Origin of the sequence: Ichthyobacterium seriolicida, from assembly GCF_002369955.1 — a bacterium.
GTDB lineage: Bacteria > Bacteroidota > Bacteroidia > Flavobacteriales > Ichthyobacteriaceae > Ichthyobacterium > Ichthyobacterium seriolicida.
In genome coordinates this window covers 173014-230684 of the sequence record NZ_AP014564.1, presented here as the reverse complement: position 1 = coordinate 230684, position 57671 = coordinate 173014, and the positions used below count along the sequence as shown (strand labels likewise).

Here is a 57671-nt window from a genome sequence, read left to right as displayed (position 1 = left end):
GATGATGCTGATGATGCTAAGACCAAGGCTACTGCTGCTGTTGAAAAAGCTACTGTTGCTCAGGTTGCTGCTGAAACTGCGGCTACTAAGGCGGGATTAGCTCATACTGCTGCTGATACTGCTAAGAATCTAGCTGATACAGCTCAGTCTGCTGCTCAAACTGCTCTTCAAAAGGCTGAAACAGCCGTTAATACGGCTACGGCTACTGAGGCTCAGGCTGCTGTTGAAGCCGCTAAAGATGCTCAGTCTGCTGCTGATAATGCTAAGAGCGCTGCTGATGCCGCTAAGTCAGCTGCTCAGACTGCTGTTACTAAAGCTGATGAAGCTAAGCAAGCTGCTGATGATGCTAAAACTGCTATTGATAGTGCTAAGACTGCTATTGAGGCCGTTAAACCTGATTTGGCTGATGCGGTTAAAACTGCTACTGAAAAAGCTGCCGCGGCTGTTCAAGATGCTAATACTGCTGTTCAAAAGGCTAATGAAGCTAAAAGTGCTGCTGATAATGCTAAGAGCGCTGCTGATAATGCTGTTGAAGCAGCTAAAAAAGCTGTTGATGCTGCTGATAAAGCAGCTGACGCTGCTAAAAAAGCTTTTGACGTTGTCACTGCTGCTGCCTAGTTAAATAGAAAAGCTTCTAAACTGGAAAAAACTTTAAAAACCCGCTACAGTAAAAAAAACTGTAAAGGGTTTTTATTTAAGCGAAAGGTTGGAATGGTTAATCTATTATTTAACTTTGGTTCAAGACAACTTAAGGGGATTTTTTCTTATCCATTTTAACATACAAAAATACAAATTTTCATTTCGATAATTAAACCTCAATTCACACTCTTTTAGATGATAATAAAACTTGTGCTTATGGACTCCTCTAAACCTGGATAATCGAACTTTACATAGTCCCCAAAAATTCTCAATTCCATTAATGTGATTTACTCCTTTAGCAAATTCATTTTCACTATGTTTTACTCTATAATGCCTCTTATAACCATAGTTTACCAAGCCGTCATAAGACTTAAATCCATCAGTATAAATTGTACTTTCTTTACTTGCTCTGCTCTCTATAATAGGCATTATTACTGATGATGAGCAGTTTTTTTACAATTTGTGTATAAACTTTACCCTCTCTCTTTAACATACCAAATACTGGAACTTTTCCTCCTGATCCTCGTCCCCTTTTTCCCCTAACTCGTTTAGCTCCAAAATAACTCTCATCTAATTCTATTTCCCCTTGATTAAAGGGACTTTCTTCTTCGCATTTTTGAACAATTAACAAACGTAATTTGTCAAAAATTTTGTTGATAGTATAACGACTTACATTAGTCAATTTACTAACTTTTTTCGCTTCAATATCTAGGCAAAATAACCGTAAAATAGACCTGAATTTTGCCTCAGAAATTCTTGAACGAATTATATACTTGTTTTTCATAGATAACATAAGGGGTTACACGCATGTAAATTTACCTTAAGTTGTCTTGAACCTTAACTTTTAACCAAAAAATTAAGGGAACTCAGCTTTATAGTTTGTGAGGCCGAAATGATAAAGATTTGAGTTAAATCTTGATAAGTATTTTTTTCTAAATTTGCGGTCTCTTACAAAATAAGATTTTCTCATGAATTATAACACTAAAACGTTAGATAGTGATCGTTGTAAGCGGGTTAGATCTATACTTGTTTCTCAGCCAGAGAAGGCTAACGGCACTTCTCCCTATGACAATCTGACAAATAATTACAATATAAAAATAGATTTTATTCCTTTCATAGAGGTTGAAGGGGTTCCAGAGTTGACATTGAGAAAGGAAGAGAAATTAAATTTAAGTAATTTCACTTCGGTTATCTTTACCAGTAAAAATGCGATAGATAATTTTTTTAGAGTAGCAAACGAAATGCGATTCGACCCTAAAGGGTTTAAATATTTCTGTCAATTCGAAGTTCTAGCAAACTATTTACAGATATATATAGATTATAAAAAAAGGAATGTTTTTATAGGCAAAAAAACTATTCAAGACATGGCTGGCTATTTAAAAAAGCATTCTAAAGAGAAGTTTTTACTTCCTTCTTCGGATATACTGAATTCTACCACTGTTGATTGTTTGAATAAATTGGGAATAAATTGGACCAGGTCGTGTATGTACAAAACTGTTAGTTCTGATCTATCTAATTTAAAGGATGTTTCATACGATATGTTAGTATTTTTTAGTCCGCTGGGTATAAAGTCACTGTTTGATAATTTTCCAGAGTTTAAACAAAACGATACTCGTATAGCAGTTTATGGTTCTAGTACTTTAGAGGCGGTCGAGAGAAGAGGATTGATATGTGATATTAAGGCTCCTACTGTCGAGTCTACTTCTATGATTATGAATATAGAGAAGTACGTAGAGTTATCTAATAAAAAATAAAATAGTAATGAGTTACAATCTTTTAAAGGGGAAAAGGGGTATTATTTTTGGAGCACTAGACAGCGAATCTATAGCTTGGAAGGTAGCCGAACAGGCTTATTCCGAAGGGGCTACTATAGTGTTGACTAATGCTCCAGTGGCAATTAGAATGGGTGCTATTAACCAATTAGCTGAGAAGACAAATTCTCAAATTATACCTGCCGATATAACCTCTTTGGAAGATTTGGAAAATTTACTTAAAAAATCTGTTGATGTCTTAGGTGGAAAGATAGATTTCATATTGCATTCTGTTGGTATGTCCTTGAATATTAGAAAGGGCTATCACTATACAAATTCTAATTATGAATGGATGGCCAAAGGCTTAGATATATCTGCTATGTCTTTTCATAAATTGATGCAAACAGCTATGAATTTAGATGTTGTTAATGAATGGGGGTCTGTGGTGGCTCTATCATACGTTGCAGCTCAAAGAGTTTTTCCAGATTACGGTGAGATGGCAGATAGTAAAGCTTATTTAGAATCCATAGCTAGGAGTTTTGGTTATCATTGGGGAGTTAAAAAGAATATTAGGGTCAATACTATTTCGCAGTCTCCTACTCCTACTACTGCTGGTAAGGGGATAAAGGGATTCGATGGCTTTATCAATTATGCTGAAAGGATGTCTCCCCTTGGCAATGCTACGGCTCATGATTGTGCACTTTATGTCATTACTTTGTTTTCGGATTTGACTAGGAAAGTGACTATGCAAAATTTATTTCACGATGGTGGATTTTCTAGTGTTGGTATAAGTGAGCGAGTTATGGAACACTTTTCGGAAAAATAAAAAGCGCCAATGTTGAAAAAAACGCTAAATTTGTCGACTTTGTTTTCTGCAAAATTAAAATATATTTAGATGATGAAATGTTATGAAACTGTTTTCATTTATAATCCCGTTTTATCTGATGTTCAGGTTGATGAATCTGTTCGTCAATACAAGAGTTATTTAGAATCTCGTGGAGCTGAGATAATCTCTATAGAAAAATGGGGATTGAAAAAGTTAGCCTATCAAATACAGAATAAAAAGACGGGTTTTTATAATTTGATACAATTTCAAGGAGAAGGAGATTTAGTTTCGGATCTTGAATTGGAGTTTAGAAGAAACGAGCACATTATGCGTTTTTTGACCGTCTCTTTAGATAAGCACGCTTTGGATTATGCAGAGCAAAGAAGAAATAAATTAAAGTCTGTTACTGAAAACAAACAATAATAATGAGTGGATTTAATAAATACGCGAATAACAAAGATGTTAGGTATCTGACCCCTTTATCTATAGGGGTTAGGGATAGGAAAATGTACTGTCGTTTTAAGAAGATGGGAATCAAGTACATAGATTATAAAGATCCTGATTTTCTTATGAAATTTTTGAATGAGCAAGGTAAAATTTTGCCTCGCAGGCTAACAGGAAATTCTTTAAAGTTCCAGAGGAGAGTTTCGAGGGCTGTAAAGAGAGCTAGATTTCTTTCTCTTTTGCCTTATGTTGGGGATATGTTAAAATAATTTGGTGCTATTATGGAAGTTATATTAAAAACAGACGTAGAGAAATTAGGCTTTAAAGATGACTTAGTAAGCGTAAAGCCTGGTTATGCTCGTAATTTTCTAATACCTAAGAAGTTTGCTGTTTTAGCTTCGCCTTCAGCTAAGAAGATGCTTGAGGAAACTCTCAAGCAAAGACGATTTAAGGAGTCTAAGATTGTAGAGGCGGCTAGGGAGATGGCTAATAAGGCTAAGGATTTGGATATAAAAATATCTGCTAAGGTGAGCAAGTTAGGTAAATTATTCGGATCTATATCTTCTGCAGAATTATCTTCTGCTCTTTCTAAAGAGGGAGTAGATTTAGATAAAAAATTTGTTCAAATATTCGGTTCAGGTCTTATAAAAACTGTTGGCAAATACGAAGCTAAATTGAGATTTCACAGGGATGTTATAGTAGATATTTCTTTTGAGGTTTTGGCTGAAAAATAAAAAAACTAAAAGAGAAATTTATTAAGAGTAACAAATCTTTGTTTTAACTCTTAAACACCTCACCGTTATATAGAATTTCCCCATCGCAGAAGCGATGGGGAAATTTGTTTTATATGCTCCTAAAGAATTAAGACGATCAATAAAAATTTTGATATTACTCATTATAGGAAAACTATTGAATTTGTTTTTTTATCCAAAGTTGCTCAGTATTATAGAGCTATATTTCTATAGTAATTAAAGTAGTTATTTAATAGTGATTATTTCATCTTCATTTAGTAAGGGTTCGTTTTTGAAACGTAAAAAGAGTTGGGCTACTGTTACAGTATCCTTTTCACAGTATCTTGCAATGCGTTTGATATTTTTTTCTTCATAAAAAATAGAGGCTACCTGGCTTCCATCGATATCATCTTTAGGAGTGGGTATATTTAAGATAGAGGCTAGTAGTTCTAAGGAAGTAAAGTGTTTGTAATCTCCAAACTTCCACATTTCCATGGTGTCTATATGTGCTATTTCCCAAGGTTTTTTTCCTGAGAGATTTAGTATATCTGGCAGTTTAATCTGAAGTATTATCATTCTTCGAGCTATATAAGGAAAATCAAACTCTTTTCCATTATGTGCGCAGAGCAGACATTTCCTGCCACTGTGGTGATTATCTAATAGTTCTTTGAATTCTAACAAAATATCTCGCTCATTATAGCCGAAGAAAGATTTTACGCGCAACTGTCTCTCGTTTTCATTGGGCTTATTACATCTAAAAAAAGCTACGGAAATACAAACAATTTTTCCAAATTCAGCCCAAATGCCAGCATTTTTATAGAATTCTTCAGGGCTAGTATCATCCTTTCTGGCATACTGAGTCTTTTTGTCAAATAATCTTTGTTTGTATGAACATAGAGATCCCCAATCTTTTTCTTGAGAGACGGTCTCTATGTCTATGAATAAGATGTTTTTATCATAGTTTTTAAAATCCATATTTGTGAATTACACAATTTTACTTGTTAATTCTGGATATTAGCAGTTGTAAAATTTTATAATATTATATTTTATAGGTATTTGAATACTTCTTCGTAGTTAGGTTCATTTGATACTTCACTTACCAATTCAGTATACTTTATAGTTCCATTTTTATCTATTAAAACAACTGCTCTAGCCAAAAGACCAGACAGAGGTCCAGAGCTTATGTTAAGGCCGTAAGAATTACCAAAATTTCCAGTTCTAAAATCGGATAGGGAAATCACATTTTTTATATCCTGTGCCCCACAAAAACGACTTTGAGCAAATGGTAGATCCCTAGAGATGCAAAGCACTTTTATATTTTCAGATAGGCTAGCAGCTTTTTGATTAAATTGTTTTACAGATAGAGCGCAAGTAGCTGTATCTATACTGGGAAATACATTTAAAATTATATCGTTACCATCGAAAGTATTTAATTGTACTTCTGATAAATCGTTAGCGACTAATGTAAAATTAGGTGCAGGGGATCCTACTTTTGGTAAAGTTCCACTTACAGTTACTGGCTTTCCTTTTAGTGTAATATTTTGCATTTTAATTTTTTTAAAAAAAGTTTATTCAAAAGACGGGGCAATTTAGTGAAAAATAATTTCTTAATTTAAGAGGTTTTTTTTGTTGTACTCATGGAAAAATAGAGGGAATAAATTATTTGTACATTTGCCTTCCAAAATAATTGAACTATAGCTAGCTATATAAAACATATAATTAATCAAGGGGAAATAGAATTAGATGATAGTTATTTTGGAGCTAAACGAGTTCGAGGAAAAAAGAGGACGTGTATCAGGAGGAAAAGTTTGAGTATTCAGTGTGTTAAAAATAGAAAAGTTTATACAAATTGTGAAAAACTTTTCATGATCAATAATGCCTATTATAGGGAATAGAGTGTGTAAAAAAAAGTACAATTTATCACCTAAAAGAGTGTGAATGGGATTTAATTATCGCAATGAAAATTTGTATTTTTATTTGCTAGAATGGCTAAGAAAAAAATCCCTTAAGATATCTTGAGCCTTAAATTATTTAGAGTTTGGTTCATATAAAGAGATTAGAAATGAAATTTGTGTTTTCTAAATTATCCAAAAATAAGACATTTAATTTTCGCCCTAGGTTCTATAGTAAGATTAAAGAAGATATAGAACAATCAAAGACTAAAAACAAAGATAGAAACTATTTAACCAGGGAAAATATTAGGTCAGAATGGAATAAACGCAGTAGAGTATCTATGTATTCTAAAGAATCTAAGAAGGCTTATGCTAGACTTTTAGTAATTTTACTCATACTTTTTTATTTGATATACATTATTGTTGAGTTCAACGCTGTTGAGATATTAAAATGGATATCATAGAATTATTACCAGATCGCATCGCAAATCAGATAGCAGCTGGAGAGGTAGTACAAAGGCCATCTTCGGTAGTTAAAGAATTATTGGAGAATTCTGTAGATGCTCAGTCTACATCTATTAATCTCATATTGCAAGACGCTGGCAAAAAGCTGATAAAGGTAATAGATGACGGAGTGGGGATGAGTCCTAACGATGCTCGTATGTCATTTAAAAGGCATGCTACTTCTAAGATAAGGTGTGCCGATGATTTATTTAAACTCAAGACCAAGGGATTTAGAGGGGAAGCATTGGCTTCTATAGCGTCGGTATCTCATGTTGAGATGAAGACTAAATTTGAAAGTGCAGAATTGGGCGTTGAGTTAAAAGTCGAGAAGGGGGAGGTATTATCCCAAGAAGAGATAGTTCTAAGTAGAGGCACATCCATAGGTGTTAAAAATATATTTTTCAATATTCCAGCTAGAAGGAAATTCCTCAAATCAGACAAGATAGAGCTAAAACACATAATAGATGAATTTCAACGTGTGGTATTATCTCACCCTGAGATATCCTTTACTCTTTCTCATAATAACAGTGATATTTATAATCTAAATTCCACCAATCTAAAAAAGCGTATAATATCTCTGTTTGGCAAGAAAAGTGATGATAGCCTAGTCAGAATAGAAGAAGAATCTCCCGATATACACATATATGGTTTTATAGGTAAACCCAGTTTGGCAAAAAAAACTAGAGGGGAACAATTTTTCTTTGTCAATAATCGTTTTATAAGGAGTTCTTATATAAATCACGCTATAAATAGTTCTTTTGAGGGATTGCTACTCAGTGGTTATCACCCTTCTTATTTCATCTATATGGATATAGATCCCTCTCAGATAGATGTAAATATACACCCTTCAAAAACCGAGATAAAGTTTGAAAACGATTCGTATATATATGCTTTGATAAAATCTGTGGTAAAAAAAGCATTGGGACAATACAATATAACTAGTACTATAAATTTTGAAAACACCAGTTTGTTTGATATTCCAGATGATAAAAATTATCAAAAGAAAAATGTTTTTAAAGCATCTAGTGCTAGTGTAAAAGTAGATCGCAATTTTAATCCCTTTACCAAAGAGTATAGTCAAAAACCTCAGTGGGAAGGTATTTATGAAAATACAGAAAACATAAATGTTTCTAATGAAATAAAAAGTGATTTGGACAGCTCAGAGCCATACTCTTCTCTGATAATAGAAAAAAAGGATGTTCAAGATTCTCTATTTGAGAGAAAAGAGTACAACGATATCTCACCTTATAGTATACATGGCAAATACATTTTGTCGCATAAAAAATCAGGTGTTATACTAATACATCAAAATAGAGCACATCAGAGAATACTGTACGAAAAATATAAATCTCCTGTAAAACTAAATCAGATAGTTTCACAGAAGTTATTATTTGGCATAGATATAGCTCTCAATAAAGATGACATCATATTCTTAAAGGAGATATATGAAAATTTGAAAAATATGGGATTTGAAATAGATGGGTTAGATAGTGATATAAATACCATATCTGTAAAAGGCCTTCCTCCTTATGTTGATGCCAAGGAGGTAAAGGGTATTATAGAGGATATTATCGAAAACTTTAAGTTAGATAGAGAAATAGCTAATAATAAACAGGATATGATGATAAAATCTATTGTGAAAAACTTAGCTGTAAAAACTGGACAATCCTTAGATAAGGAGACTATGGTTTGTTTGATAGATCAGTTATTTGCATGTAATACTCCTATGTTGTGTCCATTTGGAAAGACTACTTTTATAACCTTGAATATTTCAGATATAGATAAAAAATTTAATTAGTATGAATTACACTAGTCCTGGTAGTTTCAGTTCTTTTCCTCCTGTGATAAAAAATCTCATTATCATAAATGGGTTGATGTTTCTTTTGACTTTTTCTCTTAAGGGTATGGGGCTTGATCTAAATAGGATTTTAGGGTTGTATATTCCTGAGAGTCCTATGTTTGAGCCTATACAGTTCATCAGTTATATTTTTATGCACGGCGGGTTTGAGCACATACTGATCAATATGTTTATGCTTTGGATGTTGGGAAATACTCTAGAAAACATATGGGGTTCAAAGAGATTTTTAATGTACTATTTAATCACGGGTTTGGGTGGTGGAATATTACATGTCTTGGCAAAACATATAGAGTTTAGCAGTCTTAGCACACAGTTGTCATCTGAGGAATTAAATATGTTGTACAGTGAGGGAGCTAGGATTTTGGGAGAGGGTAAAAACTGGTCTAGTCATATTTTGGCAAATGCCAATTTAGCATTAAATACTCCTACGGTAGGGGCCTCTGGAGCTGTTTTTGGAATATTGTTAGCTTTTGGTATGATGTTTCCAAATCAGTATATATATGTTTATTTCATAATTCCTATTCGCACTAAGTATTTTGTGATAATTATAGGATCTATGGAGTTGATTAGAGGCTTGACTTTAACGGGAGGCAACGTAGCGAATTTTGCTCATTTAGGTGGGATGGTCTTTGGTTTTGTGCTTATTAAATACTGGAAGGCTAAAGGAAATATGATGTGATATTTTTTATGGAGGCAGAAATTTATTTTATTTCTAAACTCATAAATCATTTTATATGTTTTAAGTATGAAAGAAAAAACATTGCTCAACCATAGGGAATTATATGTGACTTTAGAGCGGTTAGCCTATCAGTTGATAGAGAATCACGGAGATTTTTCCCATAGTGCTATAATAGGTATTCAGCCTAGGGGAGTTTCAGTCGCTAAAAAGATTTACAGTCTAGTATCTAGTATTTTAAATGTTGAGGATATTAAATTAGGATTCTTAGATATTACTTTTTTTAGAGATGATTTTAGAATAAAAAAAGATTCTTTAAAGGTGAGTAAGACGTCTATAGATTTTTTAGTTGATGGCAAGAAAATAATACTGATAGATGACGTTTTATACTCTGGGAGAAGTGTTTGTTCTGCTTTTGCGGCTATAAATTCTTTTGGAAGGCCCTTGAAAATAGAGTTACTTACATTGATAGACAGGCGTTTTAGTAGGGATACACCCATACAAGCTGATTATAAGGGAAAGGAAGTAGATTCTTTTAATACGGAGAGGGTAGTTGTAAAGTGGGAAGAGACTCATGGTGAAGAAGGTGTTTTTTTAGTTGATAATTAGATTATGAAGCATTTGAGCACGAGCAATTTACTCGGAATAAAGGATATCACAAAGGAGGATATAGATTTGATATTCCAAGTGACTGATAATTTTAAAGAGGTAATAAATAGGCCTATAAAGAAAGTTCCAACACTGAGAGATATAACTATAGCGAATTTATTTTTTGAAAATAGCACTAGAACTAGATTGTCTTTTGAATTAGCTGAAAAGAGGTTGTCTGCTGATGTGATAAATTTTTCGGCTTCTTCTTCTTCTGTCAAGAAGGGAGAGACTTTGGTCGACACGGTCAACAACATATTATCTATGAAAGTAGATATGATAGTTATGAGACATCCTAGTGCTGGAGCTGCTAAGTTTCTACAGAAACACGTAAAGGCGAGTATTATAAATGCAGGAGATGGAACCCATGAGCATCCCACTCAGGCTCTTTTAGATTCCTATTCTATAAGGGAGAAATTTGGAGATTTAAAAGGGTTGAAGGTCGTGATAGTAGGAGATATTATGCATTCTAGAGTTGCGTTATCAAATATTTTCGCTATGAGGCTGCAAGGCGCAGAAGTGATGGTATGCGGCCCTATAACTCTTATTCCCAAGTATATTGAAGAATTAGGAGTCAAGGTAGAGTACAATTTAAAAAGAGCTTTAGAATGGTGTGATGTAGCCAATGTTTTGCGCATACAAAATGAGCGTCAGAATACGGCATTTATACCATCTTTAAGGGAATATATCAAATCCTATAGCATAGATATGGAGTTGTTAGATTCTCTAAATAAAAAGATTACTATTATGCATCCTGGTCCTATAAATAGGGGAGTGGAGCTAAGTAGTGAAGTTGCCGACTCTGATAATTCTATAATATTAGAACAAGTAGAAAATGGTATAGCCGTGAGAATGGCAGTTATGTATCTGTTATCTCCGAGTTTATCCTAGATAGAGACTGTAAAGTTAACTCTGTCAAATGTGTTTTTATTTACTCAAATCAATAAGAGAAAATCCTCTCAAAGTTATCTTGAAGCTAAAAATTTACAATCAAAATTTAGTATTGATTGGGATAGAGACCTTATTTTTTTCAAGTCTTTAAGCGAGTTTAAAGCCAGATTATTCATAGATATATTTCAATATTGGGAGTAAAGTGTTAATTTTTGGGGCTTTACTCCAAAATCAACCACTTTAGATAAATCCCAAAAGTGAGGAATAAAAATACTGAGTGAAGTAATCTTTTTAACCTGAAAAATTTATATAACTACCAATAATCCAGGTTAAATATCCAACTAAAACATTAATTCAAGTCAGTTAAAAAGCATTTTTGTATGGTGAAAAAAATAGTATTTTTACTATACTAATTTTTTAGCAAACCCTAAGTTATGAAACAGATTTTTAGCATATTGTGCTTATTATTTTTTAGTAGCCTTTGCTTTATGATTAATACCTCCTTCTATTACTCTGTAAAGAGTCCTAGTATTGTTACTACTAATTCCCCTCAAATTATAAAATTTGAAATAGTAGATGCTACTGGAAAAGTTATAAAAAAAATATGTAATATAGATCAAGGAAGAACGGATAATTATTATTTTATTGAAATAACATATACAGGGAACTTTTCAAGTGTTAGAAAATTAATTGTTAAAAGTGCTAAGCTTAGCGGTGGTAGTAGTGCAGTATCGAGTTGGGAGATAGAAGATGATAGTGAAGATGTCAAAGAAATAGTTATCATATCAAATGCTCATAGAGGATTTGATAAGGGAAGTACTGTTTACAAACAGTCTATAAATTTTCCAGAACTACTTGTAGGCAAACACAAGATGAAGATTGAAGAGTTAGCAAGTTCAGGCGCTAAAAAATCTGATGGTTTAACAAAGGACTACGATGGTGTATTTGAAATTATCGAAAACCTAGCCCAGCCTTCCATAGAAGAAGGAACACAAATAACACCAGCAGCAGCTCCAACAGGAAAGGAGCTTTATGTTGCTCCTAATGAGAAGACCACTTTAACATCCTCAGAAAAAGATACTAAATTTTCAGGCGAAATAGCATACGAATGGTATAAAGATGGGCAAAAGATAGAAAATAGGGACAATAAGTCTATTCAAGTAGATAAAGGAGTTTATGAAGTGCTTCATAAGATAGTTAGATCTGAAACCTCAGAGATTGATTGTGACTCTCCAAAATCTTATCCAGTAACAGTAAAAGAGTACTCTGTAGACATTGCGGTAGACGCTAAAGGTTGTGATACGGGAATAAAATTAACTGCTGAAGTTGATAAGATCCTAACTGGATATAGTGCTACATATCAGTGGACAAAAGATGACACAGATATTAGCGCTAGTGGAACTAGTAAAGAATATATGATAAGTGATGTTGCCAACAGTAGAACTGCTAAATTTTCTGTAAAGGTAACCATTAAAAAACCAGGCGACACTGTAGTTTGTAGTAATTTAGAACCTGAAAAACCTTTTGATTTTTCAAAGCCAACTATTGAGATAAAGACCAGTTCTAAAGAAAACAGATTGTGTAAATCTAATCCTTTTACTAAAAATACACCTAGTATTACAATTTCTGCTACAGATTTAACAGAAGATAAAAATGAGTTAAAAACAGGGGTAAAGGTAGGGAGCTCAGATATTAAAAATGTAAAATGGTTTAAAGATGGCACCAAAATTGAAGGTAAAACAGTCGTCCCACTAGAAGTGACTGAACCTGGAAAATATAGGCTAGAGTTAGATATAGGGGATCAACATTGTACAGGTCTAAAAAGCCAAGAGATAGAGATATTAGAGCCTTTAGATTTAAAGGTTAGTACAAAGTTAGGAAACAACTATTTATGCGACAGAAATAATGCCCTAAGTGTGAGCTTTGATGGAGAGGCTTTTGTTTCAGCTGCGGAAAGTGAGTTCAAATGGTATAAAATGGATGCTCCTGCCGCTTCTTCTGCTTCTTCTCCTTCTCCTTCTCCTTCTCCTTCTCCTTCTCCTTCTCCTTCTCCTTCTCCTGCTCCTTCTCCTTCTCCTTCTCCTGCTCCTACCAAGCCTAAACCTCTTGATATTCGTAGATCAGGCTTAATGTTAGTTTCGTTATTTACTGCAGTTGCCAAAATAGGTGCTGGCGCTGTTGTTTCTACTGTTAGCCCAGGTTTAGCCAAGGGTTTGAAATTAGATCAAGAATCTATTGATAAAGACATGAAAAAGATGGCTGCAGATATAGAAGCTGCTGTTGTTGGCGGAACTCTTGTAGCTGCAGGCAAGATCTTTACTCCTACAGAAATAGGTAGATATTACGTTACAACGGAATTACTGGGTCCTGAGGGCTGTGTAACATACAGTAATCCTATAGATATAGTAGAAATGCCAAATCCTACTATAGAACCAGCTAATCCTGAGATAATGTGTGGTAAACCTCTTACGTTAGAAGCAAAGACAACGGTAAAAGAAGAAGTAGATTATGTTTGGGAAAAGAGGAATGATGATGGTTCTTCTAATACTGCTAATAAAGAAATTTTAAGCTCTACTAGCTCCTTAGTAGTAGGAGGAGACACAGGTAATGGCTCTGGAACCTATATGGTAAGTATGGTTACCAAAAATGGTTGCAGTAAAGAGGCTCAAGTAAAAGTCACTAATGGAAGAAGAACATTCCCGGCCGTAACATTAACGTCCTCAAGAATAGCAACATGTGCAGAGTCAGATATATTGTATTCTAAGATAACTTATGCTACAACTCTGAGGGCTACTGCTAGTAGCCATCTTTCTGGAGGAGAATACAGATGGTATAGAAATAAAGTTGAGATACCTAATGAGAACACAGAAAGACTTGAATTAGAAGAATTCCGCTCTGGAGACTATGAAGTGTCATATGTAGATGGAAACTGTAGTTCGAATCTGTCTACAGCTGTTGAGGTTAGGCCTAAAAGTTTAGAAGCTCTTATCTCAGCCACCCATTCTGGTTTCTTGTGTGAGGTAGAAAAACAAGTTACCATAACAGGAAATCCAATGATAGGAGAAGGAGATGGAACATATCAATGGTATAAAGACAATGAGCCTATTCCTGGAGCGACTAGTAGTACATATAAAACGGGTGAACTTGGAAAATACCATTATGTATTTGATCACAAAACAGCCAAATGCAAGATAAAGAGTAAATATTTAGAAGTACAAGAATCGGATATGGGAGTATATGAGCCAGTGAGATATTTAAGAAGAGGAGAATACACATCTTTTGTGGCTTATGGTGGAAAAGAGCATTTTTGGAATACAGGAGCAAGATCATATAGTATCAAAACCAATCCTGTATATGAGGACAGAGAGTATATAGTAGATATCACTTCTGAATATGGCTGTAGAAAGAGAGTTGTGTGTAAGGTAATAGTAGATAACGGATTAACTAATATACTAACCAATCAAGATAGTTGGAGTATTCCAGAAGAATACAGAAAAGATCATATAACTCTTTACATCTACGATAGGATAGGTCGCTTGATTTACGAAAAAAGGAACTATGACAACAGTTGGTCTTTTGAAGGAAAAAACGGAGGCACGTATTATTACATTCTTAGAATAACAAAGGATGGCAAGATCACAGATATAAATGGTTATATAACAGTTCTTAGATAATGTGTGTTTTTCTGACTGGTTGTCAAATCATAGTTTTTTGGCTAATTTTTTTTGGACTTATAATAAGTAATCTTTCCTATGAAATGTTTTTATATTACCAAAAAGCGAATCCATTATCAACTATATAAAGCTTTTGTTTACATAGTCAAAAAACGACAAAAAAGACGAGTTCTGTTTGATTAGCAAAAAAGTTAAGGAAAAATATAACGTCTAATCTATTTTTATGCAACTATGAATAATCCAGGTTAAGCCGTTTACTTTTTTAGTAAAAATTTACTATAATTAAACTCAGGGTTTTAAATATTTTTGCGTTTTTAACTTCAATCTAGAATGAAACATTGGATCAAAGCTTTTAGGCCAAAGACATTACTCCTTTCAACCTCTGGAATTTTATTGGCTATACTCTTAGCTAGCAGTAATGGATTTACAAATATAGTAGTCAGTATTTTAACACTATTGACAGCTATCTGTTTACAAATACTCTCTAATCTGGCTAATGATTATGGAGATGGCGTAAAGGGGACAGACAAACATCGTACGGATCGTCTTGTGCAGACACAACTCATTTCCAAAGAAAAAATGATAAGAGCTATGCTCTTATTTAGTTTTTTATCTCTGTTGTTTGGCACATGGGTATCTTATTACGTTTTTCAATTTACTTTTTACGGAATATTGTTTGTATTATTAGGAATATGCGCTGTCGTTGCAGCTATAAAATATACAGTAGGAAAAAACTCTTATGGATATTACGGTATGGGAGATTTATTTGTATTTATATTTTTTGGACAGCTAAGTGTTTTAGGTACTTATTTTTTGATTTCCAAAACATTACCTTGGCAGATAATATTACCAGCCTCTTCCATAGGTCTTTTTAGTGTATCGGTTCTCAACGTAAATAACCTCAGGGATTTTGAAACCGATAGATTAGCCAAAAAAAATACTATGGTCGTAAGAATGGGTGTGAAAAGAGCTATGGTATATCAATTTGTATTACTGTTATCTGCATTTGCATTGGCTCTTTTGTACAATCTGATGTTCTTTTCTAATTGGACACAATTTCTATATTTCATCATCTTGATTCCTTTGGCAAAACATATATACACTGTATATAACATAAAGGATATTAAATATTTTGATTTTGAATTAAAAAAAGTAGCACTTATCACTTTTGTCTTTGCTATAACTTTTGGCGTAGGGCAGATATTATGAGAGCTTTTTATGAGAAATACATATTAGAATTTATAAATCCAGTATACACTTCCAGGGGAGGGATGTCTTCTAAAGAAGTCTATTTTATTACAGTACAAGACGATAATAATACAGGCATAGGCGAAGCTGGAATCCTTAAAGGATTAAGTATAGATAATCACTTAGAATACGAATCAAAACTAAAATGGGTATGCGATAATATCGAATTGGGCAGAGATGTTTTACTCGAAGGGTTATTTATGTTTCCATCTATACGATTTGCTGTAGAGATGGCCTTTATAGATTTAAGTATAAAGGAAAAGCACGTTTTATTTCCCTCTGATTTTACCTTGGGAAAGGATAGCATCTCCATAAACGGATTAATATGGATGGGAGATGTAGAATTTATGAGAAAACAGATAATAGATAAGATCCGAGAAGGATTTAACTGCATAAAGATAAAAATAGGAGCTATAGATTTCAATACAGAATACAATCTGATAAAAGAGATCCGTAGAGAATTCGCAGATGATATTGAGATAAGGGTAGATGCCAACGGCGCTTTTTCTACTTTTAAAGAGGCTTTGGAGAAGTTAAAGCGTTTGTCTGATCTGCAAATCCACTCTATTGAGCAGCCCATGGCAAAGGGCCAAATACAAGATATGGCTAGGTTATGTGAAAACCCTCCTCTGCCAATAGCTCTTGATGAGGAATTGATAGGAGTATTGTCATATGACGATAAATACAAACTTTTAGAAGATATAAACCCTCAGTATATCATTTTAAAACCTAGTTTATTAGGAGGATTTTCTTCTAGTCAAGAGTGGATAGATATAGCTGAAAAACAGAGTATAGGTTGGTGGATAACTTCTGCTTTGGAAGGCAATATAGGTCTCAGCGCTATTTCTCAATGGACCTACACTTTGAAGACTAAAATGCCTCAAGGTCTGGGAACTGGCAAGTTATATAGAAATAATATCGAGTGTCCCTTGAATATAAAAAAAGACCGATTGTATTATTACCTATAATCTTTAAAAAAAACACTGTTAAAAAATTACTGTTTTAAAATTTCTCTTTGAGACTTTGAGAAAAGAAATTCCATACAGGGTCATTAGGAGTAGGGCATTTTAACTTAATATTAGTTTTGCTAATAGGATGTAAAAATTCTATGCTCTGAGCGTGTAAGTGTATACTTCCATCTTTATTAGTTCTGTTAAATCCATATTTAATATCTCCTTTTATAGGACATCCTATAAGGGATAATTGAGATCTGATTTGATGATGCCTTCCAGTTTTTAGAAGTATATCAAGTAGATAGTAATTATCTGATTTAGATATTAAGTTATAGTGCAGAATAGATTTTTTTGAGTTTTTCACTTCTGTTAGATGGGCTATAGATTTATTTTTTTTTCATTTTTAATTAGATAATGCACCAGAGTGTTTTCTTTTTTTTCTGGTTTGTTTTTTACTACGGCCCAATATGTCTTTTTGATTTGATTCTCATTGAACATTTTATTCATTCTTTGTGTTGCTTTGCTGGTCTTGGCAAATAGTATTATTCCGCTAGTGGGTCTGTCTATTCTGTGGATTGTGCCTAAAAATACATTTCCAGCCTTATTATATTTTCTTTTGAGATATGTTTTTACTATTTCGCTCAAAGGAGTGTCTTTTGTTTTATCACCTTGTACGATGTCGCCTGCCTGCTTATTGATGACTATAATATGGTTGTCTTCGTATAAGACATGTATATTTTTTACCGTGGTTTTTTCTTTTTTTATCGACACTTGAGATAATTTGATCTGATTATTTGATTTGTGTTAGATGCAACTTAGAATGGTTTTCTTTTAGAGAATTTGCGCGAGTAAATTTATAAATTTTTGAGGTTGATATAATTGGGGGTGATTTTTCGGCTATAATATAACAGCCTTGAAATTTTTGAGATTAAAGAGATTTATGAACAAGTATTTACAAGAAGAAAGGACTAAAATCCCTTTTTCTATTTTTAGGATTTCATGATTGTTTTAAAAAAAACCTCTCTCGGTTTAAAATAATACTACTAACCCAGCTAATGATTTATTTCCCTATTGAGGAGTAGGGGAGTTAAGTATGGTTTGTGGTTAATGGAGGTTTAATGCTTAAAGCATTAAGGCTGTTAGCTTTTTTTATGATTATAAAAAATTGAAGAAAATGAAAATATTAAAAAACGTTTTATCATTACTGCCCCTTGGATTAGTGGTTATTTCTTGTTCTAAACCAGCTGAAGGGCTTAAAACAGAGGTAAAATAAAAACCAAAAGCTTTAGACTTAATAGTAACTTCTGTGAAGATTGAGAAATCTAAAAATCTAGATGATGTAGGGACTGAGGTTTCTGAGTTTTATGAAAGACTATTTATAACTAGAATCCCTGTTAGGGATAAGAATAAAACTAAAACTGATAGTGAACCCGACAACAGATATCCAGATAAATTTGAAACCCAAACTGGAGATATAAAAGGAGATGCATTTTTATAAAATTTCCTTACAACTCACAATTTAAGCCTTTAACAGAGGATATCCATATTAAAGTTACTGTTACTTTTAAGCCCTTTATTTAAGGGGTTATATTAGAAGCTAAAAATGGACAAAAGGTTCCTATCAGAGATAAAACCACAGAGCTTCCTGTTAAAGTAGCACAAAAAGATCTTAATTTCGAAAAATTACAAGCTGCTTCTACTAAGCAGGTTTATAGATTCACAAAAGCTGGAGAGAATCCTACAGATGCTCCTTCAGTAAAAGAGTATACTGTAGTTTTTAAATTCTCTGAGACTAAATCTTCTGATTGTACTATAGAGTAAGGTAATTTTGGATTTAGTAGCGGTCTTTTCTACTTTCTCTTTATCGATCTTGCTAAAGTCTTGAGGTGTAGGATCTATATCTTCTTCATCTGCGATACTCTGAGCATACTGCCACATATTTTCCAGCTGCTCGGACATTTTCTCTTTACGAGTCTTAATCACATTACCCCAAACAAAAGTATAACGTCCCGCCATGGATTCAATTTTAGCCCCATCTGTAAAAGACTTCCTTGAGTGTTAACAAGCCTTCATCTGCCAATAACAAGACCACTTGTTTGAAAATATCTTTAAAAATGGTCTTGAGTTTTTTTACTACGGAAACGGGCAATGGTATTGTGATTTACTACCTGTTGAGCTGAAAGCTACATATAATGATGTTTTCACGCATTGCTTTCTCAATTTTTCTTGAAGAATAGGTGTTATCCATGTAGGCATATACCATTACTCTGAGTATCATCTTAGGATGGTAGCTTGGTTTCCCTTCTTTACTGTACTCAAAAATCAACAAATTGAGGTTTAGTTGTTCAATCACACCATTTACAACTCGCACAGGATGATCTGCAGGAATCAATTCTTCTATACTAGGTGGAAAAAGCCAATTTTGTCCTTGGTTGTAGTCCCTGAAATTTGTATTCATATTATTTGGTTATAAATTAGTTAGAAAGATAAACTAACAGGTAAAAACTACACTTTAAAACAAAAAAACTACCTCAGTTTTGAGACAGCTTCATCAATTTAAGCGGCCAGTGTAATAAAATTTCATTGCGATAATTAAATTCCTCATTTTAAACTCTTTTAAAGTAAATAGCTTTTGAATAAGATAAAGCGCTTATAGTTAGATTTTAGGTTAAGATTTATTTCATTATTATGAGTGTGATATTGATAGAGTACTCCAGTTTAGTTAATGTTTCTTTTGTAAGAAATGTCAAATTTCTAATAAAAATAGCCTCATGAGCATGCAAGTACTCACCCTCCCACTATCAGCCTTAAACCTAAATAATTATACTTCTTTCAAGTATTTTTATTAGTCAAACTCAGGTTAATAGGTAAAAAACTACACTTTTAAATAAAAAACTGCCTCGTTTTTGAGACAGCTTCCTTCATTTACACCCTTTAAGGGATAGTCTCATAATATTAAGGAGATATTAGCAAAACAATTCTTACCTTTACTATTACGTTAGAATTATTTTATAGATCGAGGTATTCGTTATTGATAATCTCTGCTTTGTTATATAATAAAGTGGTTTATAGATTAATATCTATAGAACCTTAGTCTTTAATAGTTTATAAAATTGAATAATTATGATGAATTTAAGATTTTTTATAAAGGGCATTTTGTCTTTTGTAATATTTTCAGTCGTTTTTTCGTGTATCAAGGCTAAGAAGGTTACAGATACAGCAGAAGATCCAAACCTGAGTTCGGATAAGGTTATTACACTATTTGAACTTAAAGATTCTGATAATAAAGGCAAGAATCTAGGTAAAGATGTATCAGTTACTATAGATACGGATAATTTTATTATACCCTTAACTGTTACTCATAATGCTATTTTAGAAGGATTAAGGTTTAATGTTAGGATTTCTGATAACTCTAAAATAAGTCCTTCTGCTGAAGAAGAAATTACTTTTGAACCTGTAGAAGGATCTAATTTTAAAATTTATAGAAAAATATTTAAGGTAACAGCTCAAGATGGTAGCGTTCAAGATTATACAGTAAATGTAACTAAGGCTTTATCTAATGATTGTTCTATAAGCAGTTTTGTATTGGAACAATCTAAAAATACAAATAAGATTTTTGCAGATAGAAAGGGGGTTATTGATGAAAATACGGTGGTTCCACCTACCATAACCCTACATGTATCTGAAAATGCGGATTTAAATGGTCTTAGCCCTACAATAATTCATACAGGCGTTAGTGTTTCACCAGCTGCTGATGATAAGAGTACTGTTTTTACTGCAGATTCTGGAATAGATTATACAGTAATTGCTGCAAATGGAGAAAAAAAGATATACAAGGTAATAATCATTAAAGATTTAAAATCATCTAGATTAATATCCTTTAATTTTAAAGCAGAAGGGGACAATCTAAATACTGGAAATATCGTTAAAGATATAACTGGAGATATTGATCATAATGCTAAAACAGTAACAGTAAAGGTTCCTTACAATGCAATTATCACTGCTTTGACTCCTGAAGTATTAGTAAATGAGGGATCTGAAGTTACTCCTAAAATAGGAGGAGGAGCTAATACAGCACAAGACTTTAGTGATTCAAAAGTTTATACTATAATGGCTCAAGATGGAACTAGTGTTGATTATACTGTAAATGTTAGTAAGTACGATGAGCCTAAGATAAGTAGTTTCAAGTTTGGGGCTGATAGTTCTAAAAATATTTCAAAAGATATAACAGCTGCTATTAATAATGGTACTCAGGGGGCTATAGGAGAGATAGTTTTAAAAGTTCCTCATAATGCAGAATTAAATGAATTAACTCCAACTGTTACAGGAACTTCTATTTCTGGCTTTAGCGTTTATAAAGGGGCAACTGGTAGTACTGATGATGCTAATTCTACTTCTGTTAATTTCAGCAGCTCTCATTCAACAGCTGTACAATATAGCGCAGTAGGTCCTGCTGGGGGGAGAAAGATATATAACGTGAAGGTTTATAAAGAGCCAGTTATAACAGAATTTAAATTTACTAGCGATGATAATACATCTGCTAAATTTCCAGAAGGTAAACAAGAATATGTAGCTGTTATTCAACAAGAGGATATATCAAGTGAAGGAACCATAACTCTTACAGTTGAAAATAGCGTTGATATAAGTTCCTTAAAGCCTTCTATAAGTACTGCTAACATCAAAAATAATTCCATAAGTCCTGATATTTTGACAGGAAGGAATTTTGGAACATCTCAGGTTTACTCAGTTAAGCATGAATACTTAGAAGGATATGAAAAACGTTATAATGTCAGGATAACTAAAGAAGTTGCCCCAAAATTAACAGGGTTTAAAATCCAAGCTAACCCTAGTAAAGGCATCGAAAATGATGTTAGTGCTGAATTAACACATGAGGATAATTCTTCTACGGGGATAATAAAGTTAAAAATTCCTAAGGAAAATTCAAATCCTATTAGTTTGGAAGGATTAACTCCTATTGTAGATATTCCAAATGGTTATACTTTAAATCCATCTAGTAATCAAGTTATAAGTGGAAGTATAGAGGATGCTAAATTTACTTTAGTTAAAAATGATACAGGAACCAGAAGAATATATTCCACAGAGATAATTGAGGGACCTTATGTAGAAAGCTTTAAAATTCCTAGAGGAAGTCGTTTTCATTGCGATGTAGGACAAAAAATCGATCACACTAATAATCTGATAGAATTAGATTTTTCTGTTTGTTATGTCTCTTCTCTTTATGCTTTAAGGCCTGAAATTGTAGTAAAAAATGGTAATATAATTATTACTGGCGGCAAGATAGATAGTTATGGATATGAAAACCACATTGATTTTGATTCTCCTGATACGATAGTTTGTACGGTAACATCTACTAGTGATTCAAGTTTTACTAAGGTATATACAGTGAAAGTGATAAAGAAAGAAAGAGAGGAAGAAGAGTAGTTTTTTATTTGGTTTGGGATAATTTAAGTTTAAAACAATGAGTAGTATCATAAAACTAGTGGTTCTATATGATTTAAAATTGTTTTATGTTGTGTTGTTATCAGTGTTTTTTTCTTCTTGTTTCGAGGAAAAAAGTAGATTCCGATTTTAACTTAAATCTGAGTTCAGAGAATAAAATCATATCATTTGAATTGATTAATTCAGATAATGAAGGTAAGAATCTTAAGGAGGCGTTACTAGTATTGTAGATCGAAACAGGTCTATTATATCTGTGATTGTTCCACATGATGCAGTCCTAGAAGGCCTAAAGGTTAAGGCAATGGTTTCAGATCGTGCTAGTGTTTTTCCAAAAAGTGGGTCAGAGGTTAATTTTGATCCAGTAAACGGATCAGATCTCATGTAGTTTACAGAAAGATATTTAAGGTAACGGCTGAGAATGGAAGCGTTAAGGATTATACTGTAAATTCGACAAATTTATTATCTAGTGATCGCTCTATTACTTCTTTTGTATTAGAAAAATCTAAAAATGGAACAAAGATTTTTTCGGATAGAATCTATCGCTTTATCCAGTATTTATAAGTAGTCATCGATGAACTCAGAGTTATAAATGGTATATTTTTATTCCTCATTTTTGGGCTATATCTAAAGTGGTTATTTTTGGTTGAAACCCTTTAGAATTAATACTTTATATTCAAATTGAAATACAAACTATGAATAATCTCGGTTAAGTAGATCTTCAGCTGGGACTAGAGCAGCAGATGTTACAACTAATGATATTAATGGAACTATAGCAGTAAAAGCATCTACTGCAGCAGATGTAGCAGCTTTAATCCCTACTATAACTACTAATAATTCTCTAGCTACTATAAGTTCAGTTGTTCCATCTTATAATTATAAAAATTCTAAACCTGACTTAATAGACACTTGAATCCCTTGATTTTATTTGGATTTAAGGAAATGTCCCTTTAGTTTTGGGCTTTTTTATGCTTATGAGGCTGATTTAGTCGGAATTTAACAATTCTTGCACTAAAACATTCTATATATCACAAACACTAATCTCTTTAACACCAGTTAATTCAAGGTTTTCAAGTGCTTTAATTAAGTAAATTATTAATTGAACTCAGATTAAAAGTATTTTTTAGTGAAACATTAGAAATAGATCTCTTTGTTAATCTTGGAATTGTTATCTATAGTTATTAATATCATTAGTAACATTAGAGTTAGAATCTATTTCCTTTTCGGGTACCATAAGATAAAAGCCTACATCATTTGTAGTGAGATCAAATCCTCCGCCTACTAATCTGTGATTTCCAGAGCGGACTATAGATCTTCCTAATCTCTTAGCATCAAACCATTCTACTCCCATCTCTCCATATAATTCTTTTCTCCTCTCCAATAGAATTTCCTCCATAAGAGCATTGCCAGTACTATTGGTTTGGGTCTTGCTAGAATCTCTATTTTGTTGAAGTTTATGTAACACAGTCTGAGCTTCAGTTTCCTTATTCTGTCTAAATTTAGCTTCGGCTACAATTAGCATCATCTCAGAGGTTCGCATCAAAACCATATCTGATTCAAATTTAAAATTGAACTTATTGGTTCTATATGATTTAGGATTATCTTCGTTATCCTCCACTTTTATGAATAATTTACGTACATCTGTACTGGTAAACTTAGAGACAAATTCCTTATTTATAAAAAGTGAGCTATATCCAATACCAGTAGGTTCAAAAAAAGAAGCTATGCCCGCATAACCTACGTTCTGTTTATCAGTCTGATCCATACCCCATATCCATTCACTATTAGATATATCATCAAATCCCGCAGTATATGACTTAGAATTTAATACGCCAGTGGCATCGACATTTCCTCCCAAAGCATTTAAAGCAGCTTTCTCACAAGCTGCCCAATCATCTTGAGTGACCTGTAAAACTCTAGCATAAATACCATTTGCTACAGCAGAGTTTATATAAGTCTTATCTATCCTGGTAGCCGTAAGATTAGGAATACTCTCTTTCAACTCTGCTTTTATAAAAGCGTACACATCCTCTAGTGTAGAAAACTTTTTACCGACAGAAGTTCTATCAGAAGGTTTTTTGTATATAGGCAGAGAAAGCTTGCCGCGACTGCTATTGTCAGAATAAGCAGACTGAAACTCCATAGCTAATTGAAAGTAGCAATAGGCTCTTAAAACCCTGCCTTCGGATAAAAATTTATTTTTTTCATTTGCTTCAAGTATACTGGTACTTTCGACATCTTTGATAAAAGTATTTAATTGATTTATCAGGCTATAGAAAAAGTTCCATGTAAAAAGTGGTCTACTTCTTGTTTTATCTCTATCATTTTTTTCGGAATCAGAAGCAAAATGAGATCCAGAGACTCCCATAATTATATCATTACCTTTTACAGTCCTAGCTAAATAAACAGATTGCAATGCACTATATCCATGCGACCTATAATATGACATTCGAAACTTCCTAATGATACCAGGCATAAATGCCTCTACCCCATCTTTTGATTTAAAGGCATCTTCATATGAAATAGAATCTGACTTAGGAGAGTCTAATATATCTTTCACACAAGATGATAATGTAAGTAATAATAACAGTACTATATATTTTTTCATAGTTATATATTTTTTCATGACTTTTAAAATTCAATTTTAACTCCAAGACTAAATGTTCTTAATGAACGTGATCTACTATCAGTAAGTCCATTAAAACTTTGTTCGGGATCTATTCCTTTATGACTCTGATATGTAAGTAGATTATCTCCCTGTAGATAAACTTTCAGCTTAGATAAATTTATTTTATCTAGGACACTATTAGGTATATTATACCCTAGTGTAACAGCCTTCAACCTTATATAGTCGTTTTTAAATAAATACCTAGAAGAATCATCTCCAGCACGATTTATAGAATTACTTAAAAGTAAAGGGAAGTCCGTTTTATCACTAGGTTTTGTCCACCTTTTTTTAATATCTACAGATTGTTGTTTGCCTAATTTTTTCATTCCATCTGTTAAGCTAGAATAGGAATAATCATATACCATGCCTCCAAAACTAAAGTTTAGCAAAATATCTAAATCAAAATCTCCATAAGATATATAGTTATTAAAACCTCCTATAATATCTGGGAGTGAAGACCCCTGATAATATTTATCAGCTTCACTGTATTTCTTTGTAAGCACTCGTTTACCCGTTTTTTTGCCGGTTTTGTCTTTTTCATCCTTATACCACTGTGCCATACCGTCTTTTGGATCAACACCTGCGTATTCTCGAATAAAGAAATCATAGATAGACTTACCTACCATCCACTTCTTGGTGCCTTTTATAACCTCTTTTTGAGTAAGTTCGGTTATGGTGTTTCTATCGAATGAAAAATTCATAGATGTATTCCATTTAAAATCATCCGTAGAAATATTTTTAGATCTTATAACTCCCTCAAACCCATAGTTTAGTAACCCTCCTTCATTAACTAGAATAGTTGTCCATCCAATTGAAGGTGGCAAAGGTTTATACAAGAGTAAATCCTTGGTCACCTTCCTGTAGTAATCTACATCCAGTTCTATCCTATCATCAAAAAAAACTAGATTTAAACCTACATTAAAAGATAATACTTTCTCCCATGTAATTTTATCATTCACTAATTTACTCAATAGATACCCCATATTATTTCCATTAGATGCTTCGAAAACAGTATTTACATATGGGAAAAAATATATATCATCGTTAGAATCCAAAATTTTATTATTCCCTAATTCCCCATACGACAGATTAACTTTAGTAAAACTTAGCACTTCTTTGAGAGGTTCCATAAAATCTTCATTAGATACAATCCAACTGGCACCTATGGAATAAAAATTACCCCATCTAGTATCTTTGTGGAATCTAGATGAACCATCCATCCTAAAAGAGGATGTTAAGTAATACTTCTTGTCGTAATCGTATCCAGCCATAGCAACATAGCTCATCAAGCCTTCTCTGCCTTCACTGCCACCTATGTTCGACGGAATGACAGCGCCATCCAATACCTTAACCTCAGGCAATAGTTTCTTCCCTTTAGCTTTAATTTTATTTAAAGTAAAATACATAAATTCGTTAATAACTTTAGCGTCAAAGTTATGGAGGCCAAAGGTTTTTTGATATTCCAAAGAACTAATAGAATTCCAGGTACTATATATATCCCTATATTCACTAACTATACCACCTTCAATAGAAGAATCTCCGTATTTATAATGACCATAATAATGGTTCATAAACGTAAAATTTGTAAAACTCACATTCTGCTTAAAATGAAGCCCTTCATATAATCTTGCATCCATAATACCATTTAAGGTACTCTGTCTCCTTTTAATAATATTAACATCGTTTTCAAATTGCCCTGCTGGATTAACATTGCCTGTAGTAAGAGATTCAGGCCTTTGGGCATTTACCCCCCCTTTTCTATTACTATAATCATACTGAGGGTTGCCATTGTCATCTTTTATAATTTTACCCTTATCATTTCTGGCATAAAGAGGATAAATAGAAGAAATTCTATTTACCCAACTCATAGGGTTGGTAACTTTGCCTCCAGATTGAAGTGGAACATTAGAGTGACTTCCAGAAAATGAAGATAAAACAGTAAAATTTAACCAATCCTTAACTCTAGAAGATAAATTAAATTTAGTAGCAAACCTTTCAAAATTGGAAGTCTTAACAGGACCATCAGTATCCAAGTAATTGGCAGATACGAAATACTTAGAATCATTATTACCACCAGAAACACTAAGAGAAACATCCTTTCTCAAAGAAATTCCCCTGTAGAATGCTTTTTCCCAATCTGTCTCCCACAAAGGCTGCTTAAGATTTGGTAATACTTTCCCATTTAGACCAACAGGATTATTCACACCGTAAGGATTATAGCCCAACTCAGATATCAAATTATCCGTAGCTTTTTGGGCGGCTTGTCGGGGAGTTATCTTAGGGTTTACTATTAGAGATCCAGTTTTATCTTGGGTATATAAATAACTATTTCTCAAACCCTCCCAAGATAATTCCATATAGTCCTTCACACTTAAGAATTCAAAACCTTTTACCGCTGGAGTTGCCCCTCCTATTACAGTATTTATAGACACCTTAGGTGGAGAGTTATATGTTCCTTTTTTGGTAGTTATAAGTATGACCCCATTTGCGGCCCTACTACCATATACAGCAGAAGAAGCTGCATCTTTTAACACTGTCATACTTTCTATTTGATCGGAACTAATAGTATTTATATTCCCAGTGAGAGGAACTCCATCGACCACATAAAGGGGATCTGCAGAGGCATTAATACTAGCTATACCTCTTATCCTGATAGTTGGGTTTGAGCCTGGTTGTCCTCCGCTAGTAATCATAGTTAAGCCTGGGACACTACCTTGCAAAGCTCCAGCTACAGAGGTAACTTGCTGATTCTCTATCACTTCTTTCCCTACCGTACCAACCGCTCCTACTAATTCTCTCTTAGATTTTTCAGAGCCATAAGCCATTACCACTACCTCATCTAACAGATCTGAATCAGGTATCATATCAATAGTTATAACATCTGATTTTTCCACGTTAAACAGGACTGTTTTCATGCCAATAAAAGAAAACTCTAAAACATCTCCCTTTTCTGCATCTATAGAAAAATCACCGTTAAGATCTGAAGAAACCCCTTTATTGGTCCCCTTGATTACAATGGAAGCGCCTGTTAAAGGGAAAATCTCATTCTCCTCCTTAGAATTAACAGTACCTGATATTCTTAACTGCGCAAAAGATATTTGAAGAGTTAAAATAATTGTCAAAAACATTAATAAACTAGAATTTCTCATATATGTTATAATTTTTATTTTTTTTAAAGGGCCGTATTCTCTTCCATCTTCTTTATTCGTAAAAAAAATAATTCAGAAGACAGAAAAATAATCATCTGCTCATCATCAAAAGTGACTTAATAGTTTCCAAAAACTATTGATATCACTATGATTATTACCTTTATAAGAATAAAGGTATACGCAGGATACCTGTTAGCCTAAACTTGATTGACTTATTAAAAGGTTTTACTTTAGATCCTGTAGAAATAGATATTCTAGGAACTAATCTTTTTATTAACTGAATGTTTTTAGGTGAAGATATATCGTACTATTCACGCCGAAATAGTACCCTTATAGGGGAGGGTAATTTTCCCTTTCTACAGGAGGTAAATAAAACAAAGAGACTTGCAAAGAGTAATAGAGCGCTATTCGGTATTATATTTTGCATTAAATTATTTTGCACTACTTGTTTTTTTATGTTACTGCATTTACTACAAAAAAATAATATCTACTATTATATCGGTTTGATATATGGCCGCAAATTTAATAAAAATTTTGATTTAATCCAAATTATCCATAAATATATTTCAACATTTGATATTAGGTGTTAATTTTAAAGGGGGTTTAACCAAATCTAGACCACTTTAGATATTCCCCAAAAATGAGGAATAAAAATACATTGTTTATAACCTGAGTTATATTGATAATTACTTGGAAATACTCGATAAAAACGATAGATTTAAACTGAAAAAGTTATATGGCTATGAATAATCTGGGTTAAATCCTAAGACTCAGGTAAATATGGCTACTACGGACAGAAAACTGAAGAACGTATATTTTTAAATAAACTAGCTGCTATAGTTGTTTGCTATAGCGTTTTTTTTGTAGCCCGAGTTCTATTAGAGATCACTTAGAGGTAGTCCATTTTACTAAGTATCAATCCGCGAATTCGGATTTGTAAAAATTTAGATTCAAGACAACTCGAGAGGGTTTTCTTTTTGGTTTATTTTAGGAAATCTGATCTTAATTGCTATCTAAAAATTACCTGAAGTGCTTTTAATGGTCGAGTAATTTATTTTTAGTGCCTGTGATTTTCTGAGTTCTTGTTTTATATCTGCAATGATTCCCATTTTGGTATCGGAATCAGCTTTTATAGAAGTAGTCATAAAAGGTCTCTCCTCTTCTTTTCTAGCTTCTCTCTCAGATATTACAAAGCTAGGAATGTCTTCTACTCTTTTAAAAGAATCATTTAGTTGAATTCTAGCCTCTGACCCAGAAGTAGCTCTATATCTCTCATGTGGCACCCCTACGTATATATAACTAACTAGATTTTTCCTTTGCAACTTATTTATTTCGGTTGCTTTTGGCAATTTGATTTTAACCAACATATCAGTCTCTCTCATCACAGTAGAAACCATGAAAAAAAACAATAACATGAATACTATATCTGGCAGAGAAGCTGTTGAAATAGCAGGAACCCCACCGCCTGACTTCTTTTTAAATTTTCCCATATTTTTTTTAAATTAAAAAATTATTTGTATTCCTTGGGTTCTGCTTCTGAAATTTTTTGAGGATAAATTTTCTTGATTTTTTTCTTATTATCTAATTCCAAGTTATCATATAAATCCCCATATTTTCTCATAGATAACTCATCCCTTAGTTCGTTATAAGCTGCTATTAACTCATTTTGCACTGAAATATACATTCCGTAAGAAGTTCCTCTATCATTTTGTAATGATATTATCGCTTTGTTAGGGTTATCTGATGATTTTGTATCTCTTTTGCCGTTACAATCCATACAAGACCCGTCACCATTATTGTCTATAAAGTCTTTAGCTATTTGTTTTACATTGTCTATACTGGAGACTAGATCTCCTTCAATCATCAATTGATCTTTTGAGTTTATTAAGACCACCAGAACATTCTTCTGCTTAATTGGAGGGGGAGCTTCTTGATCTTTGGGAGGTATAGGAGGCAGTTTTTTGCTTATCCCCATATCCACATCCATAGTTGTAGTAACCAGAAAAAATATTAATAGCAGAAAGGCAATATCTGCCATAGAACCTGCGTTAATCTCTGCTGCTTCTCTTCTTGCCATGATATTATGTATATTTTTATTTTACCACTTTTCTATAGAGAACAGTTAGAAACATCGAAGAAATAGCTATCACACTGAGTATGTAAAAAATATAAATCCCCATTCCTACCATTTTAGATTCCATTGCTGATGATTTATCTCCATTTACAAATGTTATTATCTCATCAGAAGACATATAGTATGAAAGTGCAAATACTACTCCTGTTAACAATAAGTATACAAATACCCTTTTTAATCGCACTATATCTAGCAATCCTATTACGGAAAATAACAATGTTAGAAAAACAGCTGCAAAAAAAATGAATACGACTATAGCATACAAAGGATCCACAATGGTGGATTGCAATTCATGATTATTAGAAATATCCGATCCGAAATAGAGTATTTGAGATAAATACCATATAGAAATTGCCCCAACAATGCCCAGGAATATTTTAGTTATTAGTTGTATGGTTTTATCCATGGAAAAAATTATTTTTTAGTTTCATGTTTTATCAAAATATCTATAAGAGATATAGAGGCATCTTCCATTTTGTTTACTATGCTGTCTACTTTAGATATTATGTAGTTGTAAAATATTTGCAAGATTATAGCTACGATAAGACCAAAGACTGTGGTCAACAGTGCTTGTTTAATACCTCCTGCTACTAGGGAAGGAGATATATCTCCTTCTGCTTCAATAGCGTCAAATGCAGATATCATACCTATTACAGTTCCCATAAAACCTAACATAGGTGCTAGAGATATGAAAAGGGATAACCAAGATATATTTTTTTCCAATAAACCCATTTGAACACCTCCATAAGAAATTACAGATTTTTCAACCATTTCTATCCCTTCATCTGCTCTGTCTAAACCTTGATAAAATATCGATGCCACGGGACCTTTTGTATTTCTGCAAATTTCTTTTGCTTGTTGGACATTACCGTTGTTATCGCCTAGAGATTTATCTATGCTAGATATTAATTTACGAGTGTTTGTAGTAGCCATATTGAGGTAAATAATTCTTTCAATAGCGACTGCTAGCCCTAGTATTAGAGATATTAATACAATTCCCATAAATCCTGCGCCACCTTCTATAAATTTTGTTTTGAGGATTTGATGAAAAGTTTGGTTTTCTTTATCATCTTGGCTAGAAGCTCTATTAGTTTTGCTTAAACTTTCGGAATCGTCCAATTCTGTATCACTTTCAACATCTTCAATAGAAGAATCATCTAATTGCTCTGTATCGGTAATAGGATTTTCGTTTGGACTCTTTTGAAGATTTATTTCATCTGCTATAGATACAGATACGCTCAACATTACAAGTACTGATGCTATGCCAAAAATTATTATTTTATTTTTCATTTTTTATTAAAATATTACAACTTGATTACTGTTTTTTTTCAATTTTTATACTACTACAACACAGCGGAGAGAAAGGGATTCGAACCCTTGATACACTTTCGCATATACACGCTTTCCAAGCGTGCGCCTTAGACCACTCGACCACCTCTCCTAACTATTCTAAATTATAGGGCAATCCCTTTCAAAAAACGACTCGCAATTAACAAAAAATATTTTATATAACTCAAATCTATAAAGACAAAAAAATCCAAATTATGATTGTTGGTTATTGAAACTATAATTTTTGTTAATCCGAGTTTTACAACACATTTTTAATTTGAATTCGATTAATATAAAAATGCTTGAACCTTTTTAATTTAAAATGTTAATCCGAGTTTTTCAGTGCGAGTTGCGAGAAGTAGAAAAACAAGTTGTACCTTAGCGCCCTTTTTCTAAGGGGAAATATTATGCAAGAAATACGCAATGTGGCTATAATAGCTCATGTCGATCATGGGAAAACAACATTAGTGGATAAGATAATTACTACTTGTAAGGTCTTAAATGATAGAAAATCTCAAGCAGATTTGTTGTTGGATAATAATGAGTTAGAGAGAGAGAGAGGTATTACTATACTATCGAAGAATATTTCTGTCAGATATAAGGATGTTAAAATAAACGTCATAGATACTCCTGGGCACGCAGATTTTGGGGGAGAGGTTGAACGTGTTTTGAAGATGGCTGACGGAGTATTACTACTTGTAGATGCTTTTGAGGGGGTTATGCCTCAAACTAGGTTTGTATTAAGCAAAGCCATAGAGTTGAATCTAAAACCTATAGTAGTAATAAATAAGGTAGATAAAGAAAATTGCACTCCAGATCTTACACAGGAGTCTATATATGAGTTGATGTTTAATTTAGAGGCTACAGACGACCAATTAGATTTTGTAACCGTATACGGTTCTTCTAAGGAAGGTTGGATGAGTATGGATTGGAAAAAACCTACCTCAGATATAAATGTCTTGTTAGATACTATAATATCTGAGATACCTCCTGCGCCTTATAGAGAAGGGGTTGCTCAAATGCAGATAACTTCTTTAGATTATTCTAAATTCACTGGGAGGATAGCTATAGGAAGGGTTTATAAAGGAGATTTATTTGATAATAAAGACTATGCACTCTGTAAGTTTAATGATGAGATAAAAAAAGTTAGAATAAAGGAATTATACCTATTCGAAGGTATGGGAAAGGTCAAGGTTTCAGAAGTTAAATGTGGGGATATCTGTGCCATAGTAGGGATAGATGGTTTTGAGATAGGTGATACCGTAAGCGATGTTCAAAATCCAGAGCCTTTGAAGAGGATTGCTATAGATGAACCTACTATGAGTATGTTATTCGCTATAAATAATTCTCCATTTTTCGGTAAGGAGGGTAAGTTTATAACTTCTCGTCATATAAGGGATAGGCTGTATAGCGAATTGGAGAAAAACCTTGCATTGAGAGTTGAAGATACCGATTATGAAGATAAATTTAATGTTTATGGCAGGGGAGTTTTACATCTATCTGTTTTGATAGAGACTATGAGGAGAGAGGGATATGAGTTACAAGTTGGTAGGCCTAGTGTGATATATAAAGATATAGATGGTCAAAAAAACGAACCTTTTGAAACACTTATAGTCGACACACCTGAAGAATATTCAGGTAAAGTTATAGAGTTAGTGACCCAGAAAAAAGGCGATTTATTAATTATGAAGAGTAAAGGTGATTTAGTTCACTTAGAATTTGATATTCCTTCTAGAGGGTTGATAGGATTGAGAAATAATATGCTCACAGCTACCTCTGGAAATGCCACTATCACACATCGATTTAGAGAGTACTTACCTTTTAAGGGAGAATTTACAGATAAGAAAAAGGGAGCTTTAATATCTATGGAAGGAGGCCCTGTTACGGCTTTTGCTTTAAACAAATTACAAGATAGAGGAATCTTTTTTGTAGATCCAGGAGAGGTTATTTACAAGGGTCAGGTAGTGGGAGAGCACACTAGAGATAATGATTTGAGCGTCAATCTAATAAAGGGTAAACAGCTTACTAATATGAGGAAATCAGGTAGTGATGAAGCTGTTAAAATAGCTGCTAAAGTAGAATTTTCATTGGAAGAAGCTATGGAATACATCAAAGATGACGAATATCTGGAAGTGACACCTAAGAGCATTAGGATGAGGAAAATATAGAATAAGTTATATTTCCCTAACTGATATTATCTTTAGAGTGTGTAAATAAATGCTCTGCTGCTGTCCTGTTTCCCTATTGGGGGAATTCACCTTCTAGGTGTTTTTCTCGAGACAACTAAGGTAGCTTCTGTGCAAGAAAAAGTGGGAAGAGGGATCCTTATTCTTTTTTTTAAAAGGCTTATCTATGTTTTTTCTCTGAAGTTTTTCACATGCCCTTAAAACGTTTTAAAAGTGAACAAACACAAGTCCTCATCCTTGAAACAGTTTTTTTTAAAACTTTGGGGTGAATTCTCCAAAATAAAAGAGGGGCTGGCAGAATACTGAAGCTGTCTCAAAACTGAGACAGCTCTTTTTATTTACACACTTTACGTGATAGTATCTTAAAAAGGAAACTAAAGAGCTCTCTAATACCAAAAATTAAAAAACCGCCTCATTTCATTAATGAGATGGCTTCACTTTTTTAAAAAATATGATTGTTAAAAAAGAACCACAAGTAAATAATTGCTACTATATTAGCTAGGATATTTAATTCTTTGTCTTTAGGGGAAAGAATTATGCTAAAATTTGTGGTTAATGCTTTGATATTCAAGGTGATTGACAGGTTGTAATTAATTATTTTAAAAAAAAACATGAAGACATTTTCTTTTGTGAAGAGTATAATTTTCTCTTTTGTGTTGTTATCTGTGTTTATTTTTTCTTGTGAAAAGAATAAAGGTTATGATAATAATTTAGCTATAGGAGTAGGCATAGAGTCTATTTCCCTAATTGAATCTGAAAACCCTGAAAAAGGATTAGTTTCTGATATAACATGTGATATAGATACTGCTGATTATACTGTATCGTTAACAGTTCCTCATTCGGCTATTTTAACTGGATTAAAGTTTGATATAAAACTTTCTGAAGGATATAGCATATCACCTGCTAGTGGAGATGAAGTTAATTTTGAACTTGAAGAATCTTCTGAGGAGTCTTCAGAAACACCTTCTCCTAAACGTTATAAAAAAGTTTTTACTGTAACAGCTAAAGATGGAACTGCTAAGGAATACAAAGTATATATAACCAAAGGTTCATCTAATGAATGCGCTATTAGTTCATTTAAATTTATTAATGATGAAAAAAATAATGGTAAGGGTCTTGTAAAAGACATAACTGGAATTATAATAAAGTCAGAAAGTGGAGAAGCTACCATATCATTAATAGTTCCAAATATTGCTGATTTAGCAGATCTTAAGCCTACTATAGAGATAAGTTCTGGAGCTACGGTTAGTCCAGCAAATGAAGAAGCTAAAACTTTTACATCTGGTTCAGAAGAGGAATATACTGTAACAGCTCAAGATGGTAGAACAAAAACTTATAAAGTAACTGTAACTAAGGAAGAAGGACCAAAATTAGAAAGCTTTAAAATACCAGCTGATAATAGTAAGGGTATTAGAGATGAGGTAACTGCTACATTTGAGCATGAGCAAGGGTCTGCTACGGGTAAAATTTTGTTAAATATTCCTTATACAGGAACTGCTATTAATTTAACAGGATTAACACCTACTATAGAAGTTCCTACTGGTTGTAGTCTAGATCCTACTGCTAGCGAAATATCTGATGATATTAGCGGTAAAACATTTACTCTAACAAAAACTGACACAGGTTCTAAAAGAGTTTATACTGTACAAGCAGTTAAAGGGCCTTCTATTAAGTCTTTTAAATTTCAAACGAACACTAATAGCGGGAATGGTATAAGTACTGAAATAAGTGCTACGAGTATTAATCACGATACTGGAGCTATAGCTATAACCATTCCTAGCACTGTAAACTTAAATCAAAATCTAACACCTACAATTGAAGTTGAAAGTGGTGTTACTGTTGATCCATTAAGTGAAACTCCTCGTACTTTTACTGGAAATACCCCTGTTCAATATAAAGTTTCAGCTAATGGTATAGAAAAAACTTATGAAGTAACTGTAACTAAAGAAGCAGCGCCTAGATTGACAAAATTTGAAATAGCAGCTGATAATGGAAAAGGTATTAAAGAAAAAGTTGAAGCTATATTAACACATACTGATTCCGAAAACACTGGCACAATCTTACTAAAATTCCCTAGGAATACAAATACGGATATTTCTTTAACAGGATTAACCCCTACTATAGAAGTTCCTACTGGTTGTGCTGTAAGTCCAGCTAGTGGTGCAGCAGTAACTGAAGATATTAACAGTGCTACATTTACTCTAACAAAAACGGATACAGGCTCCCAAAGAGTTTATACTGTTGAAGCAGTCAAAGGACCTTATATTAGTAAGTTTGAGTTTAAAACGAACGCTAATAGCGGGAATGGTATAAGTACTGATATAAGTGCAACAAGTGTTAATCACGATACTGGAACAATAGTCATAACCGTTCCTAGCGCTGTAATCTTAAGTAACAGTCTAACTCCTACAATTACATTAGGAGATGATAGTATTGCTACCGTTGAACCTGCTGCTTCTGCAAAAGTCTTTAACCAGGCTGTTCAGTATATAGTAAAAAACTCTACTTATACATCGTTTGCTAAAACGTACACAGTAACTGTAACTAAAGAAGCGGCGCCAAAATTAGAAAGCTTTAAAATACCAGCTACTACTGAAAAAGGTATTAAAGAAGAAGTTGAAGCTACATTAACTCATGCTGAAGACTCTGATGTTGGCATTATCTTACTAAAATTTCCTCATAAAGATGCTGACCGTAATACTGACATTGATTTAACAGGATTAACACCTGCGATCACTCTTCCTGATGGTTGTACTGTAAGTCCAGCTAGTGGTGCAGCGGCATCTGGAGATATTAGTGCTACTGGCAGTAATACATTTACTTTAACAAAAAGTGATACGGGTTCTAAAAGAGTTTATACTATAACAGCAGTTAAAGGGCCTTATATTAAGTCTTTTAAATTTGAAACTAAATCTGATGGCACTAATACAGGCATAAACACGGAAGTGATAGGACAAATTAACCATGAAAATAATACCATAACTATAACAGTTCCTGCTTCTGTTAAGAAAAATTCAGATAAAGTGACTCTAACTCCTACAATTGTATTAGGAGGAGATGATGCTACTATTGCCAGTTCTTCTTCTGCCAGTGGGGTATCTCAAGAGTTTACATCTGGCGAAGCTGTTCAGTATATAGTAACAGGTAAAGAAGGTATGCAAAAGACTTATCAAGTTACTGTAACTAGAGAAAAATCAACTATAGCTCAGATTAAAACATTTACAATTGGTTCTGATAGTGGTAATATTACACATCCTAATAGTAGTATAAATGGCAGAATAGTTGTGCCTGTGTCTAGCCTTCCAACAGAATCAAAAATTCCTACTACAACACAATCAGATTATGCTACTGTAACTCCAGCAGATGCTCAAACTTTTTCTTATGAAAATTCTGTTACATATACTGTAACAGCTGAGGATAATAGTACAGCAAAGACTTATGATGTGTATATACATGATTCTACTAAGGTTATAGTTGCTGATAGTTTGAAAGTGAAAAAATCTGATAGTACTGAGATCATTCCAGATTCTAAGAATATTGATGCAACTACCAGAGTTATAACTATTACTGTGCCTTCTGGAACTTCTCAAGAAGATTTAAAGTCTTTAACACTTAGTTTGGATAGTAGTAGTAGTTCTTCGTATACTCTAGAACCTACTGGGGAACAAGATTTTTCTAACGAAAAGGAAGTAAAGTATACTCTTAAAGAAAGTAGTGGCAGTGCAGTAGGTCATTATTGGGTTAAGGTAGCGGTTGCTGGATAAGCTGCGAAATAAATAATTTCCGTACTTATTCAACTCTAAAAAACAGACAGTCAGTTGTTATGGCTGTCTGTTTTTTTATGGTTCCTCATTTTGACATTAAGAATTATTTATTCCCAAATAAATATTAATCAAATCTAGGTTTAGATAAAAAAAACTATTATTTTTTATCCAAAAATTAAAAAGCCCCTTTGTGTTAGATTTTACAATCTAATATTTTTTTAAAAAAATCTTTGAAGATTAGGATAAGTTTATAACTTGCGCAAGTTTATTAATGCATAGGTCTTCCTCACTTTTTAAAAACTATTAACTAAAAAAAATAAGCATGAGTCATAATAAATTTCTTCCAACTATTAAAAAATCATTTCTGTCATTATTAGTGTCGATGATTACTATTACTAGTTATTCTCAATACAGGATAAGTGGAAAAATTCAAGACAGTGATAAGTTACCTTTGGAATATACAGAGGTAATACTCCAGACTTTAGACTCTGTAGCAATAAAATCTAAACTTACAGACAAGGAAGGATATTTCATCATAGATGATATAAATAAGGGAGAATATGAACTGATCATGAGGTATTTTTCTGAGAATATTCACAATCAAATTATTTCAGTCGAGAAAGATTTAGACCTAAAAACTATATATGTAAATCCAGATGTGTCTCTTAAAGAAATCGTTCTAGAAGCCAAAAACCCTGTAATAGAGAAAAAGCCAGATAGACTAATATTAAATGTAGAGAACTCAGTGGCTGCAACTGGAAGAAACGCCTTAGAAGTACTGAAAATAACTCCTAGATTAAAAGTAGAAAACGATAAAATATCTATGATAGGAAAAGAAGGCATGTCAGTTATGATTAATGGCAGAATAGTCCAATTCTCTGGAGAAGAGCTGTCTAACTATCTAATGACACTTAATTCAGAAGACTTGAAGAAAATAGAAGTTATACCCAATCCTCCTGCTAAATACAGTGCAGCAGGCAATAGCGGATTGATAAATATCGTAACTAAAAAATCTATAATAGATCAATGGAATGCCTCATTAAAAGGATCCTATTTACAGAGAAGCAAGCCCTCGGGAACAACAGGAGCTAGTTTTAATTTCAAAAAAGGAGATTTAGAGATAATTAGTAGAATAGGTTATTCTTATTACATGTTTGTAAGCAGAGAAAAGTCTCAGACTGAATATGCTAAGCCATGGAAAGCAAATAATAATAAAGAAAGAACCGTAAATTTCCTTTCTCCTAAATTAGGATTGGAGTATAAGATAAATGATAAATTATCAACTGGTTTTGATTATAATTTTTTTTTCGGTAAACCATTTGTAAATGAAAATAGTAAGACTACCCAAGGTTATGACACCTCTTCTGAAATTGACTATGAAACAATAACCAAGAACGATATGCAATTTAGACAAAATTCCCTAAACTATCACATTATATACGATATTGATACTATAGGCAGAAAATTGTCTTTAGATTTTGATTTTATGAATTACAATTTTAAAGCAAAACGAGATATAGGCATTAAAACACTTGTTCTAAGTGAAGGGTCAAATAATAAAATACTCAATAAACATGATAAAGACAAAAGTTATGGAGTTCAAGATGTAGTTAATTATTCTGTGAATTTAGATATGGAACACCCTACTGAATTTGCCAATTATAATTACGGAGGACGAGCTGTATTTATCGAGACTAACAGCCCGAATAAATATTACGACATTCTAAATGGAAAAGAAATATTAAATACCCAAACCAGCAATGAATTTAATTATAGAGAGAATAATCAAGCGATATATTTCAGTGCACAAAAGAACATTTCAGAAAAATTTCAAGCTAAAATAGGATTGAGATATGAATTTACTCAAACTAAAGGGCATTCAAAAACCCTTAATAAAACTAATAAAACTACTTACTCAGAACTATTTCCCACTGTGTATTTGTCGTATAATCTAGATGATCATAATTCCTTTAACATAAATTATGGCAAGAGAATAAAAAGACCTTCGTATTGGCATTTAAACCCTTTTGTTTGGGAGACAAGTAAAAATGTATATGTTAAAGGTAATCAACATTTGAAACCTTCCTTTACTGATAATATCGAACTGGAATACACTTATAAAGGCATAAGCTTTACTGCTATATCTTACTCTTATACTAGTGATGGTTTCGGAGAGATATCTAAAATAGACAAATCTACCAATAAAACAGAGCGTATGCATCTAAATTATTATGATAAAAAAAATATTGGCATCAATCAGACTTTTATTTACAATCTTACAGAATGGTGGAATTTAAATGCCACTGCTAATGTATATTATCAGCATACCGATTCCAAAGCTGAATTACCCCTAAAAAAACTTAGTGGTTGGAATAGTTATTTTAACTTGTCTAACAATTTTATCCTGACCCCTGATAAGACTTTATCAGCAAATCTGAACTTTGTATATGTACCAGCTGGTATTTATGAACTAGAAAATATTGACTCTTATAATAATTTAAATTTCTCCTTAAGGTGGTTATTATTAGATAAAAACCTAACTCTTAGCTTAAACACCACTGACATATTTAATTCTTCTATAAGGAATTCTACTACTGTTTATGATGGCATAGAATCTTCTTATGAATATTTTCATGACGACAGGTCTATAATGGTAGGTATAAGCTACAGGTTTGGAGATAATTTTAGATCTACCAGAGCTAGAAGTAAAAATAGAGAAGAACAAAGTAGGACTAGTCAATAGAAATAATTCAAACAGCCCGTTTAAGTTTTTTTTACCATAAAAAAACTTCTCAATTAAATAATTACTACTAACTTAGCTTTTTAATTTGATTTTATCCCAAAAAGGGTAATTGAATTAAAGTTTAGACTTAATAGCTTGAATGCCTTGTCATTTGAGCTATTAGCGTTTTTTGTCGTTTTGAAAATTTAAAAAACATGAATATTTTATTAAAATACACCTTATCACTACTAACTATTTTCTTAGTAGCTTTCTCTTGTACTAAACCAGCTGAAGGTCCTAAACCAGGGGAGGGGGCTAAAACGGATGTAGTAGCAAAGCCTCTACAATTAGAAATTGCTTCTGTAAAGTTTGAAAAAGCAGGAAATCTAAATGGTGATGATGTTTCTGAGTTTTATGAAAAACTCTTTATTACAAAAACCCCTGCTAGAGATAAGAGCAAGAATAAAGATGATAAAGGAACTAATAACGGTTATCCAACTGAGTTTGCAACTAAAACTGAAGATATAAAAGGGAATAATATTTTTATAAATCTTCCGTATAACTCAAATTTTGAAAAATTAACAGCAAACGTTACTGTTAAGGCTGTTCTTACTTTTAAATCTGTTGTTGATAGTGTTAATTTAGAAGTGCCTAAGATTACCAATATTAAAGGAAATTCTGTAGAGATTTCATTTGAGATAAATAAAGATCATTTTACTTCGGAGAAATTAAACTCTGCTAATCCTGTCGTTAAACAAGTTCTTAAATTTTCTAAAGCTGGATTCGTTGATAAGATATACACCGTGAATTTTAAATTCTCAGATAACAAATCTGCAGACTGTACTATAGGAGAAGATAAGTTTAAGTTTACAGTTGCTGCTAGTGGAATCAACGCTGTTGCTAATTTTAGTACAGGTAAAGCAACTGGGAACATAGTAAATGCTCATTATGTTACACCTACTGTTAACACTGCTAATTCAGTTACAAACCCAATTGAATTCAAACTTAGAAAAGGTTCTAGTAATAACGAGCTTAAGACAGGAGGAGTTGCTGAAACAGATTATTTCAAAGCAGATGCTTTGGAACTTCCAGATGGAGCTTTTATTGTATTAGAAAATGATACTGATGTCAATCCAATTACTGGGATGAAGAAAACTGGTAGTTCTGCTACTACTGGTCAAACAGACCTTAAAGGCACTTCTGGTGGCTCCACTGCAGTTAGTTATAATTTCACAGTAATAGCTCAAAATGGGACAAGTAAAAAATACTGCAAACTAACAATTAATACTGATAGTTAGTAAAATTCAAAAGCTCAATTAATTATTTAGGATTTTGCTCTTTATTATTAATCATTGAAATATAGATTATGAAAACAAAAAATTTATTTAAAAACCTTTTATCACTACTAGCTATTGTTCTAGTAGTTTTCTCTTGTACTAAACCATCTGAGGAGGCTAAACTAGGAGAGAAAGCTAAAACGGATGTAGCAGCAAAACCTTTAGAATTAGAAATTACTTCTGTAAAGTTTGAAAAAGCTAAAAATTTTAAAGACACTGATGTATCTGAGTTCTACGAAAAGCTTTTTATCACTAAAACTCCAGCTAGAGACAAAAGTAAAACTGCCGTTGTAGCTTCTAATGGTTATCCAGATAAGTTTGAAACTGAAGCTACAGACATAAAGGGAAACAATATTTTTATAAATCTTCCATATAACTCAAATTTTGAAAAATTAACAGCAAATGCTACTATCAAAGCTGTTCTTACTTTTAAATCTGCTGTTGATAGTGTTGTTTTAGAAGCCCCTAAAACTAATATTAGAGGAAATTCTGCAGAGATTTCATTTGAAATAAATAAAGATCATTTTACTTCGGAGAATTTAAAATCTGCTAATCCTGTTATCAAACAAGTTCTTAAATTTTCCAAAGCTGGATTCGCTGATAAGATATACACTGTGAATTTTAAATTCTCAGAAAGTAAATCTGATTCATGTACTATAGAAGAAACTGGTTTTAAGTTTAAAGTTGGAGGAACTACTGGAATTAATAAATCTGGTGATTTTAACAGTAGTAAAACCGTTGATGGTATAGTTACAGCTAACTATGTTGCTTCTAATACTGACACGCCTAATTCAGGTACAAACCCAATTGAATTCAAACTTAGAAAAGGTTCTAGTAATAACGAGCTTAAGGAAGCTGGAGTTGCTGACACTGATTATTTTAAAGCAGATGCTTTAGAACTTCCAGATGGAGCTTTTATTGAGGTTTCTACTGACACTACTGCTTGTCCTGGTACTGGCTCTACTCCTACATGTGCGAATGTCAATCCAATCACTGGAATGAAGGGAACTGGAGTGGCAGCTGCTACTGGTCAGACGCATCTTATAGGAAAGTCAGATAACGGAGCTATTAGCTATACATTCACAGTAGTAGCTCAAAATGGAACAAGCAAGAAATACTACAAACTAACAATTAATGCAACAAGTTAATTGAATTTAAAAACTCAATTTAATTATTTAAGCTGTTGCTATTTATTATTAATCATTGAAATATAAATTATGAAAACAAAAAACTTATTTAAAAACTTTTTATCACTACTAGCTATTTTCTTAGTAGTTTTCTCTTGTACTAAACCAGCTGAAGGGCCTAAACCAGGGGAGGGGGCTAAAACGGATGTAGTAGCAAAGCCTCTACAATTAGAAATTACCTCTGTAAAGTTTGAAAAAGCGGGAAATCTAAATGGAGATAATGTATCTGAATTTTACGAAAAGTTATTTATTACAAGAATTCCTGCTAGAAATAAATTGGCTTCTGTTGCTGCAAGTAGTACTTCTAATGGTTATCCAAATAAATTTGAAACTACAGATATAAAGGGAAACAATATTTTTATAAATCTTCCATATAACTCAAATTTTGAAGCATTAAAAGAAAACGCTACTGTTAAGGCTGTTCTTACTTTTAAATCTGCAGTTGATAGTGTTGTTTTAGAAGTGCCTAAGATTACCAATATTAAAGGAAATTCTGTAGAGATTTCATTTGAGATAAATAAAGATCATTTTAGTTCGGTGAATTTAAAAGCTACCAATCCTGTTATCAAACAAGTTCTTAAATTTTCCAAAGCTGGATTCGCTGATAAGATATACACTGTGAGTTTTAAATTCTCAGAAAGTAAATCTGAATTATGTACTATAGGGCAAGATAAGTTTAAGTTTACAGTTGCTGCTAGTGGGATTAATATTAGTACTTCATTTAAAGATAAAGAAGCTAATTCGGTAGCTAATGCTTATTATGACACTACTGCTAATAGTAGTAAAGGTAATACTAGTGATCAGCCAATAGAATTCAAACTTAGAAAAGGTTCTAATAATAACGAGCTTAAGACAGAAGGAGTTGCTGATACTGATTATTTCAAAGCAGATGCTTTAGAACTTCCAGATGGAGCTTTTATTGTATTAGAGGCTGATGATGATGTTAATCCAATTACTGGGATGAAGAAAACTGGAGCTACTACTACTAATGATCAGACAGACCTTAAGGGAGCTTCTGGTCAAGCAGAAGCTAGTTATAAATTCACTGTAGTAGCTCAAAATGGAACAAGCAAGAAATACTATAAACTAACAATTAATGCTGATAGCTAGTTAGTAACATTCAAAAACTCAATTAATTATTTAAGCTATTGCTACTTATTATTAATCATTGAAATATAAATTATGAAAACAAAAAACTTATTTAAAAACTTTTTGTCATTATTAACACTTGTGTTATTCGCTTTCTCTTGTACTAAACCAGCTGAAGATTCTAAACCAGGGGAGGAGGCTAAAACGGATGTAGAAGTAAAACCACTACAATTAGAAATTACTTCTATAAAATTTGAAAAAGCAGGAAATCTAAAAGGCACTGATGTGTCTGAATTTTACGAAAAGTTATTTATTACAAGAACTCCTGCTAGAAACAAATTGGCTTCTGTTGATTCAACCGCTACTACTAACGGTTATCCAACTGAGTTTGTAACTGAAGCCACAGACATAAAGGGAAACGATATTTTTATAAAACTTCCATATAACTCAAATTTTGAAAAATTAACAGCAAACGCTACTGTTAAGGCTATTCTTACTTTTAAATCTGTTGTTGATAGTGTTGTTTTAGAAACTCCCAAAACTAATATTAAAGGAAATTCTGCAGAGATCTCATTTGAGATAAATAAAGATCATTTTACTTCGGAAAAATTAAACTCTGCTAATCCTGTTTTCAAACAGGTTCTTAAATTTTCCAAAGCTGGATTTACAGATAGAGTATACACTATGAATTTTAGGTTCTCAGATACTAAATCTGATTTATGTACTATAGGAGAAAATAAGTTTGGGTTTAAAGCTACTGATAGCGGAATTAATGCTAAAGGTTCATTTAATAGCAAACAAGCTAACGATGTAGTTAAAGCTCATTATGATACTGCTAATAGTGGAGCGGGCAAAGGTGAGACAAGTTCATCCCCAATTGAATTCAAACTTAGAAAAGGTTCTAGTAATAACGAGCTAAAGGATGCTGGAGTTGGTGAAGATGCTTATTTCAAAGCAGATGCTTTAGAACTTCCAGATGGAGCTTTTATTGTATTAGAAAATGATACTGACGTCAATCCAATTACTGGAATGAAGAAAACTGGAGCTACTAATACTACTGATCAGACAGATCTTAAGGGAGCTTCTAGTGGCTCCACTACAGTTAGTTATAATTTCACAGTAGTAGCTCAAAATGGAACAAGCAAGAAATATTACAAACTAACAATTAATGCTAGTTAGTGGAATTTAAAAACTGAATTAATTATTTAAGCTGTTGCTATTTATTATTAATCATTGAAATATAAATTATGAAAACAAAAAACTTATTTAAAAACCTTTTGTCATTATTAACACTTGTGTTATTCGCTTTATCTTGTACTAAACCATCTGAAGGTCCTAAATCAGGAGAGGAAGCTAAAACGGATGTAGCAGCAAAACCACTACGATTAGAAATTGCTTCTGTAAAGTTTGAAAAAGCAGGAAATCTAAAAGGCACTGATGTATCTGAATTTTACGAAAAGTTATTTATTACAAGAACTCCTGCTAGAGACAAATTGGCTTCTGTTGATTCAACCGCTACTGCTAACGGTTATCCAACTGAGTTTGCAACTAGAACAGAAGATATAGAAGGAAACAATATTTTTATAAATCTTCCATATAACTCAAATTTTGAAAAATTATCAGCAAACGCTACTGTTAAGGCTGTTCTTACTTTTAAATCTGTTGTTGATAGTGTTGTTTTAGAAACTCCCAAAACTAATATTAAAGGAAATTCTGTAGAGATTTCATTTGAAATAAATAAAGATCATTTTACTTCGGAGAAATTAAAATCTGCTAACCCTGTTATAAAACAAGTTCTTAAATTTTCCAAAGCTGGATTCGCTGATAAGATATACACTGTGAATTTTAAGTTCTCAGAAAGTAAATCTGATTTATGTACTATAGGAGAAACTGGTTTTAAGTTTACATTAAATGAAACTGGAATTAATGCTAAGACTTCTTTTAGTGATACCGCCAAAGCTAACTCAGCATCAGTAGTTAGAGCTCATTATGATACTGCTAATAGTGGAGAGGGCAAAGGTAAGACAAGTTCATCCCCAATTGAATTCAAACTTAGAAAGAGTGCTAATGGCGAGCTTAATACAAGTGGAGTTGCTGATACTGCTTATTTCAAAGCAGATGCTTTAGAACTTCCAGATGGAGCTTTTATTGTATTAGAAAATGATACTTATGTCAATCCAATTACTGGAATTAAAAAAACTAATGGGACTGTTGTTGCTAATCAAACAGATCTTAAGGGAGCTTCTGGAAATGGAAGTGTTGAATATAATTTCACAGTAGTAGCTCAAAATGGAACAAGCAAGAAATACTATAAACTAACAATTAATGCTGATAGCTAGTTTGTAAAGTTCAAAAACTCAATTAATTATTTAAGCTGTTGGTATTTATTATTAATCATTGAAGTATAAATTATGAAAACAAAAAACTTATTTAAAAACTTTTTGTCATTATTAACACTTGTGTTATTCGCTTTCTCTTGTACTAAACCAGTTGAGGAAGCTAAAACTGATGTAGCAGCAAAACCACTACAATTAGAAATTACTTCTGTAAAGTTTGAAAAATCAGGAAATCTAAAAGGCACTGATGTGTCTGAATTTTACGAAAAGTTATTTATTACAAGAACTCCTGCTAGAAACAAATTGGCTTCTGTTGATTCAACCGCTACTACTAACGGTTATCCAACTGAGTTTGCAACTAGAACTGAAGATATAAAAGGGAATAATATTTTTATAAATCTTCCATATAACTCAAATTTTGAAAAATTAACAGCAAATGCTACTGTTAAGGCTGTTCTTACTTTTAAATCTGCAGTTGATAGTGTTAATTTAGAAGTGCCTAAGATTACCAATATTAAAGGAAATTCTGTAGAGATTTCATTTGAAATAAATAAAGATCATTTTAGTTCGGTGAAATTAAAATCTGCTAATCCTGTCGTTAAACAAGTTCTTAAATTTTCCAAAGCTGGATTCGCTGATAAGATATACACTGTGAATTTTAAGTTCTCAGAAAGTAAATCTGATTTATGTACTATAGGACAAGATAAGTTTAAGTTTACAGTTGGAGGAACTTCTGGAATTAATAAATCTGGCGATTTTAGCAACAGTAAAGCTCAGGGGAGTATAGTTACAGCTAACTATGTTGCTCCTAATACTAACACTGTTAATTCAAGCACAAACCCAATTGAATTCAAACTTAGGAAGAGTGATTCTTCGACTAGTAAGGAGCTTAATACAAGTGGAGTTGGTCAAGATGCTTACTTCAAAGCAGATGCTTTAGAACTTCCAGATGGAGCTTTTATTGTATTAGAAAATGATACTGATGTCAATCCAATTACTGGGATGAAGAAAACTGAAGCTACTACTACTAATGATCAGACAGACCTTAAGGGAGCTTCTGGTCAAGCAGAAGCTAGTTATAAATTCACTGTAGTAGCTCAAAATGGAACAAGCAAGAAATACTATAAACTAGTAATTAATGCTAGTTAGTAAAATTCAAAAACTCAATTAATTATTTAAGCTGTTGCTATTTATTATTAATCATTGAAATATAAATTATGAAAACAAAAAACTTATTTAAAAATCTTTTATCATTATTAACGCTTGTGTTATTCGCTTTCTCTTGTACTAAACCAGTTGAGGAAGCTAAAACGGATGTAGCAGCAAAACCACTACAATTAGAAATTACTTCTGTAAAGTTTGAAAAAGCAGGAAATCTAAAAGGCACTGATGTTTCTGAATTTTACGAAAAGTTATTTATTACAAAAACTCCTGCTAGAAACAAATTGGCTTCTGTTGATTCAACCGCTACTGCTAACGGTTATCCAACTGAGTTTGCAACTAGAACAGAAGATATAGAAGGAAACAATATTTTTATAAATCTTCCATATAACTCAAATTTTGAAAAATTAGCAGCAAACGCTACTGTTAAGGCTGTTCTTACTTTTAAATCTGCTGTTGATAGTGTTGTTTTAGAAGCTCCTAAAACTAATATTAGAGGAAATTCTGTAGAGATCTCATTTGAAATAAATAAAGATCATTTTACTTCGGAGAAATTAAAATCTGCTAATCCTGTTATCAAACAAGTTCTTAAATTTTCCAAAGCTGGATTCGCTGATAAGATATACACTGTGAATTTTAAATTCTCAGAAAGTAAATCTAATTTATGTACTATAGGAGAGAATAAGTTTGGGTTTACAGTTGCTGCTACTGGAATTAACACTAAAGATTCATTTAAAGATAAAGAAGCTAATTCGGTAGCTAATGCTCATTACGATACTGGCAATACTGGTAAAGGTGATATAAGCACAAACCCAATTGAATTCAAACTTAGAAAAGGTTCTAGTTACGAGCTTAAGGACGGTGGTGTTGATCAAAATGCTTACTTCAAAGCAGATGCTTTAGAACTTCCAGATGGAGCTTTTATTGAGGTTAGTGATACTACTTGCACTGCTAGTGGCACTACTAATGTATGTGATGTTAATCCAATTACTGGAATGAAGAAAACTGGAGCTACTACTACTACTGATCAAACAGATCTTAAAGGCACTTCTGGTGGCTCCACTGCAGTTAGTTATAATTTCACAGTAGTAGCTCAAAATGGAACAAGTAAAAAATACTATAAACTAACAATTAATGCAACAAGTTAATTGAATTCAAAAACTCAATATTTGTTTGAGAATTTGTAGAAGTACAATTCAGGTTTATTTTTCAGTTATTTTGCCTAGATATTCAAGCGAAAAAAGTTAGTAAATTGACTTATGTAAGTCGTTATACTATCAACAAAATTTTTGACAAATTACGTCATTTGATTGCTTAAAAATGGGAAGAAGAAAGTCCCTTGGATTTAAGTCTTATGAAGGCTTGGTAAATGATGGTTATAAGAGATATTATAAAATCAGACATAGTGAAAGTTAATTTGCAAAATGAGTAAATCACATTAATGGAATTGAAAATTTTTGTAGACTATGTAAAGCCGGATTATCTAGGTTTATAGGAGTTCATAAACACAAGCTTTATTATTATCTAAAAAAGTGTGAATGTAGATTTAATTATCGCAATGAAAATTTGTATTCTTATCTGTTAAAATGGCTAAGAAAAAATCCCCTTAAGTTGTTTTGAACCAAAAAAAATAAAAGAATATTTACGTCAATCAATGGCTATTATTAAATGGGGATCTGTATAAAATAGATGTTGATAAAAAAACAATAGAACAGACCGTAAAACAGCCTGTTCTATGTTTAGTGTTAAATGTTACCACTTAACACAGTCCTTATTTAATAATTTAAATAAAATAATGAAAAAAATGTGCCGCAAAGTTAATAAAAAAAGAACCTATTTAATTTTTTAAGAAAAAATTTCAGCTATGATCAAATGGTTTTAACCAGAAATTTTAATTTTTTATTTAAAGGGGATATTTTTTAGGCTGATGGTTGTTTTGGACAATAGTCATTTTAAAAAAGTTAAACTTAAATCATATTTACTGACAACAACCTCTTAAACTGCACTTTACATTTGACCTATGATGAGTTTTAGATAACTAATTAAGTATATTTGTACCTACTTAGACTTTTTTTAAAAAAAACACTTAACTCATAGCATAGAGTATGTCTGTAATAGATGAATTAAAATATAATTTTAAAAATGGAGAAGTGTTTTTAAAAATTATATATATCAATGTATTTATATTCGTTTTCGGTGTTGTAATAGAGCTATTACTCTACTTGTTGGGCATAAGAATTTATCAAAACTATTTCATTTTACCTTCATCTTTTCAAAATTTCATATGGTCTCCTTGGAGTATTATAACTTATAGTTTTATGCATTCGAGTATTTTTCATCTGTTTTTTAACATGGTGTTTTTATACTTTATAGGAGGAATATTTTTTAAATATTTAGGAAGAAGAACATTTTTAGAACTCTACTTTTTAGGTAGCATCAGTGGCGGTTTAGTTTTTATTGTATTCAGTTATATGTTTGCTGACATACATCAAAATAAAATCTCCTTTTTGATCGGATCTTCAGCTTCAATTATGGCGGTCTTATCTGGACTCACTACACATATTCCAAATTATCCAGTAAGGATATTCAATTTTAAAAATTTGAAATTATGGCATATCACTGCATTTTTAGCACTTCTTGATTTTATGCAAATACCTGAAGACAGAAATCAAGGAGGTCATTTTGCACATATTGGAGGCCTTGCCATAGGATATTTATACATAAAAAAACTACATGATAGAAAATATCTAAACCTTATAATCGATAAAATAAAATCATATCTCAAACCCAAACCTAATAGTCATAACACAGATAAACAGAATAAAGAAAAAGTCGATTCCATACTAGAAAAAATATCTAAATCCGGATATGATAGTTTAACTAAATCAGAAAAAGATTTTTTGTTTAATAACAAAAATGATCAATAAAAAAGGTGGAGAATATATGTTATACATCATAAATATATTTTTTTCTTTTTTACTGATATTAGTATACATCAACTCGTATGTCCCACCGGATTTAATTCCTTATCATGGAATATTAAGTGTAATATATCCATTTTTATTATTGGTTAATATAGCATTTGCTTTGATTTGGATATCGAGATTAAATCCTCTTTTTCTAATATCTACTATTGTTATATTTCTGGGTTATAAGAATTTTGATCTTCTTTTTAAATTTCCAAAAAACTCTGAAGTTTATAAAAAAGTTGAAGGAGATATTAAACTTATCTCGTTTAACGTTCATTCTTTTAATAGGTATAACTGGATACAAAAAAAAGATGTGATCGATGAGATTAAAAATTTTATATCGGTGAATGATCCAGATATAATTTGTTTTCAAGAGTTTTACGATACAAAAAAGAATTACTTCCCAGAGTATCCTTACGTATATATTTCTTCCACTCACAAAAATGAGATATGGGGTAATGCCATATTTTCTAAATTTCCAATAATAGAAAAAGGAATAATAAAATTTGAAAACAGCTATAATCAAACTACTTATGTAAGTATTGACATAGGACAAGAGATTTTAAGAATTTATAATGTCCATTTAGAATCCCTTGGTATTGATCAAGAAGATTATGAATATAGAAAAAAGCATAAAAAAAATACTTTAGAAAGACTCAGCAAATTGTTTAAAAATGTAAATAAAGGTTTTTCCAAACACAGCGAACAAAGTGTATTAATTAGGGAGCATATAGACAATTCTCCATATAAAAACATAGTATGTGGAGATTTTAACTCTACTGCTTTTTTCTATGAATACAAGAAGATAAAAGGAGGCTTAAACGATGCTTTTAGTGTATTTGGGCAAGGACTGGGAGCCACTTTCTTTTTCTATTATTACCCTTTGAGAATAGATTTTATTTTATCAGATCCTAGAATATCTATCAAAGAATTCCAGACGCATTCGAATATAAGATTATCCGATCACATTCCCTTATCCTTAATCTTTAATTAGTGACACTATCGGCTACAGTTCCATTTGAAATTGCTTTAAAAATCTGATATCGTTTTCAAAAAACATCCTTAGATCTTTAATCTGATAAATGAGCATGGCTATTCGTTCTATGCCCATTCCAAAAGCAAATCCAGAATATTTTTTGTGGTCTATATTGGCATTTTTCAAAACATTAGGATCTACCATTCCACATCCCATTATTTCTAACCAACCAGTTCCCTTTGTGATTCTCTTATCAGCTTCAGATTTCATACCCCAATATATATCTACTTCTGCACTAGGCTCTGTAAATGGAAAGTACGATGGTCTAAATCTAATTTTAGATTTCCCAAATAATTCTTTAGTAAAATAAATAACAGTCTGTTTAAGGTCTGCAAAAGAGACATCGGTATCTATATACAGTCCCTCTATTTGATGAAATATACAGTGTGATCTAGCAGAAATATCCTCATTTCTAAACACTCTACCTGGAGATATAGTCCTTATAGGAGGTTTGTTATTTTCCATGTAGTGCATTTGAACCGACGATGTATGCGTTCTCAAGAGAAAGTCTGGATTTTTTCTGATAAAAAAAGTATCCTGCATATCCCTAGCTGGATGAAATTCAGGAAGGTTTAAACCTGTGAAATTATGCCAGTCATCTTCTATTTCAGGACCTTGGGAAACGCCAAACCCTATGCCAGAGAATATATCTACAATCCTTTTTCTAATGAGAGATATGGGATGTCTATTTCCTAAGTCTAAGTATTCTGCAGGTCTAGTTAAATCGTTTTCTGTGTGATGTTTATCATTAGAATCTACTCTATCTAAAAGGTCATTTACCTTATCTGTAGCTAAAGTTTTGAGCTCATTTATAGACTGTCCAAATACTTTTCTGTCATTTTTTTCAACATTTTTGAATAGCGAAAAATAATGAGCTACAAGACCTTTTTTGCCTAAAAATTTAATCTTAAAATCTTCTATTTGGTTTTTGTCTGTAGATTGAAAATCCGTGATTTCCTGTTTTAACTTTTCTATTTCAGCGAGCATGATATGATATTTGTGTAGGCTCAAAATTAATGATTTACAAAGAAAATACAGCTCTCAATATTAAAAGTGGTTTAGAATATTTTGATTTAGTAAATGAATTTTTATAAAGAATGTTTCAAGCCTTGAATATAGGCATTAAAAAAGGGGCTTTTGGCCCCTTTGAAATCTAATTAAAGCTTTTTATAAATTCAATTAAAACTATGAGAGAGTAGATATATTTCCGATATTTTTTCACTCTTATAAAAGAGGCATAAATGTTTTCTATTCTACCGTTACAGATTTAGCTAGATTCCTAGGTTGATCTACATTATATCCCTTAAAAACACCTACGTAATAGGCGAAGAGCTGCAGCGGGATAACAGACAATATAGGAATGAACTCCTCGGAGACTCTAGGAATGGATATGATATCATCTACCTGACTTTCTACCTCTGTATTACCGTCGGTAACGATGGATATTATCTTCCCCTTCCTAGCTTTAACTTCTTGTATGTTCGATAATACTTTCTTTAAATGCATGTCGGAAGGACATAAAAATAAAGATGGAATATCTTTGTCTATAAGGGCTATAGGTCCGTGTTTCATCTCTCCTGTAGCATAGCCTTCAGCGTGAATGTAAGATACCTCTTTTAATTTCAAAGCTCCTTCCAAAGCTATTGGATAATTAGCTCCCCTCCCCATAAATAAAAAACTACTAGAGTTACAATACTTCTCAGCTATGCTCTGAATTTTTTTATCTTGAAGTAAACACTCTTGAATCTTAGTAGGTATAGAATTTAACTCTAATAATAATTTTTCTAGTCTCTCACTAGATATTGTTTTATTCTCCTGCGCTATGTAAAGACCAATTAGATTTAAGGCTATAAGCTGAGAAGTAAATGATTTTGTAGAAGCTACAGCAATTTCGTATCCAGCACGAGTATACAGACCTTCGTGAGATTCTCTAGATATTGTAGAGCCTACCACATTACACATACCGAGTACTACAGCGCCTCTTTCCTTTAACATAGATATGGCTGAAATAGTATCTGCTGTCTCTCCAGATTGTGAGACTGCTATAAAGATATCTCTCTCATGTATTATTGGATTTTTATATCTAAACTCTGACGCAAACTCTACTTCAACTGGAATACGACATATATCCTCTATAAAATATTTAGCCGTAAAACCTGCATGCCATGAGGTTCCACAAGCTATGATTACTATCCTATGGGCATTTAATAATAACTCTCTGTGTTGTGTTATGCCCCCTAAAATAATTTTAGAAGTTTTACTATTTAACCTCCCTCTAAGACCGTTACTAATGGTTTTAGGCTGTTCGTATATCTCTTTCAACATGAAGTGCTTAAAATCTCCCTTTTCTATAGAGCTCAATTCTAAGTCTAAATTCTCCACAAAAGAAGTTTGAGTAATGTTGTCTATATTGCTCAGTATTATCTCATCTGACTTTACAACAGCTATTTGAAAATCATCCATATATATAGCCTTGTTGGTATACTCAGCTATGGATGAAGCATCTGAAGTCAAAAAGTGTTCGTTCCTTCCTACCCCTATTATCAATGGAGAACCTCTGCGTACGGCAAATAAAGTGCCTGGCTCATCTTCAGATAGAATAACTATAGAATAAGCCCCCACTATCCTCTTTAGAGCCAAACGAATAGCTGTACTTAAATCACATTTGTCGTTGATTTGTATGTTCTCTATAAAATTTATCAGAACTTCTGTATCTGTTTGACTTTGAAAGACATAACCTTTAGAAAGTAATTCTTTCTTGAGAGAAGAATAATTCTCTATTATGCCATTGTGTACAATGGCCAACTTTTTAGAATTAGAAAACTGAGGATGAGAATTTGAATCATTAGGCTCTCCATGTGTGGCCCATCGAGTATGACCTATTCCTATAGAACTAGAAAATTCCTTTCCATTTAAAAGAGTTATCAACTCGTCTAACTTTCCTTCTCTTTTGAATACTTTGAGTTTTTCATCTTCTAATAAACCTATTCCCGTACTGTCGTATCCCCTATATTCTAACCTTTTTAGTCCTTTTAACAAAACACTCTTAATATTCCTATCGCCGACATAACCAAATAATCCACACATACTTAAATTCTATTTAACTGTAGAAATAACCTTTTTTTTAAACCAACCGTCTCTCTAAAAAAAACACTAAAGAAATACCATAAAAAAACATCTTCTTAGTACACAACTAGTCTTTTTCTAATCATCAGAAGAAAACATTATTAACTTTCTGCGATATGCCCCAAGCAACTTAGATTTTGATATAAAACCTACGTACTTATCATCATCTGTAACGGGCAAATTCCAGGCAGCTGTATCTTGAAATTTCTTCATCACATTTTCAATGCTATCTGTTTTTATATCTATGATAGTTTCAGGCATCTGCATGACATCCTTAATCAAGGACACTTCACATATACTAGTTTCGAACATGATATGTCTTATATCATTCAAACTAACTATACCTTCGAAATATCCTTTAGAATCTACTACTGGAAAAATATTTCGCTTTGATTTTGCAACCGCAGAATGTAGTATTTCACTTATAGACATCTTAGAACTGATAGTTATAAAATTAGTCTCTAAAAGACTTTTTATATTCAACATATTTAAAATTGCTCTATCCTTGTTGTGAGTTAAAAGCTCTCCTTTTTTATCTAATTCAGAAGTGTATACAGACCTGTGTATGAAATACTTTGTTATGCTGTAAGAAATAGAAGAGGTAATCATGAGAGGTAAAAATAGACTGTATCCCCTAGTGATTTCTGCTATTAAAAATATGGCCGTAAGAGGAGCGTATAACACACCCGACATAAGTCCTGCCATACCCACCAGAGTAAAATTAACCTCTGAAATACTGTAAAAACCAAAAGCGTTGACTATCTTAGAAAAGACATTTCCCATAGCGCTGCCCATAAATAGAGTAGGGGTAAATATTCCACCTATGCCGCCAGCGCCAAAAGTGATAGAAGTGGCTATTATCTTAAATACTACCAAGCCTAATAACAATAAAATGACTACCCATTGGTTATCTGTAAATTCAGCGAAATAAGGATCGAACATCGATTTAGGAGTCGAACCGGCCAACAGATTATTTATAACGTCGAATCCCTCTCCAAAAAGAGGAGGGATGAAAAATACTATAATGCCTATTAAAACACCTCCTATGATGAGTTTCTTAAAAGAACTCTGTAATTTATCAAAGAGAGAGGCTATAAACATATACATCTTATTGAAATATATAGATGTAATACTCGACACCACACCTAATAAAACATAAAACATAGTATCTCTAATATCAAATACTTCGGTCTGGGAAAAATGTAATAAAACGTCATTTCCCATAAAAAAATAAGAGGTCAACCTAGCTGATATAGAAGCGAATAACAATGGAAGTAAAGAAGTTAATGTGAGATCTAAACTAAATACCTCTATAGAGAAGATAATAGCAGCGATAGGAGCATTAAAAATAACTGACATGGCGCCAGTAGCAGCACATCCTATCAATAATATCCTATTTTTATAATTCATGCGAAAGACACGTGAAATATTAGATCCTAAAGCCGATCCAGTAGCTACTGTTGGCCCTTCTAATCCTACTGAGCCTCCAAAACCAACAGTAAAAGGAGCTGTTAGAATAGAGGCGTACATCTGATGAGATTTTAACAATCCCCCTTGCTTGGAAATTGCATATAGGGTCGATGGTATTCCATGCCCTATAGGTTTTGCTATGATATACTTAGATATTATAACCGCTATGGAAATACCTATAAAAGGGAAAAAGATATAACCATAAGTATAAAAAGTTCCAATAAAATCTTTATGCAACAAACTCTGTATGAGATGCGTAGCGTTTTTTAGCACTACGGCAGACATACCTGATATAAAACCTGTAATTATACACAGTATAAATAAAAACTGAGTATGAGGAATATTCCTTATCCTCCAAATGATAAACTTGCCTAGTAGAGTTTTGGGCTTTGGCATTAGATTGAATAAGTTTCTTTATTGTGTTTTTATACCTAATTCCTCTAGTTGATCACTATCTACCACTGAAGGAGCATCTAGCATAATATCTCTTGCTGAATTGTTTTTTGGAAAAGCTATAAAATCTCTAATATTTTCCTTTCCACACATGACGCTGACCAATCTATCTAAACCGAAAGCTATACCTCCATGAGGTGGTACTCCGTATTTAAAAGACTCCATAAAAAAACCAAATTTTTCTCGAATCTGTTGGTCGGTTAATCCCAAACATTTGAATACCAAATCCTGAGTGTTCAAATCGTGTATCCTCACAGAGCCACCTCCTATTTCATTTCCATTTAAGACTAAATCATAAGAGTCGGCCTTAACATTAGAAGGATCTGATTCCAATAGAGAAATATCACCTTTTAAAGGCGATGTAAAGGGATGATGTATAGAATTATAACGAGATGCCTCTTGGTCCCACTCGAAAAGAGGAAAATTTAAAACCCACAGAGGAGCGAATTTATTTGGATCTCTCAAGTCTAATCTCTTGCCCATCTCTAATCTCAGCTCACCCAATGCCCTTATAGTTTGATTTTTCTCACCACACATGAGAAGTACTAAATCGCCAGGTTTCGCTTTTAGAATATCTAACCATCTGAGCATATCATCGGCAGAGAAAAATTTTCCCATAGAAGACTTTAAATCATCATCTTTATCTCTCTTCAACCAAAATAAACCACTAGCCCCTATCTGAGGACGCTTTACCCAATCAGTTAGCTCATCTATTTGTTTTCTACTGTAATGTCCACAATCTGGAACTACTATAGCTCCTATGAACTCTGCGCTGTCAAAAACTTCAAAGCCTCTATTTTTAACTATTTCTGTAAGATCTGATAATTTCATGTCGAAACGAATATCAGGTTTATCCGTGCCGTAAGAGTTAAATGCTTCCTCATAGTCCATGCGAGGAAAATCAGGCATATCTATACCCTTTAATTCTTTAAATAGATGCTTTACCATCCTCTCAAAGATATCCAAAATATCATCTCTGTGCACAAAAGACATCTCGCAATCTATCTGGGTAAACTCAGGCTGCCTATCAGCTCTTAAATCCTCATCTCTAAAACACCTTACTATTTGAAAATATTTATCCATTCCACCTATCATCAACAACTGTTTAAACGTCTGAGGAGATTGTGGCAAAGCGTAAAATTGACCTCTGTTTACACGTGATGGAACTATAAAATCTCTGGCCCCTTCAGGAGTAGACTTGATTAAAAAAGGAGTTTCTATCTCTAAGAACTTCTCTTTGGACAAAAAATTTCTAACCGATTGACTCAGCTCATGTCTGAAGATGATATTATTTTTTATGATATTTCTACGAATATCTAAATAGCGATATTTCATCCTAAGGCTTTCCCCACCGTCGGTATCA

Annotated in this window: 43 protein-coding genes, 1 tRNA gene and 4 pseudogenes (2 of these 48 only partly in view); 31 read left to right on the top strand and 17 right to left on the bottom strand. The window is 32.6% G+C overall.

What is annotated here, in order from left to right; all coding sequences use genetic code 11:
* Positions 1-618: the 3' portion of a hypothetical protein gene (locus tag JBKA6_RS07430; protein ID WP_157776854.1), read on the top strand. Its footprint begins 2325 nt before the window's first position; only the last 618 of its 2943 coding nucleotides appear in the window; the start codon falls outside the window, past its left edge; its stop codon occupies positions 616-618.
* A 120-nt stretch (positions 619-738) separates the two neighbouring features.
* On the opposite strand, the pseudogene JBKA6_RS00910 reads toward JBKA6_RS07430, so the two are convergent.
* Positions 739-1432, bottom strand: a pseudogene (locus JBKA6_RS00910) (IS1595-like element ISIse1 family transposase).
* Positions 1433-1607: 175 nt separating this feature from the next.
* Between JBKA6_RS00910 and JBKA6_RS00905 the strand changes: the two are divergent.
* From JBKA6_RS00905 to rplI, 5 genes are all read left to right on the top strand, one after another.
* Positions 1608-2393 (top strand): uroporphyrinogen-III synthase, encoded by a 786-nt coding sequence (locus JBKA6_RS00905; RefSeq protein WP_096684886.1) that lies wholly within the window; start codon positions 1608-1610, stop codon positions 2391-2393.
* Between the two features lie 7 nt (positions 2394-2400).
* Complete coding sequence (locus tag JBKA6_RS00900) at positions 2401-3216, top strand: enoyl-ACP reductase FabI (protein WP_096684884.1); 816 nt, start codon at positions 2401-2403, stop codon at positions 3214-3216.
* Between the two features lie 72 nt (positions 3217-3288).
* Positions 3289-3639, top strand: a complete 351-nt coding sequence (gene rpsF, locus JBKA6_RS00895; RefSeq protein WP_096684882.1) for a 30S ribosomal protein S6 — start codon at positions 3289-3291, stop codon at positions 3637-3639.
* A gap of 2 nt (positions 3640-3641) precedes the next feature.
* Positions 3642-3929, top strand: coding sequence for a 30S ribosomal protein S18 (gene rpsR, locus JBKA6_RS00890; RefSeq protein ID WP_096684880.1), 288 nt, complete (start codon positions 3642-3644; stop codon positions 3927-3929).
* A gap of 12 nt (positions 3930-3941) precedes the next feature.
* Entirely contained in the window at positions 3942-4394 is a 453-nt protein-coding gene (gene rplI / locus JBKA6_RS00885; protein ID WP_096684878.1) for a 50S ribosomal protein L9, read from the top strand.
* Positions 4395-4637: 243 nt separating this feature from the next.
* Here rplI and JBKA6_RS00880 read toward each other — a convergent pair whose 3' ends face one another.
* Positions 4638-5366, bottom strand: coding sequence for a 3'-5' exonuclease (locus JBKA6_RS00880; RefSeq protein WP_096684876.1), 729 nt, complete (start codon positions 5364-5366; stop codon positions 4638-4640).
* Positions 5367-5437: 71 nt separating this feature from the next.
* Positions 5438-5938, bottom strand: a complete 501-nt coding sequence (tpx, locus tag JBKA6_RS00875) for a thiol peroxidase (protein ID WP_096684874.1) — start codon at positions 5936-5938, stop codon at positions 5438-5440.
* Positions 5939-6112: 174 nt separating this feature from the next.
* On the opposite strand from tpx, the pseudogene JBKA6_RS08040 reads away from it, so the two are divergent.
* The 9 genes and pseudogenes from JBKA6_RS08040 to JBKA6_RS00835 form a co-directional block, all read left to right on the top strand.
* Positions 6113-6410: pseudogene (locus tag JBKA6_RS08040) on the top strand (hypothetical protein); the annotation flags it as partial.
* A gap of 43 nt (positions 6411-6453) precedes the next feature.
* Positions 6454-6747 (top strand): hypothetical protein, encoded by a 294-nt coding sequence (locus tag JBKA6_RS00870; RefSeq protein ID WP_096684871.1) that lies wholly within the window; start codon positions 6454-6456, stop codon positions 6745-6747.
* Positions 6735-8585 (top strand): DNA mismatch repair endonuclease MutL, encoded by a 1851-nt coding sequence (gene mutL, locus JBKA6_RS00865; protein ID WP_096684868.1) that lies wholly within the window; start codon positions 6735-6737, stop codon positions 8583-8585. Before JBKA6_RS00870 ends, mutL begins: the two co-directional genes overlap by 13 nt.
* A gap of 1 nt (position 8586) precedes the next feature.
* Positions 8587-9324, top strand: a complete 738-nt coding sequence (locus tag JBKA6_RS00860; RefSeq protein ID WP_096684866.1) for a rhomboid family intramembrane serine protease — start codon at positions 8587-8589, stop codon at positions 9322-9324.
* A gap of 66 nt (positions 9325-9390) precedes the next feature.
* Positions 9391-9930, top strand: coding sequence for a bifunctional pyr operon transcriptional regulator/uracil phosphoribosyltransferase PyrR (gene pyrR / locus JBKA6_RS00855; protein ID WP_096684865.1), 540 nt, complete (start codon positions 9391-9393; stop codon positions 9928-9930).
* A 3-nt stretch (positions 9931-9933) separates the two neighbouring features.
* Entirely contained in the window at positions 9934-10860 is a 927-nt protein-coding gene (locus JBKA6_RS00850) for an aspartate carbamoyltransferase catalytic subunit (protein ID WP_096684861.1), read from the top strand.
* A 488-nt stretch (positions 10861-11348) separates the two neighbouring features.
* Positions 11349-14534, top strand: coding sequence for a T9SS type B sorting domain-containing protein (locus tag JBKA6_RS00845; protein ID WP_096684857.1), 3186 nt, complete (start codon positions 11349-11351; stop codon positions 14532-14534).
* A gap of 330 nt (positions 14535-14864) precedes the next feature.
* Complete coding sequence (menA, locus tag JBKA6_RS00840) at positions 14865-15743, top strand: 1,4-dihydroxy-2-naphthoate octaprenyltransferase (RefSeq protein WP_096684855.1); 879 nt, start codon at positions 14865-14867, stop codon at positions 15741-15743.
* A complete protein-coding gene (locus tag JBKA6_RS00835; RefSeq protein WP_096684854.1) occupies positions 15740-16750 on the top strand; it encodes an o-succinylbenzoate synthase in 1011 nt (336 codons plus the stop codon). The genes menA and JBKA6_RS00835 overlap by 4 nt, the downstream gene beginning before the upstream one ends.
* A gap of 34 nt (positions 16751-16784) precedes the next feature.
* Here JBKA6_RS00835 and JBKA6_RS00830 read toward each other — a convergent pair.
* Positions 16785-17500: pseudogene (locus tag JBKA6_RS00830) on the bottom strand (RluA family pseudouridine synthase).
* Between the two features lie 541 nt (positions 17501-18041).
* Here JBKA6_RS00830 and JBKA6_RS00825 point away from each other — a divergent pair.
* Positions 18042-18233, top strand: coding sequence for a hypothetical protein (locus JBKA6_RS00825; protein WP_096684852.1), 192 nt, complete (start codon positions 18042-18044; stop codon positions 18231-18233).
* 254 nt (positions 18234-18487) lie between these two features.
* On the opposite strand, the gene JBKA6_RS00820 is transcribed toward JBKA6_RS00825, so the two are convergent.
* Positions 18488-18751 carry a hypothetical protein gene (locus JBKA6_RS00820; RefSeq protein WP_096684850.1) on the bottom strand — a complete coding sequence of 88 codons (264 nt, stop codon included), beginning with the start codon at positions 18749-18751 and terminating at the stop codon, positions 18488-18490.
* Positions 18752-18899: 148 nt separating this feature from the next.
* Positions 18900-19193 carry a transposase gene (locus JBKA6_RS00815; protein ID WP_096684849.1) on the bottom strand — a complete coding sequence of 98 codons (294 nt, stop codon included), beginning with the start codon at positions 19191-19193 and terminating at the stop codon, positions 18900-18902.
* A gap of 668 nt (positions 19194-19861) precedes the next feature.
* On the opposite strand from JBKA6_RS00815, the gene JBKA6_RS00810 reads away from it, so the two are divergent.
* The gene (locus tag JBKA6_RS00810) at positions 19862-22177 is read left to right on the top strand and encodes a hypothetical protein (RefSeq protein WP_096684847.1); all 2316 of its coding nucleotides are present in this window, start codon (positions 19862-19864) and stop codon (positions 22175-22177) included.
* 271 nt (positions 22178-22448) lie between these two features.
* Positions 22449-22580, top strand: a complete 132-nt coding sequence (locus JBKA6_RS07880) for a hypothetical protein (RefSeq protein WP_262490686.1) — start codon at positions 22449-22451, stop codon at positions 22578-22580.
* Positions 22581-23360: 780 nt separating this feature from the next.
* On the opposite strand, the gene JBKA6_RS00805 is transcribed toward JBKA6_RS07880, so the two are convergent.
* The 7 genes from JBKA6_RS00805 to JBKA6_RS00775 all read right to left on the bottom strand — a co-directional run bounded on the left by JBKA6_RS00805 (position 23361) and on the right by JBKA6_RS00775 (position 31584).
* A complete protein-coding gene (locus JBKA6_RS00805) occupies positions 23361-24800 on the bottom strand; it encodes a RagB/SusD family nutrient uptake outer membrane protein (protein WP_231952057.1) in 1440 nt (479 codons plus the stop codon).
* Positions 24801-24823: 23 nt separating this feature from the next.
* Positions 24824-28009, bottom strand: coding sequence for a SusC/RagA family TonB-linked outer membrane protein (locus JBKA6_RS00800; RefSeq protein WP_096684838.1), 3186 nt, complete (start codon positions 28007-28009; stop codon positions 24824-24826).
* Positions 28010-29022: 1013 nt separating this feature from the next.
* Positions 29023-29499, bottom strand: a complete 477-nt coding sequence (locus JBKA6_RS00795) for an ExbD/TolR family protein (RefSeq protein ID WP_096684832.1) — start codon at positions 29497-29499, stop codon at positions 29023-29025.
* Between the two features lie 20 nt (positions 29500-29519).
* A complete protein-coding gene (locus JBKA6_RS00790) occupies positions 29520-30086 on the bottom strand; it encodes an ExbD/TolR family protein (protein ID WP_096684828.1) in 567 nt (188 codons plus the stop codon).
* Positions 30087-30102: 16 nt separating this feature from the next.
* Complete coding sequence (locus tag JBKA6_RS00785; RefSeq protein ID WP_157776852.1) at positions 30103-30417, bottom strand: hypothetical protein; 315 nt, start codon at positions 30415-30417, stop codon at positions 30103-30105.
* A gap of 140 nt (positions 30418-30557) precedes the next feature.
* Entirely contained in the window at positions 30558-31433 is an 876-nt protein-coding gene (locus JBKA6_RS00780) for a MotA/TolQ/ExbB proton channel family protein (RefSeq protein ID WP_231952056.1), read from the bottom strand.
* Positions 31434-31497: 64 nt separating this feature from the next.
* Positions 31498-31584: transfer RNA gene (locus JBKA6_RS00775), tRNA-Ser, on the bottom strand.
* A gap of 295 nt (positions 31585-31879) precedes the next feature.
* On the opposite strand from JBKA6_RS00775, the gene typA reads away from it, so the two are divergent.
* From typA to JBKA6_RS00715, 13 genes and pseudogenes are all read left to right on the top strand, one after another.
* Positions 31880-33640, top strand: a complete 1761-nt coding sequence (typA, locus tag JBKA6_RS00770) for a translational GTPase TypA (RefSeq protein ID WP_096684821.1) — start codon at positions 31880-31882, stop codon at positions 33638-33640.
* 629 nt (positions 33641-34269) lie between these two features.
* The gene (locus JBKA6_RS00765) at positions 34270-37422 is read left to right on the top strand and encodes a DUF5018 domain-containing protein (RefSeq protein WP_096684819.1); all 3153 of its coding nucleotides are present in this window, start codon (positions 34270-34272) and stop codon (positions 37420-37422) included.
* A 322-nt stretch (positions 37423-37744) separates the two neighbouring features.
* A complete protein-coding gene (locus tag JBKA6_RS00760) occupies positions 37745-40165 on the top strand; it encodes an outer membrane beta-barrel family protein (RefSeq protein ID WP_096684816.1) in 2421 nt (806 codons plus the stop codon).
* Between the two features lie 194 nt (positions 40166-40359).
* On the top strand, positions 40360-41442 hold the full coding sequence (locus JBKA6_RS00755; protein ID WP_096684813.1) for a hypothetical protein: 1083 nt from the start codon (positions 40360-40362) through the stop codon (positions 41440-41442).
* Positions 41443-41510: 68 nt separating this feature from the next.
* Positions 41511-42629 (top strand): hypothetical protein, encoded by a 1119-nt coding sequence (locus JBKA6_RS00750; protein WP_096684809.1) that lies wholly within the window; start codon positions 41511-41513, stop codon positions 42627-42629.
* Between the two features lie 69 nt (positions 42630-42698).
* A complete protein-coding gene (locus JBKA6_RS00745; RefSeq protein WP_096684807.1) occupies positions 42699-43778 on the top strand; it encodes a hypothetical protein in 1080 nt (359 codons plus the stop codon).
* A gap of 72 nt (positions 43779-43850) precedes the next feature.
* Positions 43851-44936, top strand: coding sequence for a hypothetical protein (locus JBKA6_RS00740; protein ID WP_157776851.1), 1086 nt, complete (start codon positions 43851-43853; stop codon positions 44934-44936).
* A 68-nt stretch (positions 44937-45004) separates the two neighbouring features.
* Positions 45005-46096 carry a hypothetical protein gene (locus JBKA6_RS00735; protein WP_096684803.1) on the top strand — a complete coding sequence of 364 codons (1092 nt, stop codon included), beginning with the start codon at positions 45005-45007 and terminating at the stop codon, positions 46094-46096.
* Positions 46097-46168: 72 nt separating this feature from the next.
* On the top strand, positions 46169-47242 hold the full coding sequence (locus JBKA6_RS00730) for a hypothetical protein (protein ID WP_096684801.1): 1074 nt from the start codon (positions 46169-46171) through the stop codon (positions 47240-47242).
* 68 nt (positions 47243-47310) lie between these two features.
* Positions 47311-48402, top strand: coding sequence for a hypothetical protein (locus JBKA6_RS00725; protein WP_096684799.1), 1092 nt, complete (start codon positions 47311-47313; stop codon positions 48400-48402).
* A 38-nt stretch (positions 48403-48440) separates the two neighbouring features.
* Positions 48441-48874: pseudogene (locus tag JBKA6_RS07425) on the top strand (IS1595-like element ISIse1 family transposase); the annotation flags it as partial.
* Between the two features lie 485 nt (positions 48875-49359).
* The gene (locus tag JBKA6_RS00720; RefSeq protein WP_096684797.1) at positions 49360-50181 is read left to right on the top strand and encodes a rhomboid family intramembrane serine protease; all 822 of its coding nucleotides are present in this window, start codon (positions 49360-49362) and stop codon (positions 50179-50181) included.
* On the top strand, positions 50171-51217 hold the full coding sequence (locus JBKA6_RS00715; protein ID WP_096684795.1) for an endonuclease/exonuclease/phosphatase family protein: 1047 nt from the start codon (positions 50171-50173) through the stop codon (positions 51215-51217). The genes JBKA6_RS00720 and JBKA6_RS00715 overlap by 11 nt, the downstream gene beginning before the upstream one ends.
* Positions 51218-51229: 12 nt before the next feature.
* On the opposite strand, the gene pheS is transcribed toward JBKA6_RS00715, so the two are convergent.
* The 4 genes from pheS to aspS form a co-directional block, all read right to left on the bottom strand.
* Positions 51230-52246, bottom strand: coding sequence for a phenylalanine--tRNA ligase subunit alpha (gene pheS / locus JBKA6_RS00710; protein WP_096684792.1), 1017 nt, complete (start codon positions 52244-52246; stop codon positions 51230-51232).
* 261 nt (positions 52247-52507) lie between these two features.
* Positions 52508-54346: a glutamine--fructose-6-phosphate transaminase (isomerizing) gene (glmS, locus tag JBKA6_RS00705; protein ID WP_096684789.1), complete on the bottom strand. Its 1839-nt coding sequence runs from the start codon at positions 54344-54346 to the stop codon at positions 52508-52510.
* Positions 54347-54463: 117 nt separating this feature from the next.
* Entirely contained in the window at positions 54464-56251 is a 1788-nt protein-coding gene (locus JBKA6_RS00700; RefSeq protein WP_096684787.1) for a chloride channel protein, read from the bottom strand.
* An 18-nt stretch (positions 56252-56269) separates the two neighbouring features.
* Positions 56270-57671 carry the 3' portion of an aspartate--tRNA ligase gene (aspS, locus tag JBKA6_RS00695; RefSeq protein ID WP_096684784.1) on the bottom strand. It continues 344 nt past the right edge of the window, so only the last 1402 of its 1746 coding nucleotides appear in the window; its start codon lies beyond the right edge, outside the window — the gene reads right to left on this strand; the stop codon is at positions 56270-56272.

Coding starts and splice junctions, on each gene's coding strand:
- JBKA6_RS00715 (WP_096684795.1), top strand. CDS start 50,171: ATGATCAATAAAAAAGGTGGAGAATATATGTTATACATCATAAATATA.
- glmS (WP_096684789.1), bottom strand. CDS start 54,346: ATGTGTGGATTATTTGGTTATGTCGGCGATAGGAATATTAAGAGTGTT.
- JBKA6_RS00860 (WP_096684866.1), top strand. CDS start 8,587: ATGAATTACACTAGTCCTGGTAGTTTCAGTTCTTTTCCTCCTGTGATA.
- JBKA6_RS00880 (WP_096684876.1), bottom strand. CDS start 5,366: ATGGATTTTAAAAACTATGATAAAAACATCTTATTCATAGACATAGAG.
- JBKA6_RS00755 (WP_096684813.1), top strand. CDS start 40,360: ATGAATATTTTATTAAAATACACCTTATCACTACTAACTATTTTCTTA.
- JBKA6_RS00765 (WP_096684819.1), top strand. CDS start 34,270: ATGAAGACATTTTCTTTTGTGAAGAGTATAATTTTCTCTTTTGTGTTG.
- JBKA6_RS00800 (WP_096684838.1), bottom strand. CDS start 28,009: ATGAGAAATTCTAGTTTATTAATGTTTTTGACAATTATTTTAACTCTT.
- JBKA6_RS00850 (WP_096684861.1), top strand. CDS start 9,934: ATGAAGCATTTGAGCACGAGCAATTTACTCGGAATAAAGGATATCACA.
- JBKA6_RS00725 (WP_096684799.1), top strand. CDS start 47,311: ATGAAAACAAAAAACTTATTTAAAAATCTTTTATCATTATTAACGCTT.
- pyrR (WP_096684865.1), top strand. CDS start 9,391: ATGAAAGAAAAAACATTGCTCAACCATAGGGAATTATATGTGACTTTA.
- JBKA6_RS00905 (WP_096684886.1), top strand. CDS start 1,608: ATGAATTATAACACTAAAACGTTAGATAGTGATCGTTGTAAGCGGGTT.
- JBKA6_RS00835 (WP_096684854.1), top strand. CDS start 15,740: ATGAGAGCTTTTTATGAGAAATACATATTAGAATTTATAAATCCAGTA.
- JBKA6_RS00870 (WP_096684871.1), top strand. CDS start 6,454: ATGAAATTTGTGTTTTCTAAATTATCCAAAAATAAGACATTTAATTTT.
- JBKA6_RS00815 (WP_096684849.1), bottom strand. CDS start 19,193: ATGAATACAAATTTCAGGGACTACAACCAAGGACAAAATTGGCTTTTT.
- JBKA6_RS00810 (WP_096684847.1), top strand. CDS start 19,862: ATGAATTTAAGATTTTTTATAAAGGGCATTTTGTCTTTTGTAATATTT.
- JBKA6_RS00745 (WP_096684807.1), top strand. CDS start 42,699: ATGAAAACAAAAAACTTATTTAAAAACTTTTTATCACTACTAGCTATT.
- JBKA6_RS00760 (WP_096684816.1), top strand. CDS start 37,745: ATGAGTCATAATAAATTTCTTCCAACTATTAAAAAATCATTTCTGTCA.
- JBKA6_RS00845 (WP_096684857.1), top strand. CDS start 11,349: ATGATTAATACCTCCTTCTATTACTCTGTAAAGAGTCCTAGTATTGTT.
- JBKA6_RS00900 (WP_096684884.1), top strand. CDS start 2,401: ATGAGTTACAATCTTTTAAAGGGGAAAAGGGGTATTATTTTTGGAGCA.
- typA (WP_096684821.1), top strand. CDS start 31,880: ATGCAAGAAATACGCAATGTGGCTATAATAGCTCATGTCGATCATGGG.
- JBKA6_RS00740 (WP_157776851.1), top strand. CDS start 43,851: ATGAAAACAAAAAACTTATTTAAAAACTTTTTGTCATTATTAACACTT.
- JBKA6_RS00730 (WP_096684801.1), top strand. CDS start 46,169: ATGAAAACAAAAAACTTATTTAAAAACTTTTTGTCATTATTAACACTT.
- rpsR (WP_096684880.1), top strand. CDS start 3,642: ATGAGTGGATTTAATAAATACGCGAATAACAAAGATGTTAGGTATCTG.
- JBKA6_RS00735 (WP_096684803.1), top strand. CDS start 45,005: ATGAAAACAAAAAACTTATTTAAAAACCTTTTGTCATTATTAACACTT.
- JBKA6_RS00700 (WP_096684787.1), bottom strand. CDS start 56,251: ATGCCAAAGCCCAAAACTCTACTAGGCAAGTTTATCATTTGGAGGATA.
- JBKA6_RS00780 (WP_231952056.1), bottom strand. CDS start 31,433: ATGAAAAATAAAATAATAATTTTTGGCATAGCATCAGTACTTGTAATG.
- JBKA6_RS00820 (WP_096684850.1), bottom strand. CDS start 18,751: ATGGCGGGACGTTATACTTTTGTTTGGGGTAATGTGATTAAGACTCGT.
- JBKA6_RS00790 (WP_096684828.1), bottom strand. CDS start 30,086: ATGGCAAGAAGAGAAGCAGCAGAGATTAACGCAGGTTCTATGGCAGAT.
- JBKA6_RS00805 (WP_231952057.1), bottom strand. CDS start 24,800: ATGAAAAAATATATAGTACTGTTATTATTACTTACATTATCATCTTGT.
- menA (WP_096684855.1), top strand. CDS start 14,865: ATGAAACATTGGATCAAAGCTTTTAGGCCAAAGACATTACTCCTTTCA.
- rpsF (WP_096684882.1), top strand. CDS start 3,289: ATGAAATGTTATGAAACTGTTTTCATTTATAATCCCGTTTTATCTGAT.
- JBKA6_RS00795 (WP_096684832.1), bottom strand. CDS start 29,499: ATGGGAAAATTTAAAAAGAAGTCAGGCGGTGGGGTTCCTGCTATTTCA.
- JBKA6_RS00750 (WP_096684809.1), top strand. CDS start 41,511: ATGAAAACAAAAAATTTATTTAAAAACCTTTTATCACTACTAGCTATT.
- rplI (WP_096684878.1), top strand. CDS start 3,942: ATGGAAGTTATATTAAAAACAGACGTAGAGAAATTAGGCTTTAAAGAT.
- mutL (WP_096684868.1), top strand. CDS start 6,735: ATGGATATCATAGAATTATTACCAGATCGCATCGCAAATCAGATAGCA.
- JBKA6_RS00720 (WP_096684797.1), top strand. CDS start 49,360: ATGTCTGTAATAGATGAATTAAAATATAATTTTAAAAATGGAGAAGTG.
- pheS (WP_096684792.1), bottom strand. CDS start 52,246: ATGCTCGCTGAAATAGAAAAGTTAAAACAGGAAATCACGGATTTTCAA.
- tpx (WP_096684874.1), bottom strand. CDS start 5,938: ATGCAAAATATTACACTAAAAGGAAAGCCAGTAACTGTAAGTGGAACT.